Here is a 55,284-nt window from a genome sequence, read left to right as displayed (position 1 = left end):
CCGCCGCTGCGCGACACGATGACGTCCATGCGCGCGATGCTACCCGCCTCCGCCCTCGAGCGGACCGGCTCAGGCGGACAGCGTCACGCCGACCGTCGTCCAGCCGGTGCGCACGGCGGCCTCGACCTCGGAGCCGGATCCGTAGCGCTCGGCGGCGGCCTGCACGGTGAGCGCCGCGAACGCCTCGAAGTCGGCCGTCGCGGTGAGGACGCCCCCGGTCAGCACGTCGTACCAGACCTGCCCTGCGCGCTCCCACGCCTTCCCGCCGAGGGTCGTCGCCGCCACGGCGAACGCGCGGTTGGGGATCCCCGAGTTGATGTGCACTCCGCCGTTGTCGTCGTCGGTCTCGACGTAGTCGGCCATCGAGCCCGGCTGCGGGTCGGAGCCGAGGACGTCGTCGTCGTACGCGGTGCCGGGGGCGATCATCGACCGCAGGGCCGTGCCCTGCACCTCGTCGGTGAAGAGCCCCTCGCCGATCAGCCAGCTCGCCTCGTCGGCGCTCTGGCCGGCGCCGTACTGCTCCAGCAGGGCTCCGAACACGTCCGAGACCGACTCGTTGAGCGCCCCGGACTGGCCGCGGTAGACGAGGTTCGCCGTGTACTCGGTGATGCCGTGGGCGAGCTCGTGGCCGATCACGCTCTGCGAGACGGTGAAGCGGCGGAACACCTGGCCGTCCCCGTCGCCGAAGACCATCCGCGAGCCGTCCCAGAAGGCGTTGTCGTAGTCGTCGCCGAAGTGCACGGTCGCGTCGAGCGGCAGCCAGGCGTCGTCGATCGAGTCGCGGCCGTACGCACCCTGCAGGAAGGCCGACATCGCGCCGAGGCCGTCGTACGCCTCGTCGACGGCCGCGTCCCCCGTGGCCGCCTCGCCCTCGCGGCGGACGACCGTGCCGGGCAGGGTCTCCTCGGTCCGCGCGTCCGCGATGGTGCGCTGGAGCGACTGCACGCGGGTGCGCGGCGAGGACGTCGCGGTGGCGGTCGGCGCCCCGCGGTCGGGCGCGGGCTCTCCGGGCCGGACGCGCCGGAACGGCACGTCCTGCTCGAGCGAGCGGCTCGCGGCCCGCGCGGCCCGGGCGAAGGCCGGATCGTCGAGGCGGGCGATGCGGACGAGGAGGTACGGCGGCACGACGGTTCGTCTCATGCCCCGATCCTGGCACCGACGTCCGACACGGTCCCGGGCTCGCCCGGCGGGCCCGCATGCGGTAGCGCCGAGCGGTAGCGTGAGCGCGACGAGCGGTTTCCAGCGATCCGGGGCCAGACCCCGAGGACGACGAGGGCGGACATGGGCATCATCACGCGGGGCTTCTTCGGCAAGAGGGAGGCGGACCCGGACCTCCCGCCGGGCCAGCACCTCGAGAACGGCTTCCCGGTCCTCTCGATCGGGCCCACCCCGAACATCCACGAGTGGGCCTTCTCGATCGACGGCGGCCCCGCGGGCGTCCGCCGCTGGAACCGGGAGGAGTTCGACGCGCTCCCGCACGAGGACGTGCACACCGACATCCACTGCGTGACCCGGTGGTCGAAGCTCGGCACCAGCTGGCGCGGCGTCTCGGTCGACACGCTGCTGGAGGGCCTGGAGACGGACGCCGGCTTCGTCATGGCGCAGAGCTTCGGCGGCTACACGACGAATCTCCCGCTCGCCGAGATCCGCGGCGGGAGGGCCTGGGTCGTCACCGAGTTCGAGGGGAAGCCCCTCGCGGCCGAGCACGGCGGCCCCGCCCGGCTCCTGGTGCCGCACCTCTACTTCTGGAAGAGCGCGAAGTGGGTCCGGACGCTCCGCCTGATGCCCGGCGACGAGCCCGGCTTCTGGGAGCAGAACGGCTACCACATGCACGGGGACCCCTGGAAAGAGGAGCGCTACTGGTGATGTGGACGGAGGCGGTGGCCGAGTCGGTCGCGCCGCTCACGCCCACGTCGCGCCTCCTGGTGCTCCGCGTGCCCGGGTGGCCGGGCCACCTGGCGGGGCAGCACCTCGACGTGCGCCTCACCGCGCCCGACGGCTACCAGGCGAGCCGCTCCTACTCGATCGGCGCCCCGGCCGACGGGGAGCGGGTCGAGCTCGCGGTCGAGAGGCTGGACGACGGGGAGGTCTCCCCGTACCTGGTCGACGGACTCGAGGCGGGCGACCGGCTCGAGATCCGCGGTCCGATCGGCGGCTGGTTCGTCTGGCGCCCCGAGCAGGCGGAGCCGGTGCAGCTGATCGCGGGTGGGAGCGGCGTGGTGCCGCTGATGGCGATGGCGCGCGAGCACGCCCGGTCCGGGAGCGCGGCGCGGATGCAGCTGCTCTACTCGGTCCGCTCGCCCGTCTTCGCCTACTACCGCGAGGAGCTGGCGGCGCTCGCCGAGCGGCCGGCCGCGACGGGCGGAGTCGCGGTGGACCACGTCTTCACCCGGGTGGCGCCGGCGGGAGCGGCGCGTCCGGCCGGCCGCGTCACTCCGGAGCTGCTCGCCGAGGCGGCTCTGCCGGCCCCGCTCGAGCCGACCGTCTACGTGTGCGGCCCGACCTCGTTCGTCGAGGCCGTCGCCACCGCCCTGGTCGAGCAGGGCCACGCGCCCGAGCGCGTCCGCACCGAGCGCTTCGGCGGCGCCTGACGCCTGTCCCCGCGAGGCGCCGCGCCCCGGCGGCGCCCCGGGGGGAGGGATCACTCGAAGGAGACGGTGCGGTTCTCTCCGATGTCGGGCTGTCCGCCGGTGACGGCGGCCTTGAGGACCTTGAACAGCACGACCGGACGGGGCTCGTCGGTCGCCCACAGCTCGACGGTCTCGGCCTCGACGCGGATCAGCGCGACGGTCGGGTCGTCCTTGCCGTCGGGGAACCAGCCGGCGACGGCCGGGGACCACAGCTCGTCCACCTTCGCCGGGTCGTGCACGACGGTCGCCGAGCCGGCCACGGACAGGTAGCCCTTCTTCGACTCGAACGCGACGTTGACGCTCGGGTTCGCGCGGATGTCGTCGACCTTGGGCGACGGGTCCTGCGTGAAGAACCACAGTTCGCCGTCGAAGTCGATGTCCTGGGCCTTGAGCGGACGGCTGACGAGCTGCCCGGTGGCGTTGACGGTGGTGAGGAGCCCGATCCCGGCGCTCTTCACCATCTCGGTGATCTGCTCGCGGTCGTCGGAGTCGGCGGGAGTGATGTCGGTGTCGGTCATGGTGCCGACGCTACGCGGACCGTGCGCCGCCGCAAGGGGTGGCGACGCCTCCCCGCGCGTGTCTAGCGTCGAGCCATGGACACCGAATCGACGTACACCGCCATCCTCGACAGCGGAGCGGAGCAGGAGAGCATCCGCCTCGAGATGATCGACGGCTCCCCGCAGCGCTCCTTCACCCGCCTGGCCGACATCGACGGCGAGGAGGTCGAGGTGGTCTGGGAGCTGGAGCCCGACGACGACGGCTTCCACGTCTACCGCCCGGTGCGGGTCGAGGGCCGCGACGACGACAGCGGACTGGTCTCGGACGACCGGCTGACCGACGGCGGCGGCGCCGACGCGGCCTCCGGCGACTGATCGCCGGCGCGCCCGTCCGCCGGCCTGAGCCGAGCGGGCGGGCGCGCTGTCCCGTCCGACTCGAGGGAGACGCCCCTCCGCTCAGGCCGTCGGGTGCAGGGCGTCGTACGCGCGGAACCCCGACCGCAGGCGCAGCACCGCGGCGAGGATCGCGATGATCGCGAGCCCGCCCGCGAGCGGCGGCAGCCAGAGCAGCGCGAGCGAGGCGAGCAGTCCCGTGTAGAGGTCGCCGACCCGCGGGCCGCCCGTCACCACGACGATGAACACGCCCTGGAGACGACCCCTCATGTTGTCCGGGACCGCGGTCTGCAGCATCGTCTGCCGGAAGATCGAGCTGACGTTGTCCGAGGCGCCCGCGCCGGCCAGGGCGACCGCCGCCAGCGCGATGAGCCCCGCGTTCGGCGCCGACGCGTCGTGCTGCACGAGTGCGGCACCGAGCAGGACCGTGCCGAACGCGACGACGAACGCTCCGTACACCTGAATCGAGCGGCCGATCGCGAGGCCCTGCCGTCGGACCCCGGACAGCCGGCCGGAGAAGACGCCGCTGATCAGCGCCCCGATCGCGAACGCGGCCGTGAGCGCGCCCACCGTCACCGCGCCTCCGCCGAGCAGCACGGCGGCGGCCGCCGGGAAGACCACGCGCGGCTGTCCGAAGGTCATGGCCACGATGTCGACCAGGAAGGACATCCGGATGTTCGGGGCGCCCTTCAGGAAGCCCAGGCCGTAGCGGAGGGACTCCAGCCCCGGCCGCTGCCGCTCGCCCTCGGGCACGAGCGCCGGCAGCCCCGCGATGCCGAGGAACGCGGCGAGGAACAGCACGACGTCGATCGTGTACGTGATCGCGAAGCCGGAGGAGGCGACCAGCACGCCGGCGAGGGCGGGCCCCACGGTCACCTCGACTCCGCTCGCGATGCCGCCCAGCGCGGCGGCGGCGGGGACCAGCTCGGTGCGGAGCAGCCGCGGAGCCAGCGTCATCCGGGTGGTCACGATCACCGTCGTCGCCACCGCGTTCACGGCGGTGAGCACGTAGAGGGAGAGCGGGGTCTCGGCGCCGAGCCAGGCGAGGGCCGCGATCCCCGCGGTCGAGCCCCAGGCCACGACCGCGGCGAGCAGGAGCACCAGGCGGCGGTCGAACGCGTCGGCGAGCATCCCGCCGTAGAGGCCGGCGATCACGGTCGGGACCAGCGCCACCACGCCGACCAGCGCGACCGCGAGGGTCGATCCGGTGAGCTCGTAGATGTGCAGGCCGACCGCGACGATCGTCATCTGGCCGCCGATGCCCGAGATCACGTTGCCGGCCCAGAGCCGGGCGAAGGCCGGGGACTCGCGGAGGGGGGAGACGTCGAGGACGTGGCTGCGCCGGGGGGCGCGGGGGGTCTGGCTCACTCGCTCCATTCTGCTGACTCCGCCGCCCCGGCGGGCCGCGTCGCGCCGATCCGGGGGCTCAGGGGTCATCCCCTAGGGTGAGAGGCATGAGCACGTCATCCGACGGCGCGCCCGGGCGTCAGGGTCCTCCTGCCCCGCGAGCAGCCGGAGCCGCCCCCTCGCGACGCTCGATCCGCACCGCCGCCGAGGCGGGCGCGCGTCGCGCGGCGGCCGCCACGGGCGGTCGGCGCAGCTCCACGGGCGGCGTCCGCGCCGGAGCCGCTCGGACCGGTGCCACGGCCTCGGGAGCCCGCGGGTTCCTCCGCCGCTACGGAGCCGGGATCGTCTCGGTCCTCCTGGCCGTCCTCGCCGTCCCGCTGTCGTTCTTCGTCTGGTACGCACTGATCTCGCTCGGCGCCTACCCGGGCGACCAGGCCGTCAGCGATCTGCTGGTCGGCGTGCTCTACACCGCGCTCGTGCACGCGGTCCTGCTCGCCGGGATCCTGCTCGCCGTCTCCACCCTCCGCGCCCGGCGTCGCGAGAAGCGCCCGCCGATCGCCGGCTGGATCGGCGTGGTCCTCAACGTCCTCGTGCTCGTCTACTGGCAGCTGCTGGTCTCGCCGTGGCTCGTCGTGCTCTGGAACCGGGCCACCGGCTCCTGATACCGCCCTCCCTCTGGTAGAGTCGTCCGGTTGCCGTTCGACGGCCGCGGATCAAGAGAGCCCACGCATCAGGCGCCGGGCACCGCGCAACGAGAGAGAGGGGATCCCATATATGGCACTCGAAGCAGATGTCAAGAAGGCGATCATCGAAGAGTACGCGACCCACCCCGGTGACACCGGGTCCCCCGAGGTGCAGGTGGCCGTCCTGACCAAGCGGATCAAGGACCTCACCGAGCACCTCAAGGAGCACAAGCACGACCACCACTCGCGTCGTGGTCTGCTGCTGCTCGTGGGTCAGCGTCGTCGACTCCTCGGCTACCTGTCGGATGTGGACATCAACCGCTACCGCTCGCTGATCGAGCGTCTCGGTCTGCGCCGCTAGCTCCTCCCGGAGCAGGGCGCGGTCTCGATGACACCGCGAACTTCTTGCCGAACGGGCCGTCCTCCTCGCGGAGGGCGGCCCGTTCCGCGTTCCCGGGCGGACGAGGCGCGCGGCGCCGGTCAGGGCAGGGGAGCGGGGCGGTCGACTCCGCCCCACGAGTAGCCGCTCGAGGCCGAGAACCAGTCGGCCGCGGCCCGCTGGAGCGCCGTGTCCTCCTCGGGGCGGCCGGGAGCCTCCACGGCGTCGACGAGCCCGGGCAGGGCGATCCGCCACGCCGCCGCGCTGCGCTGGGCGCGGGCCCAGTCGCGCGCGCACACCGGGTCCTCGGCCGCCGCAGCGAGAGCCCGCGGCGAGGTCACCCGCCAGCCGGTGTCCGACTCCGCGACCACGACCGCGCAGGTGAGCGCGGCGCCGCGGATGATGCTGTCGGGACCGGCGGAGGGGCCGATCGCCTGATCCTGAGCCGCGACCACCGCGGTGAGCGCGAGCTGCAGCCGGGTCGAGGGCTCGTCGGGCCGCGGTCTGATCCTCCCGTCGCCGGCCGAGACCGAGGCCGCCGATCCGGGTGCGAGGAGCAGCCCGGAGGAGGACTGCGACGCGTGCAGGCTCAGCAGCCCCGTCACTCCGTCTGTCCCGCTCGTCACGCCCCGCACCGAGGAGTCGCCGAGACTCCAGACGACGGGGGTGCGGTTGTGGATCGTGAGGCGCCGGTGGTCCTCGTCGAGGCAGGCCACGAGGTGGCCGGCCGGCACGCCCGCTCCGCCCTCGAAGGCGGACGAGGCGGCCAGCAGCTCCCGGGCGTCGTCGCACTGGGCGGGGGCGTCGGAGGCGGCGGCGGCCTGGTCGGCGACCGGCGCCCGGGGGGCGAGGGAGCCCTGCACGCCCGCGACCGCCGCCGTGGTGAGCGCCGCGGCGGCGAGGAGGAGGACCACGCCGCGCCTGCCCATCCTCCGCACCTCCTGGTCGGAGGCTAGCCCGGCGCGGGCGCTCGGGCCAGCGCTGCGAGGGGCCCTCGACGCGTCCGGTGGGAATTCTTTCGAGGAATCTCAGACCGGGTGCATCCGAGGAGGCGCCTCGGCAGGAAGTAGTGGTGAAGGCCCTTCTCGACCACCCCCCGACCCCACGCGGGTCCCATCGTGAAAGAGGAACACCGTGACCACCTCCCGCTTCTCCCGCAGCCTGCTCGCCGGTGCCTGCATCGGAACCCTGGCCGTCGTCGGCATCGCCGCCACGCCCGCCGCCGCCGCCGACGCCGACTCGGCCGACCTCTCGGTCCTGCACGCCGTCCCCGACACCCCGGTCGACGTCTACGTCGACGGCAAGCTGACGCTCGACGACTTCACCCCCGGCTCGCTCGCCGGCCCGCTCGACCTCCCCACCGGCACCTACAAGGTCGCCATCACGGCCTCCACCGCCGCGGACGCCAGCGCCCCCGTGATCGGCCCGATCGACATCAGCCTCGAGGCGGGGAAGAGCTACACCGTCGCGGCGCACCTCAAGCCGGACAACACCCCCACCGCGACCCTCTTCACCAACGACATCTCGAAGACCGCCGCGGGCGAGGGCCGGCTCACGGTCCGCCACATCGCCGCCGCTCCGGCCGTGGACATCCTCGCCGGAGGGTCGCCCGTCCTGACGAACGTGACGAACCCGAACGAGGGCGTGCTGAACCTCGCCCCGGCCACGATCTCGACCGTGGTCGCCGCGACCGGGACCACCGCGCCGGTCATCGGCCCGGCCGACGTGCAGGTCCAGGAGGGCGTGAACACGATCGTCTACGCCTGGGGCAGCCTGGAGAAGGGCAACCTCGCTCTCGCGACGCAGACCATCGACGGACTGCACTCCTCGCCGTCGGGCGTCCCCGCCGGTGAGGCCGGCCTCGCGGCGGACAACCGCCCCGACGCCGCCGCGGGCTGGTGGGGCGGAGCACTGCTCGCCGCCCTCGCCGCTGCCGGCGCTGTGCTGATCGGCCGCCGCACCGCCGCCTCGCGTCGCTGACCCGAGGATCCGACCGCCGGGTCGGCCGTGCTGGAGCGCGGCCGTCCCGGCAGCCCCGACCACGACCCAGGAGGACGCCATGAGCCGGAGCCCCTTCCCTCTGCGCGTCCTCGCCGTGGTCGGGCTGATCGTGGCCGGTGCCGGTCTCGCCGGATGCGCGGCGCAGGAGTCCCGGGTGGAGCCCGCTCCCGCCGCCGTCTCCTCGGCGCCCCAGCAGCCGGTGCCGGCCACGGTCCCCTCCTCGCCCGCGGCGGCCCTGCCGGAAGCGGTGCCGTCCGTCCCGGTGGCGGACGCCCGGCTCGGCGCGACCCCCGCCCCCACCGCGCTCGCTCCCGAGCGGCTCGTCGTCGACGGGCTCCCCGTCGACATGGCCGTCGAGCCGGTCGGAGTCGCGGACGACGGCACGATGGAGCTCGTGCCCGACACGCAGGTCGCCGGCTGGTACCGCTTCGGCGCCGGCCTCGACGAGCCGGAGGGCACGGTCGTGATCGCCGCGCACGTCGACTCCCTCGCCTACGGCCTCGGGCCGTTCGTCGAGCTGAAGAAGGCGGTCCCGGGCCAGACCGTGACCCTCACCGGCGCGGACGGCGCGGAGCGCGCGTACACCGTCTCGACGGTGGAGACCACGGAGAAGACCACGGTCGACCTCTCGGCCGTGTTCGCCGCCGACGGACCGCCGCGGCTGGTCCTGATCACCTGCGGCGGCGACTTCGACTACGACACCCGCCACTACCTCAGCAACGTGGTGGTCACGGCCGTCCCGGCCGGCTGATCCGCCCGCCCGAGCCTCAGCGACGTACGATGAGCCTCGCAGCGCCGCACGCCCCCGGGCGGCAGCGCTCCCCGCAGCCCTGGAGGGATCCCCTGATCGAGACCATCGAGCCCGCCGACGGCGCCGAGGCCGACAGCGCTCTCGTGGCCCGGCTCGGCCGCCGCTTCGCCGCAGGGGAGGAGGCGGCGCTCGCCGAGGCGTACTCGCGCTGGTCGCCGCTGGTCTTCACGCTGGCGCTGCGCTCGCTCGGCGACCGCGGCGACGCGGAGGACGTGGTGCAGCGCGTGTTCGTCTCGGCCTGGACCTCGCGCTCGGGCTTCGACCCCGGACGGGCGGCTCTCGGAGCCTGGCTGGTCGGGATCTCCCGGAGGAGGATCGCGGACGCGCACGAGGCGCGGGCGCGCGAGCGGAGGCTCACCGAGGCTCTCGTCGCCGTCACGCCGGTCGAGGAGGGGGAGTCCCCCGTCGACCTCGAGGCGCGGATCCTGATCGCCGACGAGCTGGCCCGCCTGGATCCCGTCCCCCGGCGGGTGATCGGCCTCGCCTTCTACGAGGACCTCACCCACACCGAGATCGCCGAGCGCACCGGCCTGCCGCTCGGTACCGTCAAGAGCCACATCCGCCGCAGCCTCGACCGGCTCCGCTCCCGCCTGGAGGTGAGCAGCACATGACCCACCTCGATCCCGACGAGCTCGCCCTGCTCGCCCTCGGCGAGCACTCGAGCGACGCCGAGCAGGCCCACCTGCGCGACTGCCCCGACTGCGCCCGGCAGCTGGTCGAGCTCGGCCACGCCGCGGGCCTGGGCCGTGCGAGCCGTGCTGTCGAGCTGGAGGCGCCGCCCGCGATCGTCTGGGACCGCATCCGCGAGGAGCTCGCCCTCGGCGACCTCGGGCCCGGCGCCCTTCCGTCGTCGGCGGCTGCCGTGCCGCCTCCGCTCGCACTTCCCCGGGGACGGCACCGTCCCGCGCGCCGCCGCCGGCCCCGCGCTCTGAGCGCCGTGCTGGCCGCTCTCGGCGCGCTCGTCATCGGGGTCGCGGGCGGAGCCTGGTGGCAGGCCTCGCGGAGCGACGACACCGCCGCCGTCGTGGCGCGCGCTGATCTCGCCGCTCTCCCCGACTGGCAGGGAGCGAGCGGAACCGCGGAGCTGGAGGACGCCGACGGCGCCCGCCGCCTGCACGTGCACCTCGATGCGCAGAGCGCGGACGACTCGTACCGGGAGGTCTGGCTCCTCGCCGCCGACGCCTCCGGGCTGGTAGGCCTCGGCGTGCTCGACGGGACCGACGGCGTCTTCGCCGTGCCCGATGACGTCGACCTCGCCGAGTACTCGCTCGTGGACGTCTCCCAGGAGCCGTTCGACGACGACCCGGAGCACTCCGGCGACTCGATCGTCCGCGGCCCCCTGCGCGAGGGCTGAGGCCTAGGCCGAGCGCTCCGCCAGCACGGCCGTGAGCGCCTGCACCGCGGCGGAGGGGCGCGGCGCCGTGCAGACCGAGAGCTCCCAGACCAGCCCCGGCCAGTCGAGCGCGAGGGCCGTGACGCCCTCCAGCGGCTCGACGCCCGCGCGCGGCACGATCGCCGGACCCAGCCCCGCCTGCACGAAGCGGGGGATCCCCGGCAGATCGGCGACCTCGGTGGCCACCCGGCGCGACGCCCCGGCCTCGCGGAAGGCGAGGTCGACGGCGACCCTGTTGCCGAAGCCGGCGGGCGTGTCCACGAAGGTGAGCCCGTCGAGGTCCTGCGGGGAGGGCGGTCCCGCCGCGGCGAGCGGATGCGCGCTCTCCACCAGCAGGACGTAGTCGCTGCGCACCAGCCGCGTCACCGCCAGGCCCCGCAGCTGCGTCGCCGGCAGTGCCAGCAGAGCGGCGTCGAGCAGGCCGCGGCGCAGGTCCTCGGCGAGACCGGTGGAGCCGGTGGTCGAGGTGCGCAGGAGCAGGTCCACCAGCGGGTGCCGAGTGCGGAAGACGCCGAGGGCGCCGGGCAGGTCGACGAGGTCGAGGGCGGAGAAGGTGCCCACCCGCACCCGCCCGCGGAGCCCCGCCGCGTCGTCGGCCGCGAACGAGCGCATCCGGTCGAGGCTGTCGATCGCCGATCGGGCCGAGGGCAGGAGCGCCTCGCCGACCGCGGTGAGCGCCACCCGCCGGGTCGAGCGGGCGAACAGCGGCGAGCCGAGCTCCTGCTCGAGCGAGCGGATGCTCGCCGAGAGGGTCGACTGCACGACGAACAGGCGCGCGGCCGCCCGGGTGAAGCTGAGCTCCTCGGCGACGGCGACGAAGGCGGCGAGCTGGCGGTCGTCCATGCGCCCATTATCCAGCAGAGACGATCAATCCATCCGAGATCCTCCGTTGGACAAGGATTATGGGGCGGAGCACTGTGGACACCGTGACCACCACCGAGCGCTCCCTCCCGTCCGTCCACCGCCGCGAGCTCCCGCACCGCCACGGCTTCTGGGTGATCGCCGTCGCCTTCCTCACGGTGATGGCGTTCTCGACCGTGCCGACACCGCTCTACGCGATCTACCAGCAGCGCGACGGGTTCCCGGCCTTCGTCGTCACCGTGGTCTTCGCCGCGTACGCGGTCGGAGTCGTGGCGAGCCTCTTCCTCGCCGGGCACGTCAGCGACTGGCTCGGCCGCCGCCGGATCCTGCTCGCGTCGATCCTCGTCGAGGTCCTGGCGGCCGCCGTGTTCCTGCTCTCGCCGGACGTGCCCGGGCTGATCCTCGCCCGCCTGCTGACCGGGCTCGGCGTCGGCGCGCTCACCGCGACGGCCACCGCCCATCTCTCGGAGCTGCGCGCCGTCGCCCGCCCGGAGGAGGGCCCCGGCACCTCCCGCGCCGTCTCCGCCCTCGTGAACATGGGCGGGCTGGCGCTCGGCCCGCTCGTCGGCGGGGTGTTCGCCGTGACGGTGCGCGAGCCCCTGGTCGTCCCGTACGCCGTGTTCCTCGTCCTCCTGGTCGTCCTCGGGATCGGCGTCGCGCTCGTCCCCGAGACGGTCGAGCGGCGCGAGGTCCTCCCGGCCTACCGTCCGCAGCGCCTGGCCGTGCCGGCCGCCTCCCGCGGCGTCTTCCTCTCGGCCGCGGTCGGCGCGTTCGCCGGGTTCGCCGTGTTCGGCCTCTTCACCTCGCTGGCGCCGACCTTCCTCGCCGGGCGCTTCGGCGAGACCTCCCACCTCGAGGCGGGCGCGGTCTCCTTCGGGGTCTTCGCCGCCGGAGCCGTCGCACAGCTGGTCTCGATCCGGCTGTCCTCGCGGACGGCGCTCCGCCTCGCGGCCGTGGCGCTGACGGCCGGGCTGCTGCTGGTCGCGACCGGCGCCGTGATCGTCTCGGTGTCCGCCTTCATCGTCGGCGGGGTGCTCGCGGGAGCGGGCGTGGGCCTGCTCTTCCGCCTGGCGCTCGGAGTCGCCGGCTCGCTCGCCACCGACGAGACCCGCGGCGAGGTGCTCGCGGCCGTGTTCCTCGCCGCCTACCTCGGCCTCGCGGTGCCGGTCCTGGCGATCGGTGCCGCGCTCGCGCTCCTGCCGGCCGTCCCGGTCCTGCTCGGCTTCGTCGCCGTCGTGCTCGTCCTGGTGCTCGCGGCGATCGCTCGAATGCGGCGCACCGCCTGACGCGAGCGGGGGAGGGGCCGCGCGCTGGACAATGGGGGCATGAAGCTCTTCCCGTTCGGACGCGGCGACGCGAACCCCCTCCCCTCCGACGACCGCGGCTCGGGCAAGCTCGACGACTACGACTACGAGCTGCGCCCGAAGTCGCGGCGCGGTGACACCCTCCTCCGCCTCGCCGACTCCCGGCCGCACCAGGACGAGATCGCGCGGGTGCTCGCCCTCGGCGAGGACGAGGTCACGGCCGTGATCCCGCGCCGCACCGCGGAGGAGGAGCGCGTGGACGCTCCGATGCCGGTCCGCCTGTTCGCGGCCCAGCGCCCCTCGGGGCTCGTCGGCCAGGTGCCGCGCGGTCTCGAGAACGTGGTCGAGGCCGCCCTCGCCCGGCTCTCGGAGGCGGGGAGGTCGCCCCGCGTGCCGGCCCGCATCGTGACGGTGAGGGGCGGGCTGCGCGTCGAGCTGCTGATGCACGAGACGCGGGGCTGACGGGCGGAGGGCCGGCCGGGTCGGCGCGGTCCATGGAGGAACCGCACCGCGGCTGATAGCATGAACCGGTTCCGAATCCGAAAGCGACCGCCGGTCGACCCAGGATTCGAGCCACGGAGCAGGCCGGCAGGAAGCTGGTCCTCGGTGGTGGAGTCCCGGACAGCGGCAGCGTGCGACAGAGCACGGGCCGCCGCGGCACTAATCGCAGGCGGCACGTCCCGCTCGCGGCACAGGTCGCGACAGCCCGGAGCTCTTCTACTGGTGGCCAGCACGAACGCCCTCCACACGACGGCACGGCGCGAAGCCCTGCCGTGGGATCGTCTCGATTCCTGACCGGACCGCTGCTCCGACGAACGCCGGCGCCCAGAAGGGGCGCCGCTGCAGACGTTAAGGAGACAGACCTCTTGGAAGGTCCTGAAATCACATTCGCCGAAGCCGTTCTCGACAACGGCTCGTACGGCACCCGCACCGTCCGCTTCGAGACCGGCCGCCTCGCGCAGCAGGCTCAGGGCGCCGTCGCCGCCTACCTCGACGAGGACACCATGCTCCTCTCGGCCACGTCGGCCTCGAAGAACCCGAAGGACAACTTCGACTTCTTCCCGCTGACCGTCGACGTCGAGGAGCGCTCCTACGCCGCCGGCAAGATCCCCGGCTCGTTCTTCCGCCGCGAGGGCCGCCCCTCCACCGAGGCGATCCTGGTCTGCCGTCTGATCGACCGGCCGCTGCGCCCCTCGTTCGTCGAGGGCCTGCGCAACGAGGTCCAGATCGTCATCACGGTCCTCAGCATCGCGCCGGACGAGTTCTACGACGCCCTCGCGATCAACGCCGCGAGCGCGTCCACGCAGATCTCCGGCCTGCCGTTCTCCGGCCCGGTCGCCGGCGTCCGCCTGGCGCTCATGTCCGACGGCTCCGGCAACGACCAGTGGGTCGCCTTCCCCAAGGCCTCCCAGCTGGAGAACGCCGTCTTCGACCTCACCGTCGCGGGCCGCGTCGTCACCAACGAGGACGGCTCCTCGGACGTCGCCATCATGATGGTCGAGGCCGAGGCCACGGAGTCCTCCTGGAACCTCATCAAGGCGGGTGCGACCAAGCCCAGCGAGGACGTCGTCGCCGAGGGCCTCGAGGCCGCCAAGCCCTTCCTCCGCGCACTCGTCGAGGCGCAGGCGAAGCTCGCCGCCGAGACCGCGAAGCCGGTCAAGGACTACCCGGTGTTCCTGCCCTACGCGCAGGAGACCTACGACAACGTCGCCGAGCTCAGCTACGACGAGCTCGTCCGCGTGTACCAGATCGCCGACAAGGTCGAGCGGCAGGACGCCGACGACGCCCTCAAGGCGCGCGTCAAGGAGCAGATCGCCGAGCGCATCGCCTCGGGCCAGCTCTCGGCCGAGGCCTACAACCAGGTCGGAGCGGCGTACAAGTCCGTCACGAAGGTGGTCGTCCGCGGCCGCATCCTCCGCGACGGCGTGCGCATCGACGGACGCGGCCTGGCCGACATCCGCCCGCTCGACGCCGAGGTGCAGGTCATCCCGCGCGTCCACGGCTCGGCCATCTTCCAGCGCGGCGAGACCCAGATCCTGGGCGTCACCACGCTGAACATGCTCAAGATGGAGCAGCAGATCGACTCGCTGTCGCCCGTCACCAAGAAGCGGTACCTGCACCACTACAACTTCCCGCCCTACTCGACCGGTGAGACCGGCCGCGTCGGATCGCCGAAGCGTCGCGAGATCGGGCACGGCTTCCTCGCCGAGCGCGCCCTCGTGCCGGTGCTGCCGAGCCGCGAGGAGTTCCCCTACGCGATCCGCCAGGTCTCCGAGGCGCTGAGCTCCAACGGCTCGACCTCGATGGGCTCGGTCTGCGCGTCGACCCTGTCGCTCCTCAACGCCGGAGTGCCGCTGCGCGCCCCGGTCGCGGGCATCGCGATGGGCCTCGTGTCCGACGTCGTCGACGGCCAGACCCGCTACGCGGCGCTGACGGACATCCTGGGCGCCGAGGACGCGCTCGGCGACATGGACTTCAAGGTCGCCGGAACCGCCGAGTTCGTCACGGCCATCCAGCTCGACACCAAGCTCGACGGCATCCCGTCGTCGGTGCTCGACGCCGCGCTCAAGCAGGCCAAGGACGCCCGCACCACGATCCTCGCGGTGCTCACGGCGGCCATCGACCAGCCCGACGAGATGGCCCCGACCGCGCCCCGCGTGATCTCGGTGCAGATCCCCGTCGACAAGATCGGCGAGCTGATCGGCCCCAAGGGCAAGACGATCAACGCGATCCAGGACGAGACCGGCGCCGACATCTCCATCGAGGAGGACGGCACCGTCTACATCGGAGCCGTCGACGGCCCGTCGGCCGAGGCCGCGCGTGCGCAGGTCAACGCCATCGCGAACCCGACCAACCCCGAGGTCGGCGAGCAGTTCCTCGGAACCGTCGTCAAGCTCGCGACGTTCGGCGCGTTCGTCTCGCTCCTCCCCGGCAAGGACGGACTGCTGCACATCAGCGAGGTCCGCAAGCTCGCCGGCGGCAAGCGCGTCGAGAACGTCGAGGACGTCCTCGGAGTCGGCCAGAAGCTGCTCGTCCAGATCACCAAGATCGACGACCGCGGCAAGCTGTCCCTCGCGCCCGTCGTGGCCGAGGAGGCCGAGGTCGAGGCTCCCGCCGAGAGCTGATCCCTCCTGCACGACCGTGACGCCCGTCCCACTCCGGTGGGGCGGGCGTCCGTCGTCGGCGGGGGCATGGGGTACGGTGGCGGGACCGCGCCGCACCGCCCCGACCGGAGGACTCCGTGACCGACCCGACGCCCCTGGCCACCGAGCCGGAGACGCCCCTCCTCTCACGCACCCTGGGTCGGACCGGCCTCCCCGTGCATCCGCTCGCCCTCGACGGCTCCGTCTTCGGCTGGGCCGCCGGGATCGACGACACCACCGAGGTGCTCGACGCGTTCGGCCGTCTCGGCGGCACCCTGATCTCGACCGCGGACCACTACGCGACCGGTCGGAGCGAGTACATGATCGGCCGCTGGCTCGAGCAGAGCGGGCTGCGCGAGCGGATGCTGGTCGCGACGAAGGTCGGCCGGCACCCGGACGCGCCGGGCCTCGCCCCGGAGGACGTCCGCATCGCGATCGAGGGGAGCCTCGAGCGGCTCGGCACCCGGATCGACCTGCTCTCGTTCGACAGCGAGGACCCCGGGATCCCCATCGCCGACAGCCTGGCGGCGGTCGCGCCGTTCCTGGCGGACGGCTCGGTCGGCGCCCTGGGCGCCGCGCACTTCAGCGGAGCCGCGATCACGGCGCTGCACGAGACGGCGACCGCGTTCGCGCTGCCGTCGCTCTCGGCCGTCGTGTCGGAGTACAGCCTGATGGAGCGCCGGACCTACGAGACCGACGTCGCCCCCGAGGTGGTGCGGCTCGAGCTCGGCACCCTCGCGCGGCTGCCCCTGGCGAGCGGCTACCTCACCGGCGCCCTGCGCAGCCGCACGGACGAGCCGGAGTCGGCCCTGTTCGAGGCGGGCCTGGACTACGTCGGCCGCCACGGCTCCCGCGTGCTCGCTGCCCTCGACGAGATCGCCGGGGCCCACGGCACGGAGCCCGGCGTGGTCGCGCTCGCCTGGGTGCTCTCGCACCAGGAGGTCTCGGCGGCGATCGTCCGGGCGCGGAACGCCGCGGAGCTCGAGTCGCTGTTCGCGGCGGCCGCGCTCCCGCTGACCCGGAGCGACATCGCTCAGCTGGACCGCGTCTCCGCCTGAGGCTCTCGCCCGCTGGTCCGCCGCCGTCGAGCGCCGCGCCCCGCGCCGGGCTCGGAGCGGGGCGCGGCGAGGTTCAGCGGCGCAGGATGCGCGCCTCCCACGGGCCGAGCGTCGACCCGGTCGCACCGGCGACGTTGCCGAGGACCGTCTCGGCAGCCGCCCACTCCTCGAGCAGCGGCACCTCGAGCGGCTCACCGGACACGTTCCCGACGACGAGCAGCTCGCCCGGTCCGGTGCGCGTGAAGGCGAAGAGCGCGGGGTGCTCGGGCTCCAGCAGCGCGAAGCGGCCCAGCTGCACCGTCTCGTCGGCGTGCCGCAGCGCGATCAGCGCCCGGTAGTACTCGAAGACCGACCGCTCGGCGGCCCGATCGGCGGCGACGTTCACCTCGGCGGCGTTGGGGTTGACCGCGATCCACGGCTCGCCGGTCGTGAAGCCGGCCTGGAGGCCGTCGTCCCACTGCACCGGCGTGCGGGCGTTGTCGCGGCTCTGCGCGCGCAGCCCGGCGAGCACGGTCGCCGGGTCCTCGCCGCGCTCGCCGACGGCCTCGGCCCAGTAGTTCAGGGACTCGACGTCGCGGAAGTCCTCGATGCCGGCGAACGGGACGTTCGTCATCCCGATCTCGTCGCCCTGGTAGATGTACGGCGTGCCGCGCTGGAGGTGGAGGAGCGTCGCCCAGAGGGTCGCGGACTCGTAGCGGTGCGCGCCGTCGTCCCCGAAGCGCGAGACGAGACGCGGCTGGTCGTGGTTGCCGAGGTACAGGCTGTTCCAGCCGCGCTCGGCCAGGCCGTCCTGCCAGCGCGCGAGGTTGGCCTTCAAGGCGACCAGGTCCAGCGGCACCGGGTGGAACTTGTCGACTCCGTGGTCGATGCCGACGTGCTCGAACTGGAAGACCATGTCGAGCTCACGCCGCTCGGGATCGGTCACGAGCACCGCCTCCTCGAGGGTGACCCCGGGCATCTCGCCGACGGTGAGGAAGGAGCCCTCGCGGTCCGCGAACACGGCCTCGTGCATCTCGCGGAGGTACTCGTGGAGCCGCGGACCCACCCCTCCGACGATGCCCGTGCCGCCCTGCTCGCCGTCGACGGCTCCGACGTCCTTCGAGACGAGGTTGATCACGTCCATCCGGAAGCCGTCCACTCCGCGGTCGAGCCAGCGGTTCATCATCGCGTGCACCGCGTGCCGCACCTCGGGGTTCTCCCAGTTGAGGTCCGGCTGCTGCACCGCGAAGAGGTGGAGGAAGTACTCGTCCGTCGCCGGGTCGAGCGTCCAGGCCGGGCCGGAGAAGTAGGAGCGCCAGCCGTTCGGCTCGGCGACGTCGAGGCCGGCGCCGGCGGCCGCCTCGAGCTCGCGGCCGGGCTCGGCCGAGCGGCGCCCGCGGCGCCACCAGTACCAGTCGCGCTTCGGGTCCTCCTGCGAGGAGCGGGACTCGACGAACCAGGCGTGCTCGTCGCTCGTGTGGTTGACCACGAGGTCCATCACGATGCGGATGCCGCGCTCGTGGGCCTCCGCGAGGAGCAGGTCGAACTCCTCCAGCGTCCCGAACCGCGGGTCGATGTCCTCGTAGTCCGAGATGTCGTAGCCGTTGTCGTGCTGCGGCGACGGGTAGACCGGCGAGAGCCAGATCACGTCGACCCCCAGGTCGGCGAGGTGGTCGAGCTTCGAGCGGATGCCGCCCAGGTCGCCGATGCCGTCGCCGTTCGAGTCCGCGAACGAGCGCGGGTAGATCTGGTAGACGACGGCGCTCGTCCACCAGGGCGCGGACGTCTCCGGCTCGGTGGAGCGGGAGGTCGGGGCGGCGGTCTCGGAGGGGGTCGGGGCGGCGGAGTCCATGGTCGCGAATCTAGCCCGGACGGCCGACACGGAGGGGTCCGCCGCACCGCTCGCCGGCGCGAGTCGACCCTGCCGGCGGCGCCCGTGTAACGATCTGGTGAACCGTGCGCGACCCGGCGGAGTGGCGGCTCCGGCGCTCGGATACTCTCTCCCCTGGCGGGACCCGAGCCGCCGCAGGGAGAGTGGTGGCGTGCCCAGGGACAGGACCGGCGCCGTCGTGCGGGCTCCCCGTCACAGTGCCGTCCCGCTCCCGCCCGTGGCGTCCCGCGCAGCCTCCTCGAGCGGCGTCCTCGCCGAGACCGGCCCCGTCGAGCCGACCGCCGTCGCACCCTCGCACCGCCGGCCGATGGGCGACTCCGGCCACGACCTCTTCCCCTTCGTGCTCGACGCGGCGGCCCTCGGCCGCGACGACGGTGCCGCGCTGCTCGAGCGCTACGCGGCGTGGGGCGGCAACGGCGTCGTCGTCACCGACTCGAGCGTCGCGGAGGGCGTCGGCGGCTGGCCCGCCGGACACCGCGACCGGGACCGCTTCCTCCTGATCGGCCGCTTCGCCGCTCCGGTCGGCGCCCCCGCGACGCCACGTGCGCTGGTGGACCGTGTCGAGGGGGCGCTGCGCCGCCTCCGCACCGATCGCCTCGATGTGCTGGCGGTCCGCCCCGACGGGGCCGGACGCCTCGACGAGCTCCTCAGCGCTGTCGACGTGCTGCTGGCGCGCGGGCTGGTGCGGTCGGTGGTCGCCTCCGGATTCTCCCCGGAGGAGCTGTTCGAGGCGCGCGTCCTGGCCGCCCACGGGCTGCCCCGCCTCGCCGGCGCGGAGGTCCGCTGGAACCTGCTCGAGCGGCCCGGCTCGGAGGGCGATCTCGGCCTCGTCGCCGCCGGCCAGGGACTCGCCCTGCTCGCGACCGTCCCCCTCGCCCACGGGTTCCTCCGCGGCGCCGAGCGCACCCGCCGCGAGCTCGGCCGCCTGCCCGACGGGGCACTCGCCGCCGCCCACCTCGGGCGCCGCGGACGCCGGGTCCTCGCCGTCCTCGACGCGATCGGTGCCGAGCTCTCGGCCGCTCCCGCCGCCGTCGCCCTGGCCTGGCTGCTCGGCCGGCCGCGGCTGACCGCCGCGACGGTCGCCCCGCGCTCACCCGCCGACGTGGACGCGCTGGTGCGCGCGGTCTCGCTCGAGCTCGACCCCGGACACCTGGCCGCGCTGGAGCGCGCGCGCCGCTGACCGCGCCCGTCCGCGACGCCCCCTGCACCTCTCCCGCCACGGCGCGACAGCCCGGCTCGGGCCGCCGTCGCGGTGGCCTAGGGTGGGCACGATGAATCACGGAGTCGCACTGCCCCTCGACCAGCCGGAGACGTCAGTCCGGGCCGCAGGCGGATCCACGGTCCGCCGCTCCGTCCTCCCGAGCGGTGTCCGCATCCTCAGCGAATCGGTGCCCGGCGCCCGCAGCGCCACGATCGGCTTCTGGGTCGCCGCGGGTTCTCGCGACGAGCGGCCCGGCCGCCCCGCGACCGCGGGCGAGCCCGCCGTGCCCTCCAACGTCGGCTCGACGCACTTCCTCGAGCACCTGCTGTTCAAGGGCACGCAGAAGCGGTCCGCCCTCGACATCGCCGTGTCCTTCGACTCCGTGGGCGGGGAGCACAACGCTCTCACCGCCAAGGAGTACACCTGCTACTACGCCAAGATCCAGGACCGCGACCTCCCGATGGCGGTCGAGGTGATCGCCGACATGGTGACCTCGAGCCTGATCGATCCGGACGAGTTCGAGACCGAGCGCGGGGTCATCCTCGAGGAGCTGGCGATGGCGGACGACGATCCGGCCGACGTGGCGGGCGAGAAGCTGTTCGAGGCCGTGTTCGGCGACCACCCGCTGGGCCGCCCGATCGGGGGCACCGCCGCGACCATCGGCGAGGCCACCCGGGACGCGGTCTGGGCGCACTACCGCGCCGCCTACCGCCCGCGAGACGTGGTGATCACCGTCGCCGGCGCCGTCGACCACGAGGCGCTCGTCGCGCTGCTCCAGCGGGTCCTCGTCGCCGACGGCTGGGACCTCGGCACGGCGGCCCCGCCCGTCGAGCGGCGCGTCGGCGGCCGTGCGTCCTACACCCGTGGCAGCGCCCTGTCGGTGGTGCACCGCCCCACCGAGCAGGCGAACCTGCTGGTCGGCTTCCCCGGTCTCGCCGCGGGCGACGAGCGGCGGATGACGATGGGCGTCCTCAACTCGATCCTCGGCGGCGGCATGTCCTCGCGGCTGTTCCAGGAGGTGCGCGAGAAGCGCGGCCTGGCCTACTCCGTCTACTCCTTCGCCCCGTCCTACTCGGACGCGGGCCTCTTCGGGCTCTACGCCGCGTGCACCCCGGCGAAGGCGGGGACGGTCGCCGAGCTCCTGCTCACCGAGTTCCACCGCCTCGCCGAGGACGGCGTCACCGACGACGAGCTCGCCCGCGCCCGCGGCCAGCTCTCGGGAGCGGCGGCGCTCGCGCTGGAGGACTCCGACACCCGGATGTCGCGCCTCGGACGCGCCGAGCTGACCTTCGGCGAGTTCGTCGACCTCGACGAGAGCCTGCGCCGACTCGCCCTCGTCGGCGCGGAGGACGTCCAGGCACTCGCGGCAGACTTGGCCCGGGGGCCGTCGTCGATCTCGGCCGTCGGCGCGGTCGACGAGTCGGCCTTCGCCGGGATCGCCGGGATCGAGAGCGCCTCCGCGATCTGATCCGATCGTCGAACGCCCGCTGACCGCGCACCGCCGCGCCGCACCAGGGAGGACCCCGTGTCCCACTACATCTACCTCGTCCGCCACGGCGAGCAGCAGGACGCCGAGCACGGCATGCCGGACGGCCCGCTCTCGGCCCGTGGTGAGCGCCAGGCGAGGCTCATCGCCGAGCGGCTCGGCGGAGTCCCCTTCACCGGAGCGTGGCACTCGCCGCTGCGCCGGGCCGAGGAGACGGCCGCGCGCTTCCAGACGCTTCTGCCGAGCCTGCCGCTCCAGCCGTCCTCGCTGCTGTTCGACTGCATCCCCTCGGGGCCGACCCCGGACATGCCCAAGGGGTTCGAGCCCTTCTTCGGCAGCGTCACCGCGGCCGAGATCGAGGCGGGGCACGCGCAGATGCAGGACGCGGTGGCCGAGTTCCTGGCGCCGTCGCGCGAGGACCGCCACGACCTCCTCATCACCCACAACTTCGTGATCGGCTGGTTCGTCCGCCACGTGTTCGACGCTCCCGACTGGCGGTGGCTGGGCCTCAACCAGGCCAACTGCGGGCTGACGATCATCCGCGTCCGCTCCCGCAAGCCGCCGGTGCTCGTCGTGCACAACGACCTCTCGCACCTGCCCGTGGAGCTGCGCACCGGCCTGCCCGAGGCCCAGCCGTACTGAGCCGCGGGCTACGCTGAGTCGGTGACTACCTCCGTCGCCGTGGTCGGCGCGTCCGGCCGACTCGGCTCGTTCACCTGCTCGCTCATCGAGGCGTCGAGCGAGTTCTCGCTCGTCGCGCGGCTCGGCTCGCGGAGCGATCCCGCCGAGATGCTCGCGGCCGACGTCGTCGTCGACATGACCGTGCCGGCCGTCAGCCAGCAGATCGTCGACTTCGCCGTGGCCAACGGGAGGAAGGTGCTCGTCGGCACCTCCGGCTGGACCGGCGACCGGATCGCGGCCCTCCGGCGCAGCGTCGCCGAGCAGCCGGAGGCCGGCGTCGTGATCATCCCCAACTTCTCGCTGGGCTCGGTGCTCGCGACCGCGCTGGCCACCGTGGCCGCGCGCTTCTTCGACGCCGCCGAGATCGTCGAGACCCACGGCGCCCGCAAGGTCGACTCGCCCTCCGGGACCGCGGTCCGCACGGCCGAGCTGCTGCTGCGCGCCCGGGCCGAGCTCGGTCCGGTGCAGGCTCCGCACACCGACCAGCGGGCCCGCGGCCAGCAGGTCGCGAGCGTCCCGGTCCACAGCCTCCGCCTGCCCGGAGTGGAGGCGCGCCAGGAGGTCGTCTTCGGCGGCACCGGCGAGACGGTCACCATCAGGCACGACACCACCTCGCAGGCCTCCTACGAGCAGGGCGTCCTGCGCGCTCTCGACGCGGTCCGGACGACCACGGGCGTGGTGGTGGGCCTCGACGCGCTGATCGACCTGCGCGCCGCCTTCGACGCCGCGCCTCTCGCCGAGCGGCCGGTCGACGAGCAGCCCGTCATCGACCGGGCTCCGTCCGGCCAGGCCGCCGCAGCGACGAGCACCCCGTGAGGACCCGCGTCGGTGTCGTCCTGATGGCGGTCCTGCTCGCCCTCTACCTGTTCGTCTGCCTGCAGTACTCCGTCGTCGCCTTCGCCGCGGCGACGGTGCCCGGCATCGTGATGGGCGTCGGCCTGCTGATCCTCGGCGCCGTCGGCGTCTGGGGGCTCGTGCGCGAGCTGCTGTTCGGGCTCCGCGCCGAGAAGCTGGCCCGTCGGCTGGAGGGCGAGAACGCGCTGCCGCAGGAGGTCCTCGACTCGCGGGCCAGCGGGCGTCCGCTCCGGGAGGAGGCGGACGCGCTGTTCCCGCAGTACGCGGAGGAGGTCGACGCGCAGCCCGGGAGCTGGCGTGCCTGGTACCGCCTCGGCCTCGCCTACGACGCCAGTGGCGACCGCAAGCGCGCCCGAGGCGCCATCCGCCGGGCCATCGCGCTGGAGCACGAGGCTCCGGCCTGACCGCTCGGCCGCGACCCGAGCGCGGCTCTCCGGCGAGGACCGCTCAGGCGGCCCGGATCACGCGAGCACCCACTCCAGCGCCTCGCCGACCGTGCGGTGGCGGAACTCGAAGCCGTCGTCGAGCAGCCGCTGGGGGACCAGGCGCTGGCTCGAGAGCAGGAGCTCGTGCCCGGCGTCGCGCAGCGCGAGCTCGATGATCTTCTCGGGGACGGCCAGCTTGAACGGGCGGTGCAGCTGCTCGGCGAGGGTGCGCATCACGTCGTTCGCGGTCGCCGGCACCGGTCCGGCGAGGTTCACCGGGCCCGAGAGCGAGGACGTGAGCAGGTGACGGATCGCCGCGGCCTCGTCGTAGAGGCTGATCCAGGGCCAGGCCTGGTTGCCGCTGCCGAGGGGCCCGCTGAGGCCGAGCTTCGTCAGGGGCAGGAGCGGCTTGAGCGCGCCGCCGTCGCCGAGGACCAGCCCGGTGCGAGCGGTGACCACCCGCGTGGCCTCGGGCGCGAGGTGGGCGGCCTTCTCCCAGCGGTCGACGACGTCGGCGAGGAACCCGTCGCCGCGCGAGGACTGCTCGGTGAGCTCCTCGCCCGGGCGGTCTCCGTAGTAGCCGACCGCGGAGGCGTTGATCAGCGTCGTCGGCGGGGTCGAGGACATCCGCATCGCGTCGGTGAGGGTCTGCGTGGACTGGATCCGCGAGTCGAGGATCTCCCGCTTGTAGGACGCGGTCCACGGCAGGCGGCTGATCGAGGCGCCGGAGAGGTTGATCACGGCGTCGACGCGGTCGAGCACGCTGAAGTCGAGCATGTGCGAGGTGGGCGCCCAGTGGAACTCGTCCGGGCTCGACGGCGCGTGGCGCACCAGGCGCAGGATCTCGTGCCCCTCGGCGCGCAGCTGGCGGGTCAGCTCGGAGCCGATCATCCCGCTGGCGCCCGAGATCAGGACGCGGAGCCGGGGAGCGGACGCGTCCGGCCGGGCCGAGGGCAGCTCGGACGGCGTCGACACGTGCTCGCCCGGCGTGCGCGCGGCGCGCCGCGGCGAGCCGGAGTCCGTGGTCCCGTCGTGGTCGGAGTGCCGTGCGGATGAGTCGCTCATGGTGCCTCCCGGAGCCGGTCGCGGGCCGCCCGCGAAGCGGACCCAGCCTAGAGCCTCACGCCCGGGAGCCGGCCGAGCGCGTCGCGGGAGCAGCGCTCGGCCGGAGGAGGCGGGAACCGGGGGAGAGGCTGCCGAGAGGAAGAGGGGACGAGGCCGGTGGTCTAGGCTTCGATGCCGTGACCGAGCAGACGAGCCCACGCCCCGAGCCGACGAGCAGCGGATCCGACGAGAACGCGCCCGTCTTCCGCAGCGATGTCGTCGTCGAGCTGGTCCGCGCGAGCGCCCACGACTCCGACGTGCTGTTCGCGGCCCGCGTCTCGACCCAGGGCGAGAAGACGCTCGCCGAGGCGCTCGACGGCGAGGAGTCCGACGCCGAGCTGCAGCGCAAGCGCGACCGCGGCCTGATCAACTACCTCATGCGCGACCGCCACGGCTCGCCGTTCGAGCACAACTCGATGACCTTCTACGTGCAGGCGCCGATCTTCGTCTTCCGCGAGTTCATGCGGCACCGCATCGCCTCCTACAACGAGGAGTCGGGCCGCTACCGCGAGCTCCGTCCGGTCTTCTACGTGCCCGGCCCCCGCCGCAATCTCGTGCAGGTCGGCAAGCCCGGCGCCTACTCCTTCGAGCCGGGCACCCCCGAGCAGGCCGAGCTCGTCGCCGAGGAGACGCGCCGCGTCAGCACGCAGGCCTACGAGTCGTACCAGCGGATGCTCGGCGAGGGCGTCGCCCGCGAGGTCGCCCGGATCGTCCTCCCGCTGAACATCTACTCGTCGATGTACGTCACGCTCAACGCCCGCTCGCTGATGAACTTCCTCTCCCTGCGCACCAAGCGCGAGGACTCGACGTTCCCCTCCTTCCCGCAGCGCGAGATCGAGATGGCGGCCGAGCAGATGGAGACGCACTTCCAGGAGCTGATGCCCCTCACGGCCGCCGCCTTCACAGCGAACGGCCGCGTCGCTCCGTAGCCCGCCGCCCGGCGAGGACGAGCGGGCCGTCCCGCCCGATCCGCCTGCTGCCGTCCGCGCGGGCGGCTCCGGGAACCTCCTTCCGGCGGCGCGGCGGCGACCCGCTACCCTGGCAGCGTGTCAACTCCGGAGAATCCCTTCGGCCAGGTCCTGGTCGCCCTGGTCACCCCGTTCACCGCCGACGGCGAGGTCGACTGGCCCGGTGTCGAGAAGCACATCGACGACTGCATCGCAGCGGGCGCGGACGGCATCGTGGTCACCGGGACCACGGGCGAGACCAGCACCCTGACCGACCCGGAGAAGATCCGCCTCGTCGAGGTCGGCCGCTCGGTCGCCGGGGGCCGCGCGAAGATCATCACGGGAGGCGGCTCGAACGAGACCGCCCACGCCATGCAGCTCGCCCGTCAGAGCGAGAAGGCCGGCGCCGACGGCAACATGATCGTCACCCCGTACTACAACAAGCCCACGCAGGCGGGCGTGCTCACCCACTTCCGGATGATCGCCGACGCGACGGACCTGCCGGTCATCCTCTACGACATCCCCGGCCGCACCGGCGTGCCGATCCGCTACGAGACGATCCTGCGGGCGGCCAAGCACCCGAACATCCTGGCCGTGAAGGACGCGAAGGGCGATCTCTCCGAGGTCAGCCGCGTGCTCAACCAGACCGACCTGATGTACTTCTGCGGCGACGACGCGAACGTGCTCCCCGAGCTCGCCATCGGCGCCACGGGGCTCATCGGCGTCACCGCGAACATCGCCGCCGCGCCGTACCGCACGATCGTCGACGCCGTGAACGCGGGCGACCTCCACGCGGCCACCCGCGCGCACCAGCAGCTCGAGCCGCTCGTGCGCGCCGTGATGACGCACGTCCCCGGGACCGTCGCCGCGAAGTACATCCTGCACGGCCTCGGCCGCATCTCCTCGCCGCGCGTGCGGCTGCCCCTGGTCGGCCCGGAGGAGTCGGAGGCGGCGCTCATCGAGGACGAGCTCGGCCTGGTCCGCGACATCCCGGGCGTCGACTTCCGCAACTTCCGGCCCGACCGCAACGCCGCGGCCGGCGGCGCCCTCCCGAAGGTCGCCGGCACCACCCGCTGAGCCCGAGCGGCACGTCCCGAGAAAGCACCGCTGGAGAAGGAGGGCGCATGCCCGGTCCCGTGATCATCCCCGCCCCGCTCGCTCCGGGAACGCTCCGGATCATCCCCCTCGGCGGCCTCGGCGAGATCGGCCGCAACATGACCGTCTTCGAGATCGACGGCAGGCTCCTGGTCGTCGACTGCGGCGTGCTCTTCCCGGAGGAGGACCAGCCGGGCGTCGACCTGATCCTCCCGGACTTCACGCCCATCCGGGACCGGCTCGACGACATCGTCGGAGTCGTCCTCACCCACGGCCACGAGGACCACATCGGCGCCGTCCCCTACCTGCTCCGGCTGAAGCGCGACATCCCGCTGATCGGCTCCACCCTCACGCTCGCCCTCGTCGAGGCGAAGCTCAAGGAGCACCGGATCACGCCGTACACGCTCACGGTGAAGGAGGGCGACGTCGAGAACCTCGGGCCCTTCGAGCTCGAGTTCGTCGCCGTGAACCACTCGATCCCGGACGCGCTGGCCGTGTCGATCGTCACCGACGCGGGCTCGGTGCTGCACACCGGCGACTTCAAGATGGACCAGCTGCCGCTCGACGGCCGGATCACCGACCTGCGCGCCTTCGCCCGCCTCGGCGAGGAGGGAGTCGACCTGTTCATGGTCGACTCCACCAACGCCGACGTCCCCGGCTTCACGCCGAGCGAGCGCGACATCGGCCCGGTCATCGAGAGCGTCATGGCCAGGGCGACCCGCCGTGTCATCGTCGCGAGCTTCTCCAGCCACGTGCACCGGGTGCAGCAGGTGCTCGACGCGGCCCACGCCACGGGCCGCCGCGTGGCGCTGCTCGGCCGCTCCATGGTCCGCAACATGCGCATCGCCGCGGATCTCGGCTACCTGCACGTCCCTCCGGGAGTCCTGGTCGACATGAAGAAGTCGGGCGACGTCCCCGAGGACAGGATCGTCTACATGTCCACCGGGTCGCAGGGCGAGCCGATGGCCGTCCTCAGCCGGATGGCCAACCTCGATCACCAGATCGAGCCGGGGGAGGGCGACACGGTGATCCTCGCCTCCAGCCTCATCCCCGGCAACGAGAACGCGGTGTACCGGGTCATCAACGGGCTCACCCGGCTCGGAGCGACCGTCGTGCACAAGGGCAACGCGAAGGTGCACGTGTCCGGGCACGCCGCGGCCGGCGAGCTCCTCTACTGCTACAACATCCTCAAGCCGCTGAACGTGATGCCGGTGCACGGCGAGTACCGGCACCTGGTCGCGAACGCGCAGCTCGCGCGCGAGACCGGGATCGCGGAGGAGAACACGATCATCGCCGAGGACGGCACCGTGATCGACCTGCTCGACGGCAGGGCGACCGTCGTCGGACGGCTCGACCTGGGGTTCGTCTACGTCGACGGATCGTCGGTGGGCGAGATCACCGACGCCGACCTCAAGGACCGGCGGATCCTCGGCGAGGAGGGCTTCATCTCGATCATCGTGGTGGTGGAGGCGGGCACGGGGCGGATCGTCGTCGGCCCCGAGATCCACGCGAAGGGCTTCGCGGAGGACGACAGCGTCTTCGACGAGGTCAAGCCGCGGATCGCGGCCGCGCTCGAGGAGGCGGTGCGGAACGGGGCGAGCGATCAGCACGCGCTGTCGCAGGCCGTCCGTCGCGTCGTCGGCCGCTGGGTCAACACCTCCTACCGCCGCCGGCCCATGATCGTGCCGCTCGTCATCGAGGCCTGAGCCTCCCGGCCGGCGGCCGATCGGCGCCGGCCGTCGCGGCGCGGGTCACCGGCCCTGACGGGGGCGGCGGGTACGGTGGCCTCATGGCGACCAGTACCAAGACGACCTCGCGCGGGCGCGGCAGCGCGACTCCGCGCTCCGGCGCGCCGCGATCCGGCCGGGGCTCGGGCAAGGCGGCCGCCGAGACGAAGACGGTGGCCTTCGAGTCCGCCCCGCGCACCAACCCCGCGGTGCGGCTCTGGATGGCGCTGGCCCACCTCGCGGGCGGCGCCGCGCGCGCCCTCGGTCCCGAGCGGCTGGCGAAGGAGGAGCGCCGCGACGGCGTCCCCTTCCTGCTGCTGCTGCTGGCCGTCGCGGGCGCGGTCGTCGAGTGGTTCCTCGCGACCGACCCGGTCGCCCTGGTGCTCGACGCGTGGAGCTTCGGCGGCTTCTTCGGCCGGGTCGCCTACGTGCTGCCGGTCGTCCTTCTCCTCTTCTCCCTCTGGCTCTTCCGGCACCCCCGGTCCGTCGACGACAACGGGCGGATCGGCGTGGGCGTCATCACGCTGCTCGTCGCCTCCGCCGGCATCTGCCACGCGCACCTCGGCCTGCCGCAGCCCGGCCAGGGAATCGAGACCATGGCGGCCGCGGGAGGCGTCCTCGGCTGGCTGGTGGGCGCCCCGCTCGCGGCGATCGCCACCGTCCCCGGCGCGACCGTGCTGCTGTCGCTCGTGATCCTGCTGTCGCTGTTCATCATCACCAAGACCCCGCCGAACCGCATCGGCGCGCGCTCGCGGGAGCTCTACGGCTACCTCTTCGGCGCCCCTGTGCTCGACGACGAGGAGCGCGCCCGCCTCAAGGCCGAGCGGGCCGCCGCGAAGGCCGCGGCGAAGGCGGAGGCCGAGCAGGAGGAGGACGCGCAGCAGGACGGCGGAGAGCTGCCCTGGTGGCGGCGCACCGAGTCCGGGCGCGAGGACGAGCCGACCGTGCAGACCGAGCTCCCGATCGACTCCTTCACCGAGGTGCTCGAGGGCGCCGCGCCCGCTCGCGGCCGCGCGAAGGGCTTCGACACCGCGCTCGAGGAGCGCGACGACGAGGCCCACCCGCCGACCCGCTCCTACGCCACCGAGGTGCTGGCCGAGGCCGAGACCGCCGAGGCGGCGCTCGCCCGCTTCGAGCAGACGGGCGCTCCCCGCGGCGCGACCGGCGTGGTCGACGACGACGCGACCGAGGTCATCCGGCTCGACCGCCTCGATGTGGCGCCCGCCGTCCCGATCCCGCCCGTCATCGAGACCGGCCCGATCGCGCCCCTCGCCGAGGAGGATCCGACTACCGGCTTCGACTCCTCGTTCGAGGACGACGCGCCGTACCGCCTCCCCTCGGCGGCCGCCCTCTCGACGGGCACGCCCTCCAAGGCGCGCTCGGCGGCCAACGATGAGATGGTCCGCGCCATCACCGAGGTGCTGCAGCAGTTCAACGTGGACGCGACGGTCACCGGCTTCTCCCGCGGCCCGACCGTCACCCGCTACGAGATCGAGCTCGGCCCCGGCGTCAAGGTCGAGCGCGTCACCGCGCTCAGCAAGAACCTCTCCTACGCCGTCGCCAGCAACGAGGTCCGGATCCTCTCCCCGATCCCGGGCAAGAGCGCGATCGGCGTCGAGATCCCCAACACGGACCGCGAGATCGTCTCGCTGGGCGACGTCCTCCGCTCGCCGGCCTCGACGACGTCCACGCACCCGATGACCATCGGCGTCGGGAAGGACGTCGAGGGCGGCTACGTCGTGGCGAACCTCGCCAAGATGCCGCACCTCCTGGTCGCCGGCTCCACCGGCTCCGGCAAGTCCAGCTTCGTCAACTCGATGATCACGAGCCTGCTGATGCGCGCGCGCCCGCAGGACGTGCGCATGGTCCTGATCGACCCCAAGCGCGTGGAGCTCACCATCTACGGCGGAGTGCCCCACCTGATCACTCCGATCATCACGAACCCCAAGAAGGCCGCCGAGGCGCTGCAGTGGGTCGTGAAGGAGATGGACATGCGCTACGACGACCTCGCGTCGTTCGGGTTCCGCCACATCGACGACTTCAACGCGGCCGTCCGCGCCGACGAGATCAAGCTCCCCGCGGGCAGCAGCCGCGTCCTCAAGCCGTACCCCTACCTCCTCGTGGTGGTCGACGAGCTCGCCGACCTGATGATGGTCGCCCCGCGCGACGTCGAGGACTCGATCGTGCGGATCACCCAGCTCGCGCGCGCCTCGGGCATCCACCTCGTGCTGGCCACGCAGCGGCCGAGCGTCGACGTGGTGACCGGCCTCATCAAGGCGAACGTGCCCAGCCGCCTCGCCTTCGCGGTGACCAGCGTGACCGACTCGCGGGTCATCCTCGACCAGCCGGGAGCCGACAAGCTCATCGGGCAGGGCGACGGCCTCTTCCTCCCCATGGGCACCAACAAGCCGATGCGCGTCCAGGGCGCCTGGGTCCGCGAGGACGAGATCGCGAAGGTCGTCGAGCACGTCACCCGTCAGGCGCAGCCCGAGTACCGCCAGGACATCACCGTGCAGGCGCAACGCAAGGAGATCGACTCCGACATCGGGGACGACCTCGAGCTGCTGGTCGCGGCGGCCGAGCTCGTCGTCAGCACGCAGTTCGGCTCGACCTCGATGCTGCAGCGCAAGCTCCGCGTCGGCTTCGCCAAGGCCGGCCGACTGATGGACCTGCTCGAGTCGCGCGAGGTCGTCGGCCCCTCCGAGGGGTCGAAGGCCCGCGACGTGCTGGTCACCGCCGAGCAGCTGCCGGGCGTCCTCGCGCGGATGCGCGGCGAGGACCCGGGCGAGGGGCCGGCCGCGCCGTCCTCGGTCGCCCCGGACCCGTACGCGGATCCGCTGGCCGAGCCGACGGGGCCCGCCGCCACCGACTACCACGACGACGACGAGGGGTCCGGCGAGGACGCCTGGACGCTGACGGGACGCGAGTGACCGTCCCGGTCGCCCGCACTGCGAGGAACGGCGGAGCACGATGACCCACCCCACCGCACCGGCTCCGGCCGCGTCGGGCAACTGGAACCTGCCGAACGCGATCACGGTCGTCCGGATCCTGCTGGCGCCCGTCTTCTTCTGGCTCCTGCTGGCCGACGGGGGGCAGGACGGCGGGATCCGGATCGCCGCGGCGCTCCTCTTCATCGTCGCGATCGCCACGGACGGCATCGACGGGCACATCGCCCGGAGCCGGGGCCTCGTGACCGATCTCGGCAAGCTCCTGGATCCGATCGCCGACAAGGTGCTGACCGGTGCGGCGCTCGTCGGGCTCTCGATTCTCGCGGAGCTGCCGTGGTGGGTGACGATCGTCATCCTGGTGCGCGAGATCGGCATCACCGTCTTCCGGATGGCCGTGCTCTCGGACCGGGTGATCCCGGCGTCACGGGGCGGCAAGCTCAAGACGATCGTGCAGTCGATCGCGATCTCCCTCGCTCTGCTGCCGCTCTGGGCCGTCCTCGGCGAGTGGGTCCACTGGCTGAACGGGATCACGATGACGGCCGCGGTGGTGCTCACGGTCGCCACCGGGATCGACTACCTCGCCGACGCCGCCCGCCAGAGCCGGGCCGCCCGGTCGACGCGGTGACGGCCGCGCAGCTGATCGCCGAGCTCCGGCGGCGGGGTGTCGACCTCGCCGTCGCGGAGTCGCTCACCGGCGGCGCGCTCAGCTCCGCCCTCGTGGAGGTGCCCGGCGCCTCCGCCGTGTACCGCGGGGGAGTAGTGAGCTATGCCACCGACCTCAAGGACCGGCTCCTCGGGGTGGACGCGCGCGTCCTCGGCGAGCGGGGTCCCGTCGATCCCGCAGTCGCTGTGCAGATGGCGCGCGGAGCGTCCTCGCGGCTCGCAGCCGACGGGCGTCCGACGCTCGGCCTGGCGACCACGGGGGTCGCCGGTCCGGATCCGCAGGGGGACGCGGCCGTCGGCACCGTCTTCGTGGCGGCCGTCCTCGGCGAGGACGAGCTCGTCCGTGAGCACCGGTTCGACGGCGACCGCGCCGCGATCCGCGCCGCCTCGGTCGACGCGGCCCTCGCCCTCGGCGCGGAGCTGATCGCCCGCGGCGCATGAGGCGGATACCCAGCGAGGGCCCTCAGGGAATCGGAATGCGCCGCATTGCGGCCCGGTTACAACTGGTGTCGCTCACACGCAAAGTCCAGTCATCCGGTATTAGAGTCGACATCATACGAACCGGGTAGTGAACAGCTATCCGGTTCTCTCGTCCCAGCCCCCCGATCACCCGCTCCGGAATCTCCGGCGCTCGTGCTCGCGGTGCAGGTGCACGACATGCGGTTGACGTGGAGAAGGAGGGTCCAGTGGTTCTAGTTCGTCAGGAGATCGGCGATGTCCTCAGGGACTTTCGCCTGCAGAAAGGTCGTACGCTCCGTCAGGTGGCGAGCAAGGCGAGCGTTGCGCTCGGCTACCTGAGCGAGGTCGAACGCGGTCAGAAGGAGGCCTCCTCGGAGATCCTCGCCTCTGTCGCCGACGCCCTCGACACCCCCATCTCGGTGATCATGCGCGAGGTCGGCGATCGTCTCGCCGTCATCGAGGGCATCGACACCATCCCCGACACCATCCCGGCCGACATGGTCGCCGGCTTCGACGCCGACCTCGTCACGCAGTAGTCGGCCCCCGTCCCCTCCACTCACCGCACCCGTTCCACGCGAAGGGCGCCCAGGCTCCGGCCGGGCGCCCTTCGGCGTTCCCGGGGGAGTGCGGCCTCCGGGCAGCGGCTACCGTGGACGCATGCGCTTGAGCGAGTTCCGGCAGCTGGTGGACGACGAGTTCGGCGGCGCCTACGCCCGTGTCCTGGTCTCGGACCTCGTGCTGACCGAGCTCGGGGGCCGCACCGCCGAGCGCGCCCTCGCGGACGGAGCGGAGCCGCGCGAGGTCTGGCTCGCCCTCTGCCGCGCCAACGACGTCCCGGAGGCCCGGTGGCACGGCGTGGATCCGCGGAAGCGCCACCGCTGACGCTCCCGTCGCCGAAGCCGTGTTCGACACGCCGACGGCTCGTGCTCGAATCCGTGTTCGAACGGGTCTAGGCTCCTCCACAGAAGCAGGAACGGCCCCGTCTCCACGGAGTCGCTCTCGCTCGGCCCCGATGTCGGTGGTCGGGCGTACCGTCGGAGACACCTGAACGGACCTGCTTCACCGCCTTGTCGCAGCCGGCCGGCACTGTCACTCCGACAGCCACCGGCATGTCGCGACAGCCTGTAGGCGACACCACCACGAACACGAGAGCGAGACGGCCATGCCCAGTTCCTCCGACCGCGAGAAGTCCCTCGAGACCGCACTCGCCCAGATCGACCGCCAGTTCGGCAAGGGCGCCGTCATGCGCCTCGGAAGCGACGACCGCGCTCCCGTCGAGGTGATCCAGACCGGTTCGATCGCGCTCGACGTCGCGCTCGGGATCGGCGGGCTCCCCCGCGGCCGCATCGTCGAGATCTACGGCCCCGAGTCCTCCGGAAAGACCACCCTCACGCTGCACGCGATCGCGAACGCGCAGCGCAACGGCGGCATCGCCGCCTTCATCGACGCGGAGCACGCGCTCGACCCCGAGTACGCCAAGAAGCTCGGCGTCGACATCGACTCCCTCCTCGTGTCGCAGCCCGACACCGGAGAGCAGGCGCTCGAGATCGCCGACATGCTCGTGCGATCGGGATCGATCGACCTCATCGTGATCGACTCCGTCGCGGCCCTCGTGCCGCGTGCCGAGATCGAGGGCGAGATGGGCGACTCCCACGTCGGCCTGCAGGCCCGCCTCATGTCCCAGGCACTGCGCAAGCTGACCGGCGGACTGAACACCACGAACACCACGATGATCTTCATCAACCAGCTGCGCGAGAAGATCGGCGTCTTCTTCGGAAGCCCCGAGACCACGGCGGGCGGCAAGGCGCTCAAGTTCTACGCGTCGGTCCGCCTCGACATCCGCCGCATCGAGACGCTGAAGGACGGCACCGACGCGGTCGGCAACCGCACGCGCGTCAAGGTCGTGAAGAACAAGATGGCCCCGCCCTTCAAGCAGGCCGAGTTCGACATCCTCTACGGCGTCGGCATCTCCCGCGAGGGCAGCCTGATCGACTTCGGTGTCGAGCACGAGATCGTCCGCAAGTCGGGCGCCTGGTACACCTACGACGGCGACCAGCTCGGCCAGGGCAAGGAGAAGGCGCGCCAGTTCCTCATCGACAACCCCGATGTGGCCGCCGAGATCGAGAAGCGCATTCTGGTCAAGCTCGGCGTGATCGTCGACCCGAACGCGGCCGTCGAGGCCGCGCCGGTCGCGATCGAGACCAAGCAGCCCGTGCGCAAGGGCGCCTAGCCCGTGGCGGAGAAGGCCGCGGAGGGGGCGAAGGGCCGCCCCGTGGCCTTCCTGCCCTGGGTCGACCGGGGTGCGGCGGGCGACGAGGGCTGGGCTCCGGCGGCGCCGGACGCCGACGGGGCCGGGTCGCTTCCGGAGCCGTCCGGAGCCGGGACGCCGCGTACCAGTGCTCCCGGGACGGTCGCAGGAGAGTCGGGAGGCTCCTCCGTCGGCGGCGCCGCGTCTCCGGCCTCCGAGCGGATCGCCGAGCTCTCGGCTCATGTCGCCCGGCGCGTGCCGGCGTTCGTCGAGAACGCGGACGACGAGGACGACGACGACGCGATCGAGATCCCGGAGGAGATCGATCCCGAGCAGGTCGCGGATCGGATCGTACGGGGGCTCTCCCGCAAGAGCCTCTCGGTCGCCGAGGTCGAGGCGCGCCTCTACACGGAGGGCGTCGCCGAGAAGGACGCCCTCGAGATCCTCGAGCGCTTCACGCGCTTCGGCTACCTCGACGACCTCCGCATGGCGGAGCAGCTGGTCGTCTCGCTCCGTGACCGCAAGAAGCTCGGCCGCTCCTCCATCCAGCAGGAGCTGCGCGCGCGGAAGATCGACCCCGAGGCGATCGCGTCAGCGCTCGACGAGCTGGACGGCGACGACGAGTACCGCACGGCGCTCGAGCTCGCGCGCAAGCGCCTGCCGAGCCTGCGCTCGCTCTCCGACGAGGTCGCCGAGCGCCGGCTCACGGGATTCCTCGCGCGCCGCGGCTACGCCGGCGGACTCGTGCAGCGCGTCGTCCGCGAGACGATCCGCAAGCCGGGGTCGAGCGTCCGCTTCCGCTGACACGGCGGGCCGGGAGCGGTCCGACCGGAGCGTAGAATGCCACACCATGAGCACGCTCGGTACCGCCCCGTCGCCCGTCGCCGAGACCCGGCCGAGGACCTACGAGGTCCGTACGTTCGGGTGCCAGATGAACGTGCACGACTCCGAGCGGCTGAGCGGTTCGCTCGAGGCGGCGGGCTACGTGTCCGCCGATGGAGCCGAGGCCGACGTCGTCGTCATCAACACCTGCGCGGTGCGCGAGAACGCCGACAACAAGCTCTACGGCAACCTCGGCCACCTCGCGTCGGTGAAGCGCCGCCACGAGGGGATGCAGATCGCGGTCGGCGGCTGCCTCGCGCAGAAGGACAAGAACGTCATCCTCGACCGCGCCCCGTGGGTCGACGTCGTCTTCGGCACGCACAACATGGGCGCCCTCCCGAGCCTGCTCGAGCGCGCCCGCCACAACGACGAGGCGCAGCTCGAGATCCTCGAGTCGCTCGATGTCTTCCCCTCCACGCTCCCCACGAAGCGCGACTCGACCTACAGCGGCTGGGTCTCGATCTCGGTCGGCTGCAACAACACCTGCACCTTCTGCATCGTCCCCTCGCTCCGCGGCAAGGAGAAGGACCGGCGCCCCGGCGACGTGCTCGCCGAGATCCAGGCGCTCGTGGACGACGGCGCGATCGAGGTCACCCTTCTCGGCCAGAACGTGAACTCCTACGGCGTCGAGTTCGGCGATCGCCAGGCGTTCTCGAAGCTGCTCCGCGCGGCGGGCACCATCGACGGGCTCGAGCGGATCCGCTTCACGAGCCCCCATCCCGCGGCCTTCACCGACGACGTGATCGACGCCATGGCCGAGACGCCGGCGGTGATGCCGCAGCTGCACATGCCGCTCCAGTCCGGCTCCGACCGCGTCCTTAAAGCGATGCGCCGCTCCTACCGCTCCGAGAAGTTCCTCGGGATCCTCGACCGGGTCCGCGATCGCATCCCGCACGCGGCGATCAGCACCGACATCATCGTGGGCTTCCCCGGCGAGACGGAGGCCGACTTCCAGGAGACCCTGCGGGTGGTCGAGGCGGCCCGCTTCGCCTCCGCCTTCACCTTCCAGTACTCCATCCGGCCCGGCACCCCGGCCGCGACGCTGCCCGACCAGATCCCCAAGGCGGTCGTCCAGGAGCGTTACGAGCGGCTCGTCGCCCTGCAGGACGCGATCAGCGAGCAGGAGAACCGCGCAGTCGTCGGCCGAGAGGTCGAGGTCCTCGTCGCGACCGGCGAGGGCCGTCGCGACACGGAGACGCACCGGCTGAGCGGACGCGCCGAGGACAGCCGCCTGGTGCACTTCGACGTGCCCGAGGGCTCCGAGCAGCCGCGTCCCGGAGACGTGGTCTCCGTCCGGGTCACCCGTGCCGCCCCCTTCTACCTCCTGGCGGATTCGCCCGACGGCGCGCCGCTCCGCATCCGCCGCACCCGCGCGGGCGACGCCTGGGACCGGGCGCAGACCGAGTCCTGCGGAGTTCCGGCCGCCCCGGGCGCGAGCGGGGCGCCCCGGGTCTCGCTGGGCCTGCCGTCGCTGCGCGTGCGCGACGCCGGCACGCTGACGACGCCGATCTACGACGCCCTCGATGGCGAGCGCTGAGACCGGAGCCCCCGATACCGCGCCGGAGCTCATCGCGGTCGTCGGCGCGACCGGCACGGGCAAGTCCGACCTCTCGCTCGAGCTCGCCGAGGCGATCCGGCAGGACGGCGGCGCCGCTGAGATCGTGAACGCCGACGCGATGCAGCTCTACCGCGGGATGGACATCGGCACCGCGAAGCTGCCCGCCGACGAGCGTCGGGGCGTCCCGCACCACCTGCTCGACGTCCTCGACGTGACGGAGGAGGCGTCGGTCGCCCGCTACCAGAGCGAGGCGCGGCGCGTGATCGAGAGCGTGCTGGCGCGCGGGGCGACGCCGATCCTCGTCGGGGGCTCCGGTCTGTACGTCTCCAGCGTCGTCTTCGAGTTCTCGTTCGCGGGCACCGACCCGGCCGTCCGGCGCCAGCTCGAGGAGACCGCCGAGCGGGAGGGCCTGGGCGCCCTCGTCGAGCGGCTGCGCCGGATCGACGCCGGAGTGGCCGAGCGGATCGGTCCGCACAACGCCCGGCGCATCGTCCGCGCGCTCGAGATCGCGGAGCTCACCGGCGGGAGCACGCACAGCGCGCTGATGTCCGACGAGCCGGTTCGGTGGCGCCCCGCCTCGATCCTGTTCCTCGAGGCTCCGCGGGAGGAGCTGGTGCAGCGCCTCGACCGGCGGGTGGAGCGGATGTGGGCGGCCGGGATGCTCGACGAGGTCGAGCGGCTCGTCCCCCTCGGCCTGGAGCGCGGCGTCACAGCCGGGCGGGCCATCGGGTACGCCCAGGCGCTCGCCCAGCGTGCCGGCGTCCTCCGCGAGGACGAGGCGATCGCGGCGACGCAGGCGCTCACGCGCCGCTACGCACGCCGGCAGAACAGCTGGTTCCGGCGCTACGCCGGCGCCCACCGTCTCCCGTACGACGCGCCGGACCTGGTGTCGCGGGCGCACGCCGCCGCCCAGGCCGCCTCTCCCGCTCCTCGCTAGGCTGTGCGCCATGACGATCGAGCTGCACTTCACCAAGGGCCAGGGCACCGGCAACGACTTCGTGCTCTTCAGCGACCCGGACGGTGAGGTCGACCTCTCGCCCGCGCAGATCGCGATGATCTGCGACCGCCACTTCGGCGTCGGCGCCGACGGCGTCATCCGTGCCGTCCGCTCCCGCGCGATCCCGGAGGGTGCCGCGGCCCTGGCCGAGGAGAGCGAGGCGGAGTGGTTCATGGACTACCGCAACGCCGACGGCTCGATCGCCGAGATGTGCGGCAACGGCATCCGCGTCTACGCCGCGTTCCTGCTCGCGGGCGGCCTGGCGACGCTCGAGCCCGGCGACACCCTCCCGATCGGCACCCGCGCCGGCGTCCGCGACGTGACCCGCAGCGGTGCCGGGTTCCAGGTCGACCTCGGCCGCTGGGAGCTGGCGGGCGGCGAGCCCCTGGTGCGGGCGAAGGAGCTCAAGGTCGCGCGCCCCGGTCTCGGGATCGACCTCGGCAATCCGCACGTGGTCGTCGCCCTCAGCAACGACGAGGAGCTCGACTCCGCCGACCTCTCCTACATCCCGCAGCTCGACCCGGAGCCCGAGGACGGCGCGAACGTCGAGTTCGTGGTACCCGGCGAGCCCCTGGTCCACGACGGCATCGGGCGGATCCGGATGCGCGTGCACGAGCGCGGCAGCGGCGAGACCCTGAGCTGCGGCACGGGTGCCGCAGCGGCGGCACTGGCGGTGCGCTACTGGGCGGGAGCCCGCGCTCCGCAGGCCTGGCGCGTGGAGGTCCCGGGCGGCACGCTCGGCGTGACGATGTTCGCGTCGGAGGAGGGCGAGCACGTCGGGCTCTCCGGCCCGGCCGACCTCGTCTTCACCGGGACGATCCGGATCGACTGAGGACCCGGTCAGGCCAGGCGGGTCGTCCGGAGCACGCGGAAGCCCTTCGCCGAGGAGACGCGCTCCACGTCGAGCCGCCCGGCGAACGCGGCGCCCAGCCAGGTCTGGAGCGAGTCTGAGCCGAGGTTGCGCTGCACGACGAGCCAGGCGTCCGCGCCCTCCTCGAGCCGCGGCAGCCAGCGCTCGAGCAGGAGGTGCAGCTCCTCCTTGCCGATGCGGATCGGCGGGTTCGACCACACCGTGCGGAAGCGGACGTCGTCGGGAACATCCTCGGGCAGCACGGCGTTGACATTGAGGACGCCGAGTTCCTCGCAGTTGCGACGGACCAGCTCGAGCGCCCGCTGGTTGACGTCGACCGCCCACACCCGGGCGTCGGGGGAGGCGAGGGCGAGCGCGAGGGCGATCGGGCCCCAGCCGCAGCCGAGGTCCAGCAGGTCCCCGTCAGCGGGGGCGTCTGGCACCGCGTCCAGCAGGACGCGCGTGCCGAGATCGACGTGACCGGGGCTGAACACCCCTCCTGCCGTCGTGACCTCGAGGTCGCGACCGGCCAGGCGGGCCTGGATCCTGCGGGGCCGGAGGTCGCCGTCGGGAGTACTCGAGAAGTAGTGCTCGGCGGCCATGAGAAGTGAACCTATCAAGACCTGAGGAGTTAGTGTTATCCGGATGACGGAAGACCTGAACGAGACCGACACGACCGAGGCCGTGGACGTCGTCTCGAGGGTCCTGGCGAACGCGCAGTCGCGTTCGGCGGGGTACTCGCGCTTCGTCGCGGGTGGAGCCCAGGCGCTGCAGAGCGCCGGCCACGAGGGCGAGAACAGCGACGGCGAGCAGTTCGACCGCGATGATCGGCAGGCGCTGCGACGCGTCGCCGGCCTCTCGACCGAGCTCGAGGACGTCACGGAGGTCGAGTACCGCCAGCTGCGCCTGGAGAACGTCGTGCTCATCGGCGTGTACTCGCAGAACTCGCTGGAGGACGCGGAGAACTCGCTGCACGAGCTCGCAGCGCTCGCGGAGACGGCGGGAGCGACGGTCCTCGACGGCCTGCTCCAGCGCCGCCCGCACCCCGATCCGAGCACCTACCTCGGCAAGGGCAAGGCTCAGGAGCTCGCGGGGCTCGTCGCGGCCCTCGGCGCGGACACGGTCGTCGCCGACACCGAGCTCGCACCGAGCCAGCGCCGCGCGCTGGAGGACGTGGTGAAGGTCAAGGTGATCGACCGCACCGCGGTGATCCTCGACATCTTCAGCCAGCACGCGAAGAGCCGCGAGGGCAAGGCGCAGGTCGAGCTCGCGCAGCTCGAGTACCTGCTCCCGCGACTGCGCGGCTGGGGCGAGTCGATGTCCCGCCAGGCCGGCGGTCAGGTGGGCGCGGGAGCCGGAATGGGCTCGCGCGGTCCGGGTGAGACGAAGATCGAGCTCGATCGTCGCCGCATCCACACCCGCATGGCGCGCCTGCGCAAGCAGATCACGGCGATGAAGCCCGCCCGCGAGGCCAAGCGCGCGAACCGCAAGCGCAACGCCGTCCCCTCGGTGGCGATCGCGGGGTACACGAACGCCGGCAAGTCGAGCCTGCTGAACCGGATGACGCACGCGGGCGTCCTCGTCGAGAACTCGCTCTTCGCGACCCTCGACGCCACCGTCCGCAAGGCCCAGACGAAGGACGGGCGCCTCTACACGCTCGCCGACACGGTCGGCTTCGTGCGAGCGCTTCCGCACCAGCTCGTCGAGGCCTTCCGGTCGACGCTCGAGGAGGTCGCGGACTCCGATGTGATCGTCCACGTCGTGGACGCCTCCCACCCCGATCCGGCCGGGCAGATCGCCACCGTGCGCGACGTGATCGGCGAGGTGGGCGCCCGCAGCATCCCCGAGATCATCGCCTTCAACAAGGCCGATCTGGTGGACGAGGGCACGCGGCTGGTGCTGCGCGGTCTCGCTCCCGACGCGGTCTTCGTGTCGGCGCGCAGCGGCGAGGGCATCGACGAGCTGGAGGCGCGGATCGCCGAGATCCTGCCCGAGCCGGACGTCGAGATCGACCTGCTCGTGCCGTACGACCGGGGCGACGTGATCTCGCATCTGCACCGCAGCGGCCGGATCCTGTCGACGCAGTACGTCGAGGGCGGCACCCACGTGGTCGCCCTCGTGCACGCCGACCTGGCGGGCTCGCTCACCGAGTTCGCGGTTCCGCGCGCGGCCGTCCAGGCCTGATCGCCACCACCCGAGCGCCTGTCTCCCCGTCCGGGCGGCGGGCGCTCGGCGCATCCGGGAGGGGGTGCGGCGTCCCGCATCATCGACCCGCTCCGGAGGTCGGAGGGTTCGGCGATCTCGTGTCGGCAGCTCTCCTCCGCCTTCCCGTGACCGCGACGGAGGGGCGCGCGCCCCGATCGCCCGTGCCCGTCGAATGCAGGAGGGGCCCGACCGGCTGCACGCCGGTCGGGCCCCTCCTGCACGCCCGGTGTCAGACCGAGCGGAGGACCGCCACGATCTTCCCGAGCACCTCTGCCTCGTCGCCGAGGATCGGCTCGAAGTTGGAGTTGCGGGGCAGCAGCCAGGTGTGGCCGTCGCGCTGGCGCAGCACCTTGACGGTGGCCTCGCCGTCGAGCATGGCCGCCACGATCTCGCCGTTCTCGGCGGTGCGCTGCGAGCGGACCACGACCCAGTCGCCGTCGCAGATTGCGGCGTCGATCATCGACTCGCCGACGACCTTGAGCATGAAGAGCTCGCCCTTGCCGACGAGCTGCCGGGGAAGCGGGAACACCTCGTCGATCTGCTGGTCGGCCATGATCGGCACGCCCGCCGCGATCCGGCCGACGAGGGGGACCATCGCCGCGTCGCCGACCGTCGCGGTCGACTCGAACGACCCGTCGTCCTCCGTCGAGCTGGGGACGTCGATGAGGATCTCGAGGGCGCGGGGCCGGTTCGGGTCGCGGCGCAGGTAGCCGCTGAGCTCGAGCTGGTTGAGCTGGTGGGTGACGCTCGACAGCGAGGCGAGGCCGACCGCGTCGCCGATCTCGCGCATGCTCGGCGGGTAGCCGCGGCTCGACACCGAGCGCTGGATCGCGTCGAGGATCGCGAGCTGCTTGGCGCTCAGGCTCTTCCGGCGCCGGCCTGCGGCCGCCTTCGTCTTGGCGGCCGGGGTCCCGGCCCTCTGCGCGTCGCTCACGATGCTCCCTCTTCCCGGTGCGCACGCCGCGTGCGCGCCCGCCCGGTCGCGACCCGACAAGGAATGTCGGTGGTCGCTGCTCTACTACGACCAGGCTCTCGAAACTGTATCCGCCGGAACTCACGACTCGGAACATTCGTTCGAGTGTGTCGCGCGCGAGTCCGCCCGCGGATCAGCCGGAACGGTCCCTTGACCGCTCCGTCGTTCGAAGATATGTTCGGTACAGGCGTTCGGGGCGGCCCTCCCGGCCGAGGGCCTCCCCGAATCCCTGTTGAAAGGAGCGATCCCATGACCGCACAGCTCACCTCCCGCCCGCTCCAGCGCTCGTCCGCGGCTCGGCCCGTCGAGGTACTGCCGTCCGCTCCCGAGCCGATGAGCGCGTTCGGCGAAGCGCGGATCGTTCGCACCCGTCTGCGCCTCACGCGCCGCGGCCGCGCCGTGGTGGCCGCTCTGGGGGCCCTGCCGATCGTGGCGGGCGCCTTCGCCTTCGGGCTCAACGGCGGCGGAGCGGTCGCGTCGAGCGACGCCGCTGCGGTCGAGTTCCAGTACGTCACCGTTCACGCGGGCGAGTCGCTCTGGTCGCTCGCCGAGGAGCTCGCCCCGCAGGCGGACCCGCGCGACGTGGTCGACGACATCCTCTCCCTCAACCAGCTCTCGAGCGCGGGCGTCGAGCCCGGGCAGCGCCTCGCGGTCCCGGCCGAGTACGACACCGCTCGCTGAGCCGGGCTGCCCGGACGTCCGCGCCGGGTGCTTCGCTACCATTCCCTGGTGACGACTCTCGATGACCTGCCCCTCCGCGACGACCTCCGTGGCAGGCACCCGTACGGTGCACCCCAGGCGGTCGTGCCCGTCGCCCTCAACGTCAACGAGAACACCCACCCGGTCCCGGACGACGTGATCGCCGACATCGTCGGGCGGGTCACGGAGGCGCTGCGCACCGTCAACCGGTATCCCGACCGCGAGTTCCGAGAGCTGCGCGACTCCCTCGCCGGCTACCTCGGTCACGGGCTCACCGCGGACGGCGTGTGGGCTGCGAACGGATCGAACGAGGTGCTCCAGCACGTCCTTCAGGCGTTCGGCGGTCCCGGGCGCTCGCTGCTGGGGTTCGCGCCCACCTATTCGATGTACTCGATCCTCGCGTCGGGGAGCGGAACGGAGTGGATCCCCGCTCCGCGCGAGGCGGAGTTCGAGATCGGAGCCGAGTACGCCGCGGAGCAGGTGCGCCGGGCCCGGCCCGACATCGTCTTCCTCTGCGCTCCGAACAACCCGACCGGGACGCCGCTCGACCTCGCCGTGATCGAGGCGGTCTACGACGCGACCGACGGCATCGTCGTCGTCGACGAGGCGTACGCCGAGTTCGCGGGCAGGGGCGCGCCCACCGCGCTGAGCCTCCTCCCCGGGCGACCGCGCCTGCTCGTGTCCCGCACCATGAGCAAGGCCTTCGCCTTCGCCGGCGTCCGCCTGGGCTACCTCGCCGCCGACCCCGCGGTGATCGACGCGCTCCGCCTCGTCCGCCTCCCGTACCACCTGTCGGCCCTCACCCAGGCCGCCGCGACCGCCGCCCTCGCTCACGCCGACGAGATGCTCGCCATGGTCGGCGAGATCATCGTGCAGCGCGACCGGATGATCGACGGCCTGCGCGCCCTCGGCTACCGGCCGTACGCGACCGGCAGCAACTTCGTCCTCTTCGGCGGTGTCGCGGATCCGGCCGCCGTGTTCGAGGGCCTGCTCGCCCGCGGCGTCCTCATCCGCGACGTCGGCATCCCGAACCACCTCCGTGTCAGCGCCGGCACCGAGGAGGAGACGACCGCGTTACTCGAGGCGCTCGCCTCCCTCCCCGCACCGTCGGCCGACCCCGCGGTGGCGCTCTCGCGCGAGTGAGCTCCGCCCGGGGGCGGCGACGCGGCGCGAATAGACTGGGAGGCATGACCTCCCCGAGCGCCGCACCCGGGCGCACCGCCTCCCTCAGCCGTGCCACCAGCGAGTCGAGCATCGAGCTCTCCCTCGACCTCGACGGCACGGGCGTCGCCGATCTCGAGACCGGCGTGCCCTTCTTCGACCACCTGCTGACGGCGTTCGCGAAGCACTCGCTCACGGATCTCCGAGTCCGGGCCCGCGGCGACATCGAGATCGACATCCACCACACCGCGGAGGACATCGGCATCGTGCTCGGCACGGCCATCCGTCAGGCGCTCGGCGACAAGGCCGGGATCTCCCGCTTCGGCGACGCGCTCGTCCCCCTCGACGAGGCGCTCGTGCAGGCGGTCGTCGACATCTCGGGGCGCCCCTACCTCGTGCACACCGGCGAGCCGGAGGGCTTCGCGCTGCACCTGATCGGCGGCCACTTCACCGGGTCGATGGTGCGCCACGTCTTCGAGGCGATCGCGTTCAACGCCGGCCTCACCGTGCACGTCACGGTGCTCGGCGGCAGGGACCCGCACCACATCGCCGAAGCGGAGTTCAAGGCGTTCGCCCGCGCCTTCCGTCAGGCCAAGGCCCTCGACCCGCTCGTCTCCGGCGTGCCGTCGACGAAGGGCGCGCTATGAGCTCGGCCCGCCCCTCCGTCGTGGTCTACGACTACGGCTCGGGGAACGTGCACTCCGCCGTCAAGGCGCTCGAGCTCGCCGGGGCCGACGTCGAGCTGACGGGGGACCGGCAGCGGGCGCTGGAGGCGGACGGCCTCCTCGTGCCCGGCGTCGGCGCCTTCGACGCCGTGATGTCGGCGCTGACCCGCGCCCGCGGCGGCGAGATCATCGAGAAGCGCCTCGCCGGCGGGCGCCCCGTCCTGGGCATCTGCGTCGGGATGCAGGTGCTCTTCGAGCGCGGCGTCGAGCGCGGGGTCGAGAGCGAGGGCCTGGGCGAGTGGCCGGGGACGGTGGACCTCCTCCCGGCCGAGGTCGTCCCGCACATGGGCTGGAACACCGTCTCCGCTCCCGAGGGCTCGGTGCTCTTCGACGGCATCGCCGAGGAGCGCTTCTACTTCGTGCACTCCTACGGCGCCCGCGAGTGGTCGCTCGACGTGATGCCCCCGTTCCCGCGTCCCGCGGTCACCTGGGCCGATCACGGAGGCCCCTTCATCGCCGCGGTCGAGAACGGGCCGCTCTCGGCCACGCAGTTCCACCCCGAGAAGTCGGGGGCCGCCGGGCTCCGGCTGCTGGCCAATTGGCTGGGCACCCTCCGCACGAACTAGGATCGGCCGGTGGTCGGCGCCTCCAGGGGCCGGCACCGGCTCCGAGACTGAGGATGACGATGAGCGAGTTCACCAAGGCCCCGGGCCTGGTCCTCCTGCCCGCGATCGACGTGGCGGGCGGCAGGGCCGTGCGGCTCACGCAGGGCGAGGCCGGGACCGAGACCAACTACGGCGACCCGATCGACGCCGCGGGCGACTGGGCCGACCAGGGCGCGGAGTGGATCCACCTCGTCGACCTCGACGCCGCCTTCGGCCGCGGCGACAACCACGGCATCATGAAGAAGGTCATCCGGCAGGTGAAGGGCGTCAACGTCGAGCTCTCCGGCGGGATCCGCGACGACCGCAGCCTCGAGTCCGCGCTGAGCGCCGGCGCGAAGCGCATCAACCTCGGCACCGCGGCGCTCGAGAACCCCGAGTGGGCCGCGAGCGTCATCGCGCAGTACGGCGACCAGATCGCCGTCGGTCTCGACGTCCGGGGCACCACGCTCGCCGCGCGCGGCTGGACCAAGGAGGGCGGCGACCTCTGGCAGGTCCTCGACCGCCTGGAGGAGGCCGGCTGCACCCGCTACGTCGTCACCGACGTCACCAAGGACGGCACGCTCAAGGGCCCGAACCTCGAGCTCCTCGAGCAGGTCATGGCCCGCACCCACCGCCCCGTGATCGCCTCGGGCGGCATCTCGAACCTCGACGACATCGCCGCTCTGCGCGACCTCGTGCCCCAGGGGCTCGAGGGCGCGATCGTCGGCAAGGCGCTGTACGCGGGCGCGTTCACGCTCGCGGAGGCCCTGGATGTCGCATCCGAGTGAGCCCCGCCCGCTCCCGGCGCATCTGACCGACTCGGCCGGCGCCCCCTGGGCGGGCCGGCACTTCGAGCCGAGCGCAGCGCCGGAGGACGACGGGAGCGCCCCGGAGGCGCTGGTCGCCGCGCTCGAGTCCTTCACCCGCGGCACTCGCGGCCCGGAGGCCGTGGTCGACGCGCTCCGCACGTCCCGCCTGCTCATCCCTCTGGTCGCCCGCCTCGGCGAGGAGGCCGAGGGGGTCGGGGGACTCCGGGCGGACAAGACGCAGGAGCTCGCGATCGTCACGGTCGCCGGACCCGACGGCCGCACGGTGCTCCCCGTCTTCAGCGGCGTCGAGAGCATGCGCCGGTGGGACCCGGCCGCCCGTCCCGTCCCTGTCGACGGGCGCCGCGCGGCCCTGGCGGCCGTCGCGGAGGGCACCGAGGTGATGGTCCTCGATCCCGCGTCCGAGCGGGAGTTCGCGGTCCGGCGCCCGGCCCTCTGGGCGATCGCGGAGGGCGGCGACTGGCGGCCTGCCCCTGCCGATGCGGAGGTGCTCCTGGCTCTGCGCGCGGCTGCGGAGGGGGAGCGGGCGGTCGCCTCGCTCGAGGTGCGCGCGGGAGACCCGGAGCAGCGCCTCGCGGGCCCCGAGCTCGTGGTGGTCCTGAGCCTGCGCCCGGGGCTCGATCAGGACGCGCTCGGCGCCCTCGTCGCGCGCCTGGGGGAGCGGTGGGCGGCCGACGAGACCGTCGCGCAGCGCGTCGACTCGATGACGCTGCAGCTCGCCGCCGCCCGCTGACTCCCGATCAGGTGACCGGGCCGGTCCACTTCTCGCCCGGGCCCTTGCCGATCGGGTCGGCGATCGGGGACGCCTCACGGAACGCGAGCTGGAGGGTGCGGAGGCCGTCGCGCAGGCTCCGGGCGTGCATGTCGCTGATGTCGGGCGCCCCGGCCGTGACCAGGCCCGCGAGCGCGTTGATGAGCTTGCGCGCCTCGTCGAGGTCGACCTGCGCTCCGGGCTCGTCGGCGAGCCCGCACTTGACGGCGGCCGCGCTCATCAGGTGCACGGCGGCGGTGGTGATGATCTCCACCGCCGGGACCTCCGCGATGTCGCGGGCGGCCTCCACGTCGGAGGCTCCGCCGTCCTCGCCGAATCGTCGCGTGTAGTCGTCGTCGTACTGGGCCATGGGTCCTTCGTTCGTCGTCCGTGGTGGAGGGGCGCGGCCGCCGCAGCAGAGGATCGAGGGCGGCCGGATCCGCTCTGTCGGGCGGGCCGCTGGTCTGCTATGGTTGTCCGGGCTCCGAGGCATGTCCTCGGTTCGAAAGTGGAGATTCTCCCACCCGCGCTTGACCGCTTCACAAGGTTACCGGGTCAGAAGCACTCCGCCCCCGAGGGTCGTCAGACCATCGGAGGCAGGGCTGCGGCTCTCGAGGTCCGCCTCGAGAACCGCGTCACAGGGTGCGAGCGCCGTGCTGCAGGCATGACGTGGACGGGACGATCACCTCTCTCGGGTGCGCTGGAGAAGACTCCGGCAGCGCAGCTGCACTCACCGAGATCAGAGGAGAAACGCAATCAGCGATCCCCGTACCAACGACCGTATCCGCGTCCCCGAGGTCCGCCTCGTGGGTCCCGCAGGAGAACAGGTCGGCGTCGTCAAGATCGAGGTCGCCCTGCGACTCGCGCAGGACGCAGACCTGGACCTGGTCGAGGTCGCCCCCAACTCCAAGCCGCCCGTGGCCAAGATCATGGACTACGGGAAGTTCAAGTACGAGCAGGCTCAGAAGCTCAAGGAAGCCCGTCGCAACCAGGCGAACACGATCCTCAAGGAGGTCCGTTTCCGCCTGAAGATCGACAAGCACGACTACGAGACCAAGCGCAAGCGCGCCGAGGGCTTCCTGAAGGCCGGCGACAAGGTCAAGGCGATGATCCTCTTCCGCGGTCGCGAGCAGTCGCGCCCCGAGATGGGCGTCCGCCTGCTCCAGCGCTTCGCGGAGGACGTCGCCGAGTTCGGCCAGGTCGAGTCCACCCCGACCATCGACGGTCGCAACATGGTGATGGTCATCGGCCCGCTGAAGAACAAGTCCGAGGCGAAGGCCGAGGCCAATGCGGTCCGCGCCGCTCGTCGCGAGGCCAACACCCCCGAGGACACGGCCGAGGCCGAGTCCGTCTAGTACTTCGCCGCCCCGGCCTCGGGGCCGGTGGACGCCCCGCTCGCGGGGCACCGGTTTCGCCCCGCCGAGCGCGGAGTGACGTTCACAAGGAGAGAACATGCCCAAGATGAAGACCCACTCGGGTGCCAAGAAGCGCTTCAAGGTGACCGGCTCCGGCAAGGTCATGAAGCAGCAGGCCGGCATGCGTCACAACCTGGAGTCCAAGTCCAGCGTTCGCACGCGCCGCCTCAACCAGGACCAGGTCCTCGCCCCGCAGGACGCCAAGGTCGCCAAGAAGCTTCTCGGTCTGTAGCCCACCGCCGGCGCAGCCCGCTGCGCCGCGTGGTCGCTACTCAGCCGACACGGATCGATAGGAAGAAACAGCAATGGCAAGAGTGAAGAGGGCCGTCAACGCCCACAAGAAGCGTCGCGTCATCCTCGAGCGCGCCTCGGGCTACCGCGGCCAGCGGTCGCGCCTCTACCGCAAGGCGAAGGAGCAGGTCACCCACTCCCTCGTCTACTCGTACCGCGACCGCCGCGCCAAGAAGGGCGAGTTCCGTCGTCTCTGGATCCAGCGCATCAACGCCGCGTCCCGCGCGAACGGCCTGACCTACAACCGCTTCATCCAGGGCCTCGCCCTGGCCGGCGTCCAGGTCGACCGCCGCATCCTCGCGGACCTCGCGATCACCGAGCCGGCCACGTTCGCCTCGCTCGTCGCGACCGCGAAGAGCGCGCTGCCCGCCGACACCTCGGCGCCCAAGGCCGCAGCGTAGTCAGCACGGCTTCCCGGAGGGGGTCGCGACCGAGAGGTCGCGGCCCCCTCCGTCGTCCGCAGGCCCTTCCGCGCCGTGTCTGCGGGGGCGGCGATCACCGCGCCGATAGGCTCGCCGCATGCTCGACAACCCCCGCTCTCCCCGTGTCCGCTCCGTGGCGAAGCTCACCCGCCGCCCGGCCCGGCTCGAGACGGGGCTCTTCCTCCTCGAGGGCCCGCAGGCACTCTCCGAGGCGCTGCAGTACCGCCCGGAGCTGATCGTCGAGTCGTTCGCGACTCCGACCGCTCTGGAGCGCCACCCCGAGATCGTCGCCGCCGCCGCCGAGGCGGAGGTGGAGATCGAGTACGTGACCGAGGACGTCCTCGACGCGATGGCCGACACCGTCACTCCGCAGGGCTTCGTCGCGGTCTGCCGTCAGTTCCCCACGTCGCTCAAGGACGTCGTCGCCTCCGAGCCGCGTCTCGTGGCGGTGCTCGAGGAGGTCCGCGATCCGGGCAACCTCGGCACGATCATCCGGGCCGCCGACGCCGCCGGCGCCGACGCGGTCGTGCTGTCCGGCCGCTCGGTCGACCTCTACAACCCCAAGGTCGTGCGCTCCACGACGGGTTCGCTCTTCCACCTCCCGGTCGCGGTCGGCGCCGACCTCGCCGACGTGCTGGGCCGGCTCCGCGGCGTGGGCCTCCGCTCCGTCGCGGCCGACGTGAAGGGGGAGGACCTGCTCGACGTCCGCGCCCGCGGGGACCTCGCCCAGCCGACCGTCTGGGTCTTCGGCAACGAGGCGCGCGGCCTCGAGGACGAGTCGCTCGCCCTCGTCGACGGCGTGGTCGCGGTGCCCATCTACGGGGCGGCGGAGTCGCTCAACCTCGCGACCGCGGCCTCCGTCTGCCTGTACGAGAGCGCCTTCGCGCTGCGTTCCTGAGAGGAACCGGGCCGAGGGGGCCGCGAACCTGGAGAACAGGGCGCGTTGTTACCCTTCGGTTAAGAATTCCCTCATGATTTGACCGGCCCATCCCCGTGTGCTTCTCTGACGGCATGGTCACAGCCCCGCAAGACGAGCGCGCCGCCGCTCCCGCCGGTGAACCCCTCGTCGTCCTCTCCGGGGTGCAGAAGCACTACGGCGACTTCCAGGCTCTGAAGGACATCGATCTGACGGTGCACCGGGGCGAGGTCGTCGTGGTCCTCGGCCCCTCCGGATCCGGCAAGTCGACGCTCTGCCGCACGGTCAACCGGCTCGAGACGATCTCGGGCGGCACCATCACCATCGACGGGCAGAAGCTCCCGGAGGAGGGCAAGGGCCTCGCCGCGCTCCGCGCCGACGTCGGGATGGTCTTCCAGTCGTTCAACCTCTTCGCGCACAAGACGATCCTCGAGAACGTCACCCTCGGCCCGATCAAGGTCCGCGGGCTCTCCCGCAAGGACGCGGAGGCCCAGGCCACGGCGCTGCTCGACCGGGTCGGCGTCGGCCACCAGGCCGCCAAGACCCCGGCCCAGCTCTCCGGCGGGCAGCAGCAGCGCGTCGCGATCGCGCGGGCGCTGGCGATGAAGCCCAAGGTGATGCTCTTCGACGAGCCGACCTCGGCGCTCGATCCCGAGATGATCAACGAGGTCCTGGACGTGATGGTCGGGCTCGCCAAGGACGGGATGACGATGATCGTCGTCACCCACGAGATGGGATTCGCCCGGAAGGCCGCCGACCGCGTCGTGTTCATGGCCGACGGCGAGATCCTCGAGGACACCGACCCGGAGTCGTTCTTCACCGCGCCCCGCACCGACCGGGCCAAGGACTTCCTCTCCAAGCTCATCACGCACTAGAAGCGCGATCAGCAGCCACCAGGCAGGTCGGACCCGTGACCCGGGAGCCGACCCGACATCGCCCGCTCCGGCGGGCCGAACCCCAGGAAGGACGATCATGCGCACCAGGCTCATGTTCATGACCGCGGGACTCGCAGCAGCGACCCTCGCCCTCGCCGGCTGCTCCGGCGACTCCGGAACCGCCGGCGGCGGCGCCGGTGGAGGCTCCGAGGGAGGGACCTCCGCGTACGAGGTCGCCTCCGACGTCACTCTCGAGGGCAGCCCGACCTTCGACGCGATGACCGCGGACGGCAAGGTCGTCATCGGCGTCAAGGAGGACCAGCCCGGGCTGGGCTACCTCGACGCGGCGACCGGCGAGCGCTCCGGCTTCGACATCGAGATCGCCAAGTGGACCGCCGCCTCGCTCGGCTTCGCGGCCGACGCCATCGAGTTCAAGGCGATCCCGTCGGCCAACCGCGAGGCGTCGATCGTGAACGGCGACATCGACTACTACGTCGGCACCTACTCGATCACCGACAAGCGCAAGGAGCAGGTCGGCTTCGCCGGACCCTACTTCGAGACCGGCCAGCAGCTGCTCGTCGCGGCCGACAACGACACGATCACCGGACCGGACGACCTCACCGCCGACACCACCGTGTGCTCGGCCACCGGCTCCACCCCGATCCAGAACATCCGCACCAACTACCCCGAGGTGAAGACCGAGGAGTTCGACACGTACTCGCAGTGCGTGGACGCGCTCGCCGACGGCACCGTCGACGCCGTCACCACCGACGGCGCGATCCTGATCGGCTACGCCGCTCAGCGGCCCGACGAGCTCAAGGTCGTCGGAGAGCCCTTCAGCACCGAGCTGTACGGCATCGGCCTGCCCAAGGACGACGACGCCCTGCGCCACTTCGTCAACGGCATGCTGACCGACGGCGGCGAGACCTGGAGCGCGATCTACGACGAGACGCTCGGCCAGTCCGGCACGACCGTCACCCAGCCGGCGGTGAACGACTACTAGGAGGCGCCCCGGGCGGCCCGACCGCCGCCCGGGGGTCCCCTCTCCTCGACCACCACCACCGCTCCGACAGAAGGGCCAGCCGCATGGATGTCCTGTTGAACAACCTCGACGTCTACGTCCCGGCCTTCGGCAACACCCTGATCCTCTTCAGCGTCTCGCTTGTGTTCGCCCTGCTGATCGGCACGGTGGTCGGCGCGATGCGCGTCTCGCCCGTCCCGATCGCCCGCGCGGTCGGCACGGTGTACGTGAACACCATCCGGAACACCCCGCTCACGCTGGTGATGTTCTTCTTCGCCTTCGGCTACCCCAAGCTCGACCTGCCGCAGGTGGACTACACGAACCTCGCGATCTGCGCCCTCAGCCTCTACACCGCGACCTACGTCGCGGAGGTGCTGCGGTCGGGCATCAACACCGTGCCGATCGGCCAGGCCGAGGCGGCCCGCGCGATCGGCCTCGACTTCGGCCTCACGATGACGCAGGTCGTCCTGCCCCAGGCCTTCCGCTCCGTGATCCCGCCGCTCATGAGCGTCCTGATCGCGCTGCTGAAGAACACCACCGTCGCCGCCGGCTTCTCGGTCGCGGAGGCGGGCACCATCGTCCGCGTGCTCAACGAGCGCGGCGAGAACAGCCTGATCGTCGTCCTCTGGGTGGCCCTGGTCTTCGTGGTCCTGGTCACCCTGCTCTCGCTCGTCCAACGTCAGCTCGAGAAGAAGTGGAGGGTCGCCCGATGAGCTCCGTCCTCTTCGACAACCCCGGCCCCCGGGCCGTCGTGCGCAACCGCGTCATCGGCGTCGTCGTCGTCCTGCTGATCGCGGCCTTCCTCGGCTTCGTAGTCTGGCGCTTCGCGGAGTCCGGCCAGTTCGACGCCTCCAAGTGGCGCGCGTTCGGCTACCCGCTGGTCTGGCAGAGCATCGGCGGCGCCCTCGGCCGCACGCTCGCGGCCTTCGCCACGGCGGGCGTCGCCAGCCTCGTCCTCGGCCTCCTCCTGGCGATCGGCCGGCTCTCGGACCGGCGCTGGATCAACGTCCCCGTCACGCTCTTCATCGAGCTGTTCCGGGCGATCCCCGTCCTGATCCTGATGATGCTGATGTACTACGGCCTGCCGTTCGCGGGCCTCAAGCTCAGCCCCTACCTCGCCGTCGTCATCGCCCTGACCCTCTACAACGGCTCCGTCTTCTCCGAGATCTTCCGCGCCGGCATCGAAGCCCTCCCGCGAGGACAGAAGGAGGCGGGCTACGCGATCGGCCTGCGCAAGTCCGGCGTGATGCGGCTCATCCTGTTCCCCCAGGCGATCCGCTCGATGCTGCCCGTGATCATCGCCCAGCTCGTCGTCGCCCTCAAGGACACGGCGCTCGGCTCGATCATCACCTACAACGAGCTGCTGTACTACGCGCGCTACCTGGGCAACCAGTCGAGCCTCGACAGCCCGATCATCCCGGCAGCGATCGTCATCGGAGCGATCTACATCGGCATCTGCCTCCTCCTCTCGGGGCTGGCGAAGTGGATCGAGATCCGCACCAAGAGCGGCGGACGCGGCGGCCGCACCATCGGCGGCCACCCCGCAGCCCGCGCGCAGACGGACACGCAGCTGATCGCTGTGCAGGATTGAACTGTGAGGATCGCCCGAGGGCGATCCTCACCGCGGTCGGCTTCCTGACGGGGTCGGATTCCGCAGAGCGTCCTGCGTCCGGCTAGGAGGAATCGCTCGCACGCGATTCCTCCGTTCGCCTCGAGGGTCCGGCGATCGCTCAGCGCATCGAGCGGTGGTGCTCCGCTCCGGCGTCGTCGACGCGGAGGCGGTGGTGATCGGGGAGTCGCGATCGGTCCGGGCGTCTTCCCGTCCGGCGGCGCCCAGCTTCCTGCAGGTCGAGCAGCCTCCGACCCCGGCGTAGCGAGAACCCGCCCCTGCTGGTCGAGCAGCGCCGGTGGCGGGGCTTCGAGAGCCGTCGGCGCAGACGGGGGCCTGGCCGCGGGCGAGCGCGACGAGCACCGCGCGCGGGCGGCGGGAGGGGGCGGAGGCCCTCGCCTACACTGGGGGATCGTGTCAGACAGCAACCCGATCACCGACGAGGCCGTCTCCGCGGCGGTCGCCGACGCCCTCGCCGCCATCGGCGCGGCGGGCGACTCCACCGCTCTGAAGTCCGCCCGAGCCGCCCACCTCGGCGAGGGGTCCGCCCTCGCCCGCCTCAACGCGCAGATGCGCTCCGTCCCGCCCGAGCACAAGGCGGCGTCCGGCAAGCTCGTCGGCGGTGCCCGCAAGCAGGTGGGCGACGCCTACGCCGCCCGCGAGGCCGAGCTCGTCGAGGCGGAGGACGCGGTCGCGCTCGAGGCCGAGCGCGTGGACGTCACCGCCGGCGCCAGCTTCGTGCGCCGCGGCGCCCGCCACCCCCTCTCGCTCCTCCAGGAGTCGATCGCCGACGTGTTCGTCGGGATGGGCTGGGAGATCGCGGAGGGGCCGGAGCTCGAGAACGAGTGGTTCAACTTCGACGCCCTGAACTTCGACGAGGACCACCCGGCCCGCGCCATGCAGGACACCTTCTTCGTCGACCCCGTCGACTCGCACCTGGTGCTGCGCACGCACACCTCGCCGGTGCAGATCCGCTCGATGCTCGAGCGCCCGCTGCCGCTCTACGTGATCGCTCCCGGACGGGTGTACCGCACCGACGAGCTCGACGCGACGCACACGCCCGTGTTCACGCAGTTCGAGGGTCTCGCCGTCGACCGCGGCCTGACCATGGCGCACCTGCGGGGCACCCTCGAGCACGTCGCGCGGATCCTCTTCGGCGACGACGCGCGCATCCGCCTGCGCCCGAACTACTTCCCCTTCACCGAGCCCAGCGCCGAGCTGGACGTCTGGCACCCGACCTTCGTCGGCGGTGCCCGCTGGATCGAGTGGGGCGGCTGCGGCATGGTCAATCCGAACGTGCTGCGCGCGGCCGGGATCGACCCGGAGGAGTACTCCGGGTTCGCCTTCGGCATGGGGATCGAGCGGACCCTGATGTTCCGCAACGACGTGAAGGACATGCGCGACATGGTCGAGGGCGACGTCCGCTTCAGCGAGCAGTACGGGATGGTGATCTGATGCGCATCCCGCTGAGCTGGCTGGGGGAGTACGTCGACCTCGAGCAGGACGTCACGACGGAGTCCGTGCACGCGGCCCTGGTGTCGGTCGGCCTGGAGGAGGAGGACGTCCACCGCTTCGAGGTGACCGGCCCCGTCGTCGTCGGTGAGGTGCTCGACCTCGCTCCGGAGCCGCAGAAGAACGGCAAGACCATCAACTGGTGCCACGTCCGCGTGGCCCCGGAGGGCGGGCGTGCCGCCGACGGCGGAGAGGACGTCCGCGGCATCGTCTGCGGAGCCCACAACTTCGCGGCCGGCGACAAGGTCGTCGTGTCACTGCCGGGCGCGGTCCTGCCCGGGCCGTTCCCGATCTCCGCGCGGAAGACCTACGGGCACGTGTCCGACGGGATGATCGCCTCGAGCCGCGAGCTCGGCCTCGGGGACGACCACGACGGCATCCTCCGCCTCGCCTCGCTCGGGCTCGACCCGGAGCCGGGCACGGACGCCGTCGCGCTCCTCGGTCTCGACGACGCCGCGGTCGAGGTCAACGTGACGCCCGACCGCGGCTACGCCTTCTCGATCCGCGGCATCGCCCGCGAGTACGCCCACGCCACCGGAGCCGCCTTCCGCGACCCCGCTCGGGCGCTCCCTCCGCACGAGCGCACGGAGACGGCGCCCGTCTTCCCCGTGTCCGTGGCCGACGAGGCGCCGATCCGCGGCCGTGTCGGCGCCTCCGTGTTCGTCACGCGCGTCGTCCGGGGCGTCGACGTCTCGCGCCCGACGCCGCCGTGGATGCTCGCGCGACTGCGCCTGGCCGGCGTCCGCTCGATCTCGCTCGTCGTGGACATCACCAACTACGTGATGTTCGAGCTGGGCCAGCC

At 72.5% G+C, this 55,284-nt stretch carries 59 protein-coding genes (2 of these 59 running past the window's edge); 48 read left to right on the top strand and 11 right to left on the bottom strand.

Annotation, left to right across the window (positions count from 1 at the left end; translation table 11 throughout):
• Window positions 1–29: the beginning of a protealysin inhibitor emfourin gene (locus tag GTU71_RS06690; protein WP_104239032.1), read on the bottom strand. 241 nt of this gene lie to the left of the window's left edge; the window shows 29 of its 270 coding nt (coding positions 1–29); it begins with the start codon at window positions 27–29; its stop codon lies off the left edge, out of view.
• 40 nt (window positions 30–69) lie between these two features.
• Window positions 70–1,140, bottom strand: a complete 1,071-nt coding sequence (locus GTU71_RS06685) for a M4 family metallopeptidase (protein ID WP_104224821.1) — start codon at window positions 1,138–1,140, stop codon at window positions 70–72.
• A gap of 141 nt (window positions 1,141–1,281) precedes the next feature.
• Between GTU71_RS06685 and GTU71_RS06680 the strand changes: the two genes are divergently transcribed.
• Entirely contained in the window at window positions 1,282–1,866 is a 585-nt protein-coding gene (locus tag GTU71_RS06680; protein ID WP_104224820.1) for a molybdopterin-dependent oxidoreductase, read from the top strand.
• The gene (locus GTU71_RS06675; protein WP_104283799.1) at window positions 1,866–2,591 is read left to right on the top strand and encodes a ferredoxin reductase; all 726 of its coding nucleotides are present in this window, start codon (window positions 1,866–1,868) and stop codon (window positions 2,589–2,591) included. The genes GTU71_RS06680 and GTU71_RS06675 overlap by 1 nt, the downstream gene beginning before the upstream one ends.
• A 50-nt stretch (window positions 2,592–2,641) precedes the next feature.
• On the opposite strand, the gene GTU71_RS06670 is transcribed toward GTU71_RS06675, so the two are convergent.
• Complete coding sequence (locus tag GTU71_RS06670) at window positions 2,642–3,148, bottom strand: pyridoxamine 5'-phosphate oxidase family protein (protein ID WP_104224818.1); 507 nt, start codon at window positions 3,146–3,148, stop codon at window positions 2,642–2,644.
• Window positions 3,149–3,223: 75 nt separating this feature from the next.
• Between GTU71_RS06670 and GTU71_RS06665 the strand changes: the two genes are divergently transcribed.
• Window positions 3,224–3,502, top strand: coding sequence for a hypothetical protein (locus tag GTU71_RS06665; protein WP_104224817.1), 279 nt, complete (start codon window positions 3,224–3,226; stop codon window positions 3,500–3,502).
• 81 nt (window positions 3,503–3,583) lie between these two features.
• On the opposite strand, the gene GTU71_RS06660 is transcribed toward GTU71_RS06665, so the two are convergent.
• Window positions 3,584–4,888 (bottom strand): MFS transporter, encoded by a 1,305-nt coding sequence (locus tag GTU71_RS06660; RefSeq protein WP_244230651.1) that lies wholly within the window; start codon window positions 4,886–4,888, stop codon window positions 3,584–3,586.
• 86 nt (window positions 4,889–4,974) lie between these two features.
• Here GTU71_RS06660 and GTU71_RS06655 point away from each other — a divergent pair, with 86 nt between their 5' ends.
• Entirely contained in the window at window positions 4,975–5,529 is a 555-nt protein-coding gene (locus GTU71_RS06655) for a hypothetical protein (RefSeq protein WP_104224815.1), read from the top strand.
• A gap of 112 nt (window positions 5,530–5,641) precedes the next feature.
• Window positions 5,642–5,911, top strand: a complete 270-nt coding sequence (rpsO, locus tag GTU71_RS06650) for a 30S ribosomal protein S15 (RefSeq protein WP_068252328.1) — start codon at window positions 5,642–5,644, stop codon at window positions 5,909–5,911.
• Between the two features lie 119 nt (window positions 5,912–6,030).
• Here the strand turns inward: rpsO and GTU71_RS06645 are convergent, their stop codons facing one another.
• Complete coding sequence (locus GTU71_RS06645; RefSeq protein WP_104283796.1) at window positions 6,031–6,858, bottom strand: hypothetical protein; 828 nt, start codon at window positions 6,856–6,858, stop codon at window positions 6,031–6,033.
• Between the two features lie 205 nt (window positions 6,859–7,063).
• Between GTU71_RS06645 and GTU71_RS06640 the strand changes: the two genes are divergently transcribed.
• The 4 genes from GTU71_RS06640 (at window position 7,064) to GTU71_RS06625 (ending at window position 10,095) form a co-directional block, all read left to right on the top strand.
• Window positions 7,064–7,909 carry a DUF4397 domain-containing protein gene (locus tag GTU71_RS06640; RefSeq protein ID WP_104224813.1) on the top strand — a complete coding sequence of 282 codons (846 nt, stop codon included), beginning with the start codon at window positions 7,064–7,066 and terminating at the stop codon, window positions 7,907–7,909.
• Between the two features lie 79 nt (window positions 7,910–7,988).
• Entirely contained in the window at window positions 7,989–8,681 is a 693-nt protein-coding gene (locus GTU71_RS06635) for a class F sortase (protein WP_104262705.1), read from the top strand.
• A 29-nt stretch (window positions 8,682–8,710) separates the two neighbouring features.
• A complete protein-coding gene (locus GTU71_RS06630; RefSeq protein WP_104267078.1) occupies window positions 8,711–9,352 on the top strand; it encodes a sigma-70 family RNA polymerase sigma factor in 642 nt (213 codons plus the stop codon).
• Complete coding sequence (locus tag GTU71_RS06625) at window positions 9,349–10,095, top strand: anti-sigma factor (RefSeq protein WP_159939520.1); 747 nt, start codon at window positions 9,349–9,351, stop codon at window positions 10,093–10,095. Before GTU71_RS06630 ends, GTU71_RS06625 begins: the two co-directional genes overlap by 4 nt.
• A 3-nt stretch (window positions 10,096–10,098) precedes the next feature.
• Here GTU71_RS06625 and GTU71_RS06620 read toward each other — a convergent pair whose 3' ends face one another.
• Complete coding sequence (locus GTU71_RS06620; RefSeq protein ID WP_104224809.1) at window positions 10,099–10,977, bottom strand: LysR family transcriptional regulator; 879 nt, start codon at window positions 10,975–10,977, stop codon at window positions 10,099–10,101.
• A gap of 83 nt (window positions 10,978–11,060) precedes the next feature.
• Between GTU71_RS06620 and GTU71_RS06615 the strand changes: the two genes are divergently transcribed.
• From GTU71_RS06615 to GTU71_RS06600, 4 genes are all read left to right on the top strand, one after another.
• Window positions 11,061–12,281, top strand: coding sequence for an MFS transporter (locus GTU71_RS06615; protein ID WP_244230650.1), 1,221 nt, complete (start codon window positions 11,061–11,063; stop codon window positions 12,279–12,281).
• A 39-nt stretch (window positions 12,282–12,320) separates the two neighbouring features.
• Window positions 12,321–12,761, top strand: coding sequence for a hypothetical protein (locus GTU71_RS06610; protein WP_104226292.1), 441 nt, complete (start codon window positions 12,321–12,323; stop codon window positions 12,759–12,761).
• 404 nt (window positions 12,762–13,165) lie between these two features.
• A complete protein-coding gene (locus tag GTU71_RS06605; protein ID WP_104224806.1) occupies window positions 13,166–15,424 on the top strand; it encodes a polyribonucleotide nucleotidyltransferase in 2,259 nt (752 codons plus the stop codon).
• A gap of 116 nt (window positions 15,425–15,540) precedes the next feature.
• On the top strand, window positions 15,541–16,500 hold the full coding sequence (locus tag GTU71_RS06600; protein WP_104233259.1) for an aldo/keto reductase: 960 nt from the start codon (window positions 15,541–15,543) through the stop codon (window positions 16,498–16,500).
• A 73-nt stretch (window positions 16,501–16,573) separates the two neighbouring features.
• Here GTU71_RS06600 and GTU71_RS06595 read toward each other — a convergent pair whose 3' ends face one another.
• Complete coding sequence (locus GTU71_RS06595) at window positions 16,574–18,331, bottom strand: alpha-glucosidase (RefSeq protein WP_159939518.1); 1,758 nt, start codon at window positions 18,329–18,331, stop codon at window positions 16,574–16,576.
• A 190-nt stretch (window positions 18,332–18,521) separates the two neighbouring features.
• Between GTU71_RS06595 and GTU71_RS06590 the strand changes: the two genes are divergently transcribed.
• The 5 genes from GTU71_RS06590 to GTU71_RS06570 all read left to right on the top strand — a co-directional run bounded on the left by GTU71_RS06590 (window position 18,522) and on the right by GTU71_RS06570 (window position 22,997).
• The gene (locus GTU71_RS06590; RefSeq protein ID WP_159939517.1) at window positions 18,522–19,550 is read left to right on the top strand and encodes an aldo/keto reductase; all 1,029 of its coding nucleotides are present in this window, start codon (window positions 18,522–18,524) and stop codon (window positions 19,548–19,550) included.
• Between the two features lie 91 nt (window positions 19,551–19,641).
• Window positions 19,642–21,039, top strand: a complete 1,398-nt coding sequence (locus GTU71_RS06585; protein WP_104224504.1) for a pitrilysin family protein — start codon at window positions 19,642–19,644, stop codon at window positions 21,037–21,039.
• A gap of 57 nt (window positions 21,040–21,096) precedes the next feature.
• A complete protein-coding gene (locus GTU71_RS06580) occupies window positions 21,097–21,699 on the top strand; it encodes a histidine phosphatase family protein (protein WP_159939516.1) in 603 nt (200 codons plus the stop codon).
• Window positions 21,700–21,720: 21 nt separating this feature from the next.
• Window positions 21,721–22,554 carry a 4-hydroxy-tetrahydrodipicolinate reductase gene (gene dapB / locus GTU71_RS06575; RefSeq protein ID WP_104233262.1) on the top strand — a complete coding sequence of 278 codons (834 nt, stop codon included), beginning with the start codon at window positions 21,721–21,723 and terminating at the stop codon, window positions 22,552–22,554.
• Window positions 22,551–22,997, top strand: a complete 447-nt coding sequence (locus GTU71_RS06570; RefSeq protein WP_104233263.1) for a tetratricopeptide repeat protein — start codon at window positions 22,551–22,553, stop codon at window positions 22,995–22,997. Before dapB ends, GTU71_RS06570 begins: the two co-directional genes overlap by 4 nt.
• A gap of 57 nt (window positions 22,998–23,054) precedes the next feature.
• Here the strand turns inward: GTU71_RS06570 and GTU71_RS06565 are convergent, their stop codons facing one another.
• Window positions 23,055–24,083, bottom strand: coding sequence for a TIGR01777 family oxidoreductase (locus GTU71_RS06565; protein ID WP_159939515.1), 1,029 nt, complete (start codon window positions 24,081–24,083; stop codon window positions 23,055–23,057).
• A gap of 266 nt (window positions 24,084–24,349) precedes the next feature.
• On the opposite strand from GTU71_RS06565, the gene thyX reads away from it, so the two are divergent.
• From thyX to dapF, 13 genes are all read left to right on the top strand, one after another.
• Window positions 24,350–25,051 (top strand): FAD-dependent thymidylate synthase, encoded by a 702-nt coding sequence (thyX, locus tag GTU71_RS06560; RefSeq protein ID WP_244230677.1) that lies wholly within the window; start codon window positions 24,350–24,352, stop codon window positions 25,049–25,051.
• A gap of 117 nt (window positions 25,052–25,168) precedes the next feature.
• A complete protein-coding gene (gene dapA, locus GTU71_RS06555; protein WP_104224469.1) occupies window positions 25,169–26,146 on the top strand; it encodes a 4-hydroxy-tetrahydrodipicolinate synthase in 978 nt (325 codons plus the stop codon).
• Window positions 26,147–26,193: 47 nt separating this feature from the next.
• A complete protein-coding gene (locus GTU71_RS06550; RefSeq protein ID WP_104224470.1) occupies window positions 26,194–27,870 on the top strand; it encodes a ribonuclease J in 1,677 nt (558 codons plus the stop codon).
• 83 nt (window positions 27,871–27,953) lie between these two features.
• Complete coding sequence (locus GTU71_RS06545; protein WP_159939513.1) at window positions 27,954–30,821, top strand: DNA translocase FtsK; 2,868 nt, start codon at window positions 27,954–27,956, stop codon at window positions 30,819–30,821.
• 40 nt (window positions 30,822–30,861) lie between these two features.
• On the top strand, window positions 30,862–31,464 hold the full coding sequence (gene pgsA, locus GTU71_RS06540) for a CDP-diacylglycerol--glycerol-3-phosphate 3-phosphatidyltransferase (protein WP_104226303.1): 603 nt from the start codon (window positions 30,862–30,864) through the stop codon (window positions 31,462–31,464).
• On the top strand, window positions 31,461–31,943 hold the full coding sequence (locus tag GTU71_RS06535; RefSeq protein WP_104255568.1) for a CinA family protein: 483 nt from the start codon (window positions 31,461–31,463) through the stop codon (window positions 31,941–31,943). The genes pgsA and GTU71_RS06535 overlap by 4 nt, the downstream gene beginning before the upstream one ends.
• Window positions 31,944–32,188: 245 nt before the next feature.
• Window positions 32,189–32,497 carry a helix-turn-helix transcriptional regulator gene (locus GTU71_RS06530; RefSeq protein WP_068207524.1) on the top strand — a complete coding sequence of 103 codons (309 nt, stop codon included), beginning with the start codon at window positions 32,189–32,191 and terminating at the stop codon, window positions 32,495–32,497.
• A 121-nt stretch (window positions 32,498–32,618) separates the two neighbouring features.
• Window positions 32,619–32,843, top strand: a complete 225-nt coding sequence (locus GTU71_RS06525; protein WP_104224474.1) for a DUF3046 domain-containing protein — start codon at window positions 32,619–32,621, stop codon at window positions 32,841–32,843.
• Between the two features lie 280 nt (window positions 32,844–33,123).
• The gene (gene recA, locus GTU71_RS06520; protein WP_104224475.1) at window positions 33,124–34,191 is read left to right on the top strand and encodes a recombinase RecA; all 1,068 of its coding nucleotides are present in this window, start codon (window positions 33,124–33,126) and stop codon (window positions 34,189–34,191) included.
• Between the two features lie 42 nt (window positions 34,192–34,233).
• A complete protein-coding gene (locus tag GTU71_RS06515) occupies window positions 34,234–35,013 on the top strand; it encodes a regulatory protein RecX (protein WP_159939512.1) in 780 nt (259 codons plus the stop codon).
• Window positions 35,014–35,059: 46 nt separating this feature from the next.
• Window positions 35,060–36,628: a tRNA (N6-isopentenyl adenosine(37)-C2)-methylthiotransferase MiaB gene (miaB, locus tag GTU71_RS06510; RefSeq protein ID WP_104283785.1), complete on the top strand. Its 1,569-nt coding sequence runs from the start codon at window positions 35,060–35,062 to the stop codon at window positions 36,626–36,628.
• On the top strand, window positions 36,615–37,586 hold the full coding sequence (gene miaA / locus GTU71_RS06505) for a tRNA (adenosine(37)-N6)-dimethylallyltransferase MiaA (protein ID WP_159939511.1): 972 nt from the start codon (window positions 36,615–36,617) through the stop codon (window positions 37,584–37,586). Before miaB ends, miaA begins: the two co-directional genes overlap by 14 nt.
• 10 nt (window positions 37,587–37,596) lie before the next feature.
• A complete protein-coding gene (gene dapF / locus GTU71_RS06500) occupies window positions 37,597–38,478 on the top strand; it encodes a diaminopimelate epimerase (RefSeq protein ID WP_159939510.1) in 882 nt (293 codons plus the stop codon).
• A gap of 8 nt (window positions 38,479–38,486) precedes the next feature.
• On the opposite strand, the gene GTU71_RS06495 is transcribed toward dapF, so the two are convergent.
• Window positions 38,487–39,098: a methyltransferase gene (locus GTU71_RS06495; protein ID WP_104224480.1), complete on the bottom strand. Its 612-nt coding sequence runs from the start codon at window positions 39,096–39,098 to the stop codon at window positions 38,487–38,489.
• 43 nt (window positions 39,099–39,141) lie between these two features.
• Between GTU71_RS06495 and hflX the strand changes: the two genes are divergently transcribed.
• On the top strand, window positions 39,142–40,680 hold the full coding sequence (gene hflX / locus GTU71_RS06490) for a GTPase HflX (RefSeq protein WP_104224481.1): 1,539 nt from the start codon (window positions 39,142–39,144) through the stop codon (window positions 40,678–40,680).
• Between the two features lie 250 nt (window positions 40,681–40,930).
• On the opposite strand, the gene lexA is transcribed toward hflX, so the two are convergent.
• Window positions 40,931–41,635, bottom strand: coding sequence for a transcriptional repressor LexA (lexA, locus tag GTU71_RS06485; protein WP_104224482.1), 705 nt, complete (start codon window positions 41,633–41,635; stop codon window positions 40,931–40,933).
• Between the two features lie 288 nt (window positions 41,636–41,923).
• On the opposite strand from lexA, the gene GTU71_RS06480 reads away from it, so the two are divergent.
• Genes GTU71_RS06480 through GTU71_RS06455 form a run of 6 tightly spaced genes read left to right on the top strand, consistent with a single transcriptional unit; the run spans window position 41,924 to window position 46,403 of the window.
• Window positions 41,924–42,355 (top strand): LysM peptidoglycan-binding domain-containing protein, encoded by a 432-nt coding sequence (locus GTU71_RS06480; protein WP_308470716.1) that lies wholly within the window; start codon window positions 41,924–41,926, stop codon window positions 42,353–42,355.
• Window positions 42,356–42,400: 45 nt separating this feature from the next.
• A complete protein-coding gene (locus tag GTU71_RS06475; RefSeq protein ID WP_159941126.1) occupies window positions 42,401–43,516 on the top strand; it encodes a histidinol-phosphate transaminase in 1,116 nt (371 codons plus the stop codon).
• 44 nt (window positions 43,517–43,560) lie between these two features.
• A complete protein-coding gene (gene hisB / locus GTU71_RS06470) occupies window positions 43,561–44,181 on the top strand; it encodes an imidazoleglycerol-phosphate dehydratase HisB (RefSeq protein ID WP_104224484.1) in 621 nt (206 codons plus the stop codon).
• On the top strand, window positions 44,178–44,825 hold the full coding sequence (hisH, locus tag GTU71_RS06465) for an imidazole glycerol phosphate synthase subunit HisH (RefSeq protein ID WP_104224485.1): 648 nt from the start codon (window positions 44,178–44,180) through the stop codon (window positions 44,823–44,825). The genes hisB and hisH overlap by 4 nt, the downstream gene beginning before the upstream one ends.
• A 59-nt stretch (window positions 44,826–44,884) precedes the next feature.
• The gene (priA, locus tag GTU71_RS06460; RefSeq protein WP_104224506.1) at window positions 44,885–45,631 is read left to right on the top strand and encodes a bifunctional 1-(5-phosphoribosyl)-5-((5-phosphoribosylamino)methylideneamino)imidazole-4-carboxamide isomerase/phosphoribosylanthranilate isomerase PriA; all 747 of its coding nucleotides are present in this window, start codon (window positions 44,885–44,887) and stop codon (window positions 45,629–45,631) included.
• Window positions 45,615–46,403: an SseB family protein gene (locus GTU71_RS06455; protein WP_159939509.1), complete on the top strand. Its 789-nt coding sequence runs from the start codon at window positions 45,615–45,617 to the stop codon at window positions 46,401–46,403. Before priA ends, GTU71_RS06455 begins: the two co-directional genes overlap by 17 nt.
• Before the next feature lie 7 nt (window positions 46,404–46,410).
• Here GTU71_RS06455 and GTU71_RS06450 read toward each other — a convergent pair whose 3' ends face one another.
• Window positions 46,411–46,791, bottom strand: a complete 381-nt coding sequence (locus GTU71_RS06450; RefSeq protein WP_104313470.1) for a DUF1844 domain-containing protein — start codon at window positions 46,789–46,791, stop codon at window positions 46,411–46,413.
• 385 nt (window positions 46,792–47,176) lie between these two features.
• Here GTU71_RS06450 and infC point away from each other — a divergent pair, with 385 nt between their 5' ends.
• The 10 genes from infC to pheT form a co-directional block, all read left to right on the top strand.
• Entirely contained in the window at window positions 47,177–47,776 is a 600-nt protein-coding gene (gene infC, locus GTU71_RS06445) for a translation initiation factor IF-3 (protein ID WP_084415833.1), read from the top strand.
• A 97-nt stretch (window positions 47,777–47,873) separates the two neighbouring features.
• Window positions 47,874–48,068 (top strand): 50S ribosomal protein L35, encoded by a 195-nt coding sequence (gene rpmI / locus GTU71_RS06440; protein WP_055793295.1) that lies wholly within the window; start codon window positions 47,874–47,876, stop codon window positions 48,066–48,068.
• Between the two features lie 73 nt (window positions 48,069–48,141).
• Complete coding sequence (gene rplT / locus GTU71_RS06435; protein WP_104224487.1) at window positions 48,142–48,528, top strand: 50S ribosomal protein L20; 387 nt, start codon at window positions 48,142–48,144, stop codon at window positions 48,526–48,528.
• 118 nt (window positions 48,529–48,646) lie between these two features.
• Window positions 48,647–49,447 (top strand): RNA methyltransferase, encoded by an 801-nt coding sequence (locus tag GTU71_RS06430; RefSeq protein WP_104224488.1) that lies wholly within the window; start codon window positions 48,647–48,649, stop codon window positions 49,445–49,447.
• Between the two features lie 113 nt (window positions 49,448–49,560).
• Window positions 49,561–50,340: an amino acid ABC transporter ATP-binding protein gene (locus tag GTU71_RS06425; RefSeq protein ID WP_104224489.1), complete on the top strand. Its 780-nt coding sequence runs from the start codon at window positions 49,561–49,563 to the stop codon at window positions 50,338–50,340.
• 97 nt (window positions 50,341–50,437) lie between these two features.
• A complete protein-coding gene (locus GTU71_RS06420) occupies window positions 50,438–51,343 on the top strand; it encodes a glutamate ABC transporter substrate-binding protein (RefSeq protein WP_181073455.1) in 906 nt (301 codons plus the stop codon).
• A gap of 83 nt (window positions 51,344–51,426) precedes the next feature.
• Window positions 51,427–52,074 carry an amino acid ABC transporter permease gene (locus GTU71_RS06415; RefSeq protein WP_104224491.1) on the top strand — a complete coding sequence of 216 codons (648 nt, stop codon included), beginning with the start codon at window positions 51,427–51,429 and terminating at the stop codon, window positions 52,072–52,074.
• Complete coding sequence (locus tag GTU71_RS06410; protein ID WP_104224492.1) at window positions 52,071–52,952, top strand: amino acid ABC transporter permease; 882 nt, start codon at window positions 52,071–52,073, stop codon at window positions 52,950–52,952. The genes GTU71_RS06415 and GTU71_RS06410 overlap by 4 nt, the downstream gene beginning before the upstream one ends.
• A gap of 432 nt (window positions 52,953–53,384) precedes the next feature.
• The gene (gene pheS / locus GTU71_RS06405) at window positions 53,385–54,425 is read left to right on the top strand and encodes a phenylalanine--tRNA ligase subunit alpha (protein ID WP_159939508.1); all 1,041 of its coding nucleotides are present in this window, start codon (window positions 53,385–53,387) and stop codon (window positions 54,423–54,425) included.
• Window positions 54,425–55,284: the beginning of a phenylalanine--tRNA ligase subunit beta gene (gene pheT, locus GTU71_RS06400; RefSeq protein ID WP_159939507.1), read on the top strand. It continues 1,672 nt past the right edge of the window; 860 of the gene's 2,532 nt are visible here — the first part of the coding sequence; it begins with the start codon at window positions 54,425–54,427; its stop codon lies beyond the right edge, outside the window. The genes pheS and pheT overlap by 1 nt, the downstream gene beginning before the upstream one ends.

It is taken from the genome of Rathayibacter sp. VKM Ac-2762, from assembly GCF_009866585.1.
GTDB lineage: Bacteria > Actinomycetota > Actinomycetes > Actinomycetales > Microbacteriaceae > Rathayibacter.
Note: the sequence above shows the minus strand (reverse complement) of the source record. Positions and strands in the feature narration are given on the sequence as shown.

Coding starts and splice junctions, on each gene's coding strand:
- GTU71_RS06685 (WP_104224821.1), bottom strand. CDS start 1,140: ATGAGACGAACCGTCGTGCCGCCGTACCTCCTCGTCCGCATCGCCCGC.
- GTU71_RS06545 (WP_159939513.1), top strand. CDS start 27,954: ATGGCGACCAGTACCAAGACGACCTCGCGCGGGCGCGGCAGCGCGACT.
- GTU71_RS06625 (WP_159939520.1), top strand. CDS start 9,349: ATGACCCACCTCGATCCCGACGAGCTCGCCCTGCTCGCCCTCGGCGAG.
- hisH (WP_104224485.1), top strand. CDS start 44,178: ATGAGCTCGGCCCGCCCCTCCGTCGTGGTCTACGACTACGGCTCGGGG.
- GTU71_RS06425 (WP_104224489.1), top strand. CDS start 49,561: ATGGTCACAGCCCCGCAAGACGAGCGCGCCGCCGCTCCCGCCGGTGAA.
- pgsA (WP_104226303.1), top strand. CDS start 30,862: ATGACCCACCCCACCGCACCGGCTCCGGCCGCGTCGGGCAACTGGAAC.
- rpsO (WP_068252328.1), top strand. CDS start 5,642: ATGGCACTCGAAGCAGATGTCAAGAAGGCGATCATCGAAGAGTACGCG.
- hflX (WP_104224481.1), top strand. CDS start 39,142: ATGACGGAAGACCTGAACGAGACCGACACGACCGAGGCCGTGGACGTC.
- miaB (WP_104283785.1), top strand. CDS start 35,060: ATGAGCACGCTCGGTACCGCCCCGTCGCCCGTCGCCGAGACCCGGCCG.
- GTU71_RS06415 (WP_104224491.1), top strand. CDS start 51,427: ATGGATGTCCTGTTGAACAACCTCGACGTCTACGTCCCGGCCTTCGGC.
- GTU71_RS06630 (WP_104267078.1), top strand. CDS start 8,711: ATGAGCCTCGCAGCGCCGCACGCCCCCGGGCGGCAGCGCTCCCCGCAG.
- rplT (WP_104224487.1), top strand. CDS start 48,142: ATGGCAAGAGTGAAGAGGGCCGTCAACGCCCACAAGAAGCGTCGCGTC.
- GTU71_RS06675 (WP_104283799.1), top strand. CDS start 1,866: ATGTGGACGGAGGCGGTGGCCGAGTCGGTCGCGCCGCTCACGCCCACG.
- GTU71_RS06455 (WP_159939509.1), top strand. CDS start 45,615: ATGTCGCATCCGAGTGAGCCCCGCCCGCTCCCGGCGCATCTGACCGAC.
- dapF (WP_159939510.1), top strand. CDS start 37,597: ATGACGATCGAGCTGCACTTCACCAAGGGCCAGGGCACCGGCAACGAC.
- rpmI (WP_055793295.1), top strand. CDS start 47,874: ATGCCCAAGATGAAGACCCACTCGGGTGCCAAGAAGCGCTTCAAGGTG.
- GTU71_RS06595 (WP_159939518.1), bottom strand. CDS start 18,331: ATGGACTCCGCCGCCCCGACCCCCTCCGAGACCGCCGCCCCGACCTCC.
- GTU71_RS06420 (WP_181073455.1), top strand. CDS start 50,438: ATGCGCACCAGGCTCATGTTCATGACCGCGGGACTCGCAGCAGCGACC.
- GTU71_RS06565 (WP_159939515.1), bottom strand. CDS start 24,083: ATGAGCGACTCATCCGCACGGCACTCCGACCACGACGGGACCACGGAC.
- GTU71_RS06610 (WP_104226292.1), top strand. CDS start 12,321: ATGAAGCTCTTCCCGTTCGGACGCGGCGACGCGAACCCCCTCCCCTCC.
- miaA (WP_159939511.1), top strand. CDS start 36,615: ATGGCGAGCGCTGAGACCGGAGCCCCCGATACCGCGCCGGAGCTCATC.
- GTU71_RS06680 (WP_104224820.1), top strand. CDS start 1,282: ATGGGCATCATCACGCGGGGCTTCTTCGGCAAGAGGGAGGCGGACCCG.
- GTU71_RS06430 (WP_104224488.1), top strand. CDS start 48,647: ATGCTCGACAACCCCCGCTCTCCCCGTGTCCGCTCCGTGGCGAAGCTC.
- GTU71_RS06495 (WP_104224480.1), bottom strand. CDS start 39,098: ATGGCCGCCGAGCACTACTTCTCGAGTACTCCCGACGGCGACCTCCGG.
- GTU71_RS06635 (WP_104262705.1), top strand. CDS start 7,989: ATGAGCCGGAGCCCCTTCCCTCTGCGCGTCCTCGCCGTGGTCGGGCTG.
- GTU71_RS06585 (WP_104224504.1), top strand. CDS start 19,642: ATGAATCACGGAGTCGCACTGCCCCTCGACCAGCCGGAGACGTCAGTC.
- GTU71_RS06550 (WP_104224470.1), top strand. CDS start 26,194: ATGCCCGGTCCCGTGATCATCCCCGCCCCGCTCGCTCCGGGAACGCTC.
- GTU71_RS06525 (WP_104224474.1), top strand. CDS start 32,619: ATGCGCTTGAGCGAGTTCCGGCAGCTGGTGGACGACGAGTTCGGCGGC.
- GTU71_RS06655 (WP_104224815.1), top strand. CDS start 4,975: ATGAGCACGTCATCCGACGGCGCGCCCGGGCGTCAGGGTCCTCCTGCC.
- GTU71_RS06665 (WP_104224817.1), top strand. CDS start 3,224: ATGGACACCGAATCGACGTACACCGCCATCCTCGACAGCGGAGCGGAG.
- GTU71_RS06450 (WP_104313470.1), bottom strand. CDS start 46,791: ATGGCCCAGTACGACGACGACTACACGCGACGATTCGGCGAGGACGGC.
- recA (WP_104224475.1), top strand. CDS start 33,124: ATGCCCAGTTCCTCCGACCGCGAGAAGTCCCTCGAGACCGCACTCGCC.
- priA (WP_104224506.1), top strand. CDS start 44,885: ATGAGCGAGTTCACCAAGGCCCCGGGCCTGGTCCTCCTGCCCGCGATC.
- hisB (WP_104224484.1), top strand. CDS start 43,561: ATGACCTCCCCGAGCGCCGCACCCGGGCGCACCGCCTCCCTCAGCCGT.
- GTU71_RS06410 (WP_104224492.1), top strand. CDS start 52,071: ATGAGCTCCGTCCTCTTCGACAACCCCGGCCCCCGGGCCGTCGTGCGC.
- GTU71_RS06670 (WP_104224818.1), bottom strand. CDS start 3,148: ATGACCGACACCGACATCACTCCCGCCGACTCCGACGACCGCGAGCAG.
- GTU71_RS06480 (WP_308470716.1), top strand. CDS start 41,924: ATGACCGCACAGCTCACCTCCCGCCCGCTCCAGCGCTCGTCCGCGGCT.
- GTU71_RS06620 (WP_104224809.1), bottom strand. CDS start 10,977: ATGGACGACCGCCAGCTCGCCGCCTTCGTCGCCGTCGCCGAGGAGCTC.
- GTU71_RS06645 (WP_104283796.1), bottom strand. CDS start 6,858: ATGGGCAGGCGCGGCGTGGTCCTCCTCCTCGCCGCCGCGGCGCTCACC.